The 57,671-nt window shown below is 40.9% G+C and carries 39 protein-coding genes and 1 tRNA gene (1 of these 40 cut by a window edge); 24 read left to right on the top strand and 16 right to left on the bottom strand.

Features of this window, described 5'->3' with window-relative positions:
• Together LVD17_RS27445 and LVD17_RS27440 are read right to left on the bottom strand one after the other, a co-directional pair.
• On the bottom strand, positions 1–283 hold the 5' end (the start) of the coding sequence (locus LVD17_RS27445) for an SOS response-associated peptidase (RefSeq protein WP_233763516.1). 413 nt of this gene lie to the left of the window's left edge; the window shows 283 of its 696 coding nt (coding positions 1–283); it begins with the start codon at positions 281–283; the stop codon falls past the left edge of the window.
• A gap of 118 nt (positions 284–401) precedes the next feature.
• Complete coding sequence (locus LVD17_RS27440; protein WP_233763514.1) at positions 402–1,343, bottom strand: YheT family hydrolase; 942 nt, start codon at positions 1,341–1,343, stop codon at positions 402–404.
• A 185-nt stretch (positions 1,344–1,528) separates the two neighbouring features.
• On the opposite strand from LVD17_RS27440, the gene LVD17_RS27435 reads away from it, so the two are divergent.
• From LVD17_RS27435 to LVD17_RS27420, 4 genes are all read left to right on the top strand, one after another.
• Positions 1,529–3,865 carry a TonB-dependent receptor gene (locus LVD17_RS27435; RefSeq protein WP_233763512.1) on the top strand — a complete coding sequence of 779 codons (2,337 nt, stop codon included), beginning with the start codon at positions 1,529–1,531 and terminating at the stop codon, positions 3,863–3,865.
• Positions 3,866–3,867: 2 nt separating this feature from the next.
• Positions 3,868–4,710, top strand: a complete 843-nt coding sequence (locus LVD17_RS27430; RefSeq protein WP_233763510.1) for a DUF4249 domain-containing protein — start codon at positions 3,868–3,870, stop codon at positions 4,708–4,710.
• A 133-nt stretch (positions 4,711–4,843) separates the two neighbouring features.
• Positions 4,844–7,231 carry a TonB-dependent receptor gene (locus tag LVD17_RS27425; RefSeq protein WP_233763508.1) on the top strand — a complete coding sequence of 796 codons (2,388 nt, stop codon included), beginning with the start codon at positions 4,844–4,846 and terminating at the stop codon, positions 7,229–7,231.
• A 5-nt stretch (positions 7,232–7,236) separates the two neighbouring features.
• Entirely contained in the window at positions 7,237–8,148 is a 912-nt protein-coding gene (locus LVD17_RS27420; protein ID WP_233763506.1) for a DUF4249 domain-containing protein, read from the top strand.
• A gap of 314 nt (positions 8,149–8,462) precedes the next feature.
• Here the strand turns inward: LVD17_RS27420 and LVD17_RS27415 are convergent, their stop codons facing one another.
• From LVD17_RS27415 to LVD17_RS27400, 4 genes are all read right to left on the bottom strand, one after another.
• Positions 8,463–9,311 carry an IS3 family transposase gene (locus LVD17_RS27415; protein WP_233763504.1) on the bottom strand — a complete coding sequence of 283 codons (849 nt, stop codon included), beginning with the start codon at positions 9,309–9,311 and terminating at the stop codon, positions 8,463–8,465.
• 17 nt (positions 9,312–9,328) lie between these two features.
• On the bottom strand, positions 9,329–9,763 hold the full coding sequence (locus LVD17_RS27410) for a transposase (protein WP_233763502.1): 435 nt from the start codon (positions 9,761–9,763) through the stop codon (positions 9,329–9,331).
• A 106-nt stretch (positions 9,764–9,869) separates the two neighbouring features.
• The gene (locus tag LVD17_RS27405) at positions 9,870–11,966 is read right to left on the bottom strand and encodes a TonB-dependent receptor plug domain-containing protein (RefSeq protein WP_233763500.1); all 2,097 of its coding nucleotides are present in this window, start codon (positions 11,964–11,966) and stop codon (positions 9,870–9,872) included.
• Between the two features lie 159 nt (positions 11,967–12,125).
• The gene (locus LVD17_RS27400) at positions 12,126–12,641 is read right to left on the bottom strand and encodes a YfiR family protein (RefSeq protein ID WP_233763498.1); all 516 of its coding nucleotides are present in this window, start codon (positions 12,639–12,641) and stop codon (positions 12,126–12,128) included.
• Between the two features lie 164 nt (positions 12,642–12,805).
• Here LVD17_RS27400 and LVD17_RS27395 point away from each other — a divergent pair, with 164 nt between their 5' ends.
• From LVD17_RS27395 to arsC, 9 genes are all read left to right on the top strand, one after another.
• On the top strand, positions 12,806–15,559 hold the full coding sequence (locus tag LVD17_RS27395; protein ID WP_233763495.1) for a PAS domain-containing protein: 2,754 nt from the start codon (positions 12,806–12,808) through the stop codon (positions 15,557–15,559).
• Positions 15,534–16,187, top strand: a complete 654-nt coding sequence (locus tag LVD17_RS27390; protein ID WP_233763492.1) for a response regulator transcription factor — start codon at positions 15,534–15,536, stop codon at positions 16,185–16,187. The genes LVD17_RS27395 and LVD17_RS27390 overlap by 26 nt, the downstream gene beginning before the upstream one ends.
• 123 nt (positions 16,188–16,310) lie before the next feature.
• Positions 16,311–16,718 (top strand): response regulator transcription factor, encoded by a 408-nt coding sequence (locus LVD17_RS27385; RefSeq protein ID WP_233763490.1) that lies wholly within the window; start codon positions 16,311–16,313, stop codon positions 16,716–16,718.
• A 992-nt stretch (positions 16,719–17,710) separates the two neighbouring features.
• On the top strand, positions 17,711–18,814 hold the full coding sequence (locus LVD17_RS27380) for a sensor histidine kinase (protein WP_233763488.1): 1,104 nt from the start codon (positions 17,711–17,713) through the stop codon (positions 18,812–18,814).
• A gap of 43 nt (positions 18,815–18,857) precedes the next feature.
• Positions 18,858–20,819, top strand: a complete 1,962-nt coding sequence (locus tag LVD17_RS27375) for a tetratricopeptide repeat protein (protein ID WP_233763486.1) — start codon at positions 18,858–18,860, stop codon at positions 20,817–20,819.
• 71 nt (positions 20,820–20,890) lie between these two features.
• Positions 20,891–23,806, top strand: a complete 2,916-nt coding sequence (locus LVD17_RS27370; protein WP_233763484.1) for a TolB-like translocation protein — start codon at positions 20,891–20,893, stop codon at positions 23,804–23,806.
• An 85-nt stretch (positions 23,807–23,891) separates the two neighbouring features.
• Positions 23,892–25,541, top strand: a complete 1,650-nt coding sequence (locus tag LVD17_RS27365) for a pyruvate dehydrogenase complex dihydrolipoamide acetyltransferase (protein WP_233763482.1) — start codon at positions 23,892–23,894, stop codon at positions 25,539–25,541.
• A gap of 126 nt (positions 25,542–25,667) precedes the next feature.
• Positions 25,668–26,210 carry an ATP-dependent protease subunit HslV gene (gene hslV / locus LVD17_RS27360; RefSeq protein ID WP_233763480.1) on the top strand — a complete coding sequence of 181 codons (543 nt, stop codon included), beginning with the start codon at positions 25,668–25,670 and terminating at the stop codon, positions 26,208–26,210.
• A 4-nt stretch (positions 26,211–26,214) separates the two neighbouring features.
• On the top strand, positions 26,215–26,556 hold the full coding sequence (gene arsC / locus LVD17_RS27355) for an arsenate reductase (glutaredoxin) (RefSeq protein WP_233763477.1): 342 nt from the start codon (positions 26,215–26,217) through the stop codon (positions 26,554–26,556).
• Positions 26,557–26,564: 8 nt separating this feature from the next.
• On the opposite strand, the gene LVD17_RS27350 is transcribed toward arsC, so the two are convergent.
• The 9 genes from LVD17_RS27350 to LVD17_RS27305 all read right to left on the bottom strand — a co-directional run bounded on the left by LVD17_RS27350 (position 26,565) and on the right by LVD17_RS27305 (position 38,483).
• The gene (locus LVD17_RS27350; RefSeq protein WP_233763475.1) at positions 26,565–27,761 is read right to left on the bottom strand and encodes an aspartate aminotransferase family protein; all 1,197 of its coding nucleotides are present in this window, start codon (positions 27,759–27,761) and stop codon (positions 26,565–26,567) included.
• 122 nt (positions 27,762–27,883) lie between these two features.
• Complete coding sequence (locus tag LVD17_RS27345) at positions 27,884–28,705, bottom strand: OmpA family protein (RefSeq protein ID WP_233763473.1); 822 nt, start codon at positions 28,703–28,705, stop codon at positions 27,884–27,886.
• A gap of 201 nt (positions 28,706–28,906) precedes the next feature.
• Positions 28,907–29,365: a nuclear transport factor 2 family protein gene (locus tag LVD17_RS27340; RefSeq protein ID WP_233763471.1), complete on the bottom strand. Its 459-nt coding sequence runs from the start codon at positions 29,363–29,365 to the stop codon at positions 28,907–28,909.
• Between the two features lie 33 nt (positions 29,366–29,398).
• The gene (locus tag LVD17_RS27335; RefSeq protein ID WP_233763469.1) at positions 29,399–30,910 is read right to left on the bottom strand and encodes an MFS transporter; all 1,512 of its coding nucleotides are present in this window, start codon (positions 30,908–30,910) and stop codon (positions 29,399–29,401) included.
• Between the two features lie 46 nt (positions 30,911–30,956).
• Positions 30,957–31,367 carry a hypothetical protein gene (locus LVD17_RS27330; protein WP_233763467.1) on the bottom strand — a complete coding sequence of 137 codons (411 nt, stop codon included), beginning with the start codon at positions 31,365–31,367 and terminating at the stop codon, positions 30,957–30,959.
• Positions 31,367–35,731, bottom strand: a complete 4,365-nt coding sequence (locus tag LVD17_RS28565) for a PKD domain-containing protein (RefSeq protein ID WP_305039584.1) — start codon at positions 35,729–35,731, stop codon at positions 31,367–31,369. The genes LVD17_RS27330 and LVD17_RS28565 overlap by 1 nt, the downstream gene beginning before the upstream one ends.
• Positions 35,732–35,831: 100 nt before the next feature.
• On the bottom strand, positions 35,832–36,269 hold the full coding sequence (locus LVD17_RS27315; RefSeq protein ID WP_233763465.1) for a hypothetical protein: 438 nt from the start codon (positions 36,267–36,269) through the stop codon (positions 35,832–35,834).
• Positions 36,270–36,368: 99 nt separating this feature from the next.
• Positions 36,369–37,619, bottom strand: coding sequence for a tetratricopeptide repeat protein (locus LVD17_RS27310; protein WP_233763463.1), 1,251 nt, complete (start codon positions 37,617–37,619; stop codon positions 36,369–36,371).
• A gap of 60 nt (positions 37,620–37,679) precedes the next feature.
• Entirely contained in the window at positions 37,680–38,483 is an 804-nt protein-coding gene (locus tag LVD17_RS27305; protein WP_233763461.1) for a prolipoprotein diacylglyceryl transferase, read from the bottom strand.
• Positions 38,484–38,591: 108 nt separating this feature from the next.
• On the opposite strand from LVD17_RS27305, the gene LVD17_RS27300 reads away from it, so the two are divergent.
• On the top strand, positions 38,592–39,446 hold the full coding sequence (locus tag LVD17_RS27300; protein ID WP_233763459.1) for a DMT family transporter: 855 nt from the start codon (positions 38,592–38,594) through the stop codon (positions 39,444–39,446).
• Between the two features lie 24 nt (positions 39,447–39,470).
• Positions 39,471–40,214, top strand: coding sequence for a YebC/PmpR family DNA-binding transcriptional regulator (locus LVD17_RS27295; RefSeq protein WP_233763458.1), 744 nt, complete (start codon positions 39,471–39,473; stop codon positions 40,212–40,214).
• Positions 40,215–40,294: 80 nt separating this feature from the next.
• Here the strand turns inward: LVD17_RS27295 and gap are convergent, their stop codons facing one another.
• Positions 40,295–41,284 carry a type I glyceraldehyde-3-phosphate dehydrogenase gene (gene gap, locus LVD17_RS27290; protein WP_233763457.1) on the bottom strand — a complete coding sequence of 330 codons (990 nt, stop codon included), beginning with the start codon at positions 41,282–41,284 and terminating at the stop codon, positions 40,295–40,297.
• Positions 41,285–41,456: 172 nt separating this feature from the next.
• Between gap and LVD17_RS27285 the strand changes: the two genes are divergently transcribed.
• From LVD17_RS27285 to LVD17_RS27245, 9 genes are all read left to right on the top strand, one after another.
• A tRNA-Glu gene (locus LVD17_RS27285) sits at positions 41,457–41,528 on the top strand.
• A gap of 418 nt (positions 41,529–41,946) precedes the next feature.
• Positions 41,947–42,363 (top strand): BT_2262 family domain-containing protein, encoded by a 417-nt coding sequence (locus LVD17_RS27280; RefSeq protein ID WP_233763456.1) that lies wholly within the window; start codon positions 41,947–41,949, stop codon positions 42,361–42,363.
• 14 nt (positions 42,364–42,377) lie between these two features.
• Positions 42,378–46,355 (top strand): hypothetical protein, encoded by a 3,978-nt coding sequence (locus tag LVD17_RS27275; protein ID WP_233763455.1) that lies wholly within the window; start codon positions 42,378–42,380, stop codon positions 46,353–46,355.
• Between the two features lie 8 nt (positions 46,356–46,363).
• Positions 46,364–52,198, top strand: a complete 5,835-nt coding sequence (locus LVD17_RS27270; RefSeq protein ID WP_233763454.1) for a DUF6443 domain-containing protein — start codon at positions 46,364–46,366, stop codon at positions 52,196–52,198.
• Entirely contained in the window at positions 52,182–52,571 is a 390-nt protein-coding gene (locus LVD17_RS27265; protein ID WP_233763452.1) for a hypothetical protein, read from the top strand. The genes LVD17_RS27270 and LVD17_RS27265 overlap by 17 nt, the downstream gene beginning before the upstream one ends.
• Positions 52,572–52,902: 331 nt before the next feature.
• Positions 52,903–53,847, top strand: coding sequence for an RHS repeat-associated core domain-containing protein (locus tag LVD17_RS27260; RefSeq protein ID WP_233763450.1), 945 nt, complete (start codon positions 52,903–52,905; stop codon positions 53,845–53,847).
• Positions 53,848–53,850: 3 nt separating this feature from the next.
• Positions 53,851–54,507, top strand: coding sequence for a CPBP family intramembrane glutamic endopeptidase (locus LVD17_RS27255; protein WP_233763448.1), 657 nt, complete (start codon positions 53,851–53,853; stop codon positions 54,505–54,507).
• A gap of 758 nt (positions 54,508–55,265) precedes the next feature.
• Positions 55,266–56,444: an RHS repeat-associated core domain-containing protein gene (locus LVD17_RS27250; protein ID WP_233763446.1), complete on the top strand. Its 1,179-nt coding sequence runs from the start codon at positions 55,266–55,268 to the stop codon at positions 56,442–56,444.
• Positions 56,444–57,298: a hypothetical protein gene (locus LVD17_RS27245; protein WP_233763444.1), complete on the top strand. Its 855-nt coding sequence runs from the start codon at positions 56,444–56,446 to the stop codon at positions 57,296–57,298. The genes LVD17_RS27250 and LVD17_RS27245 overlap by 1 nt, the downstream gene beginning before the upstream one ends.
• Positions 57,299–57,671 lie beyond the last annotated feature (373 nt).

Genomic DNA, 57,671 nt, shown 5'->3' with positions numbered 1-57,671 from the left:
GCACTATGCAGCGGCTTTGCAAAAGTGCTTTATGAGAAGAGACTTTTTCAGTAAGGGTTTCTTTTTCAGCCAATATCAGTTTTGAACTAATAGTCTTGTTTTTAGAACGTTCAGGAATCTGTCCCCAGTAGAAGAAAGATAAACCCTTGCTGTCTTGAGTTACAATGGGTAACACCTGGGTAGGGGCTGCATTATACCGAGGCTCATATCTTTCCGTAACATCAATTTTGAACCTTTTACTGAGTGTATCCGCGTCAGCCGTTATAGTATATCTGTCTCCCATACTACGAATGTAGCAAAATTCTCTTTTAGAGGCAGGCTGTTCCGCTAATTTTGGATAAGTGCGGCCGCATAATATTACTGCCTAAAAACTGTAATTGTAAATTTAAGCCCCGGGCGGATTACCTTTCTATAAAATTCAAAGCCCGTTTTTCTGACCAATAAAGGCCTTCTTTGTTAAATTCGGTAAAGCCAACATGACCTCCGCGCTCCGGGATTTCGAAAACTATGTGCTTATGACCTTTTAACTGAGCTTCAGGGTAGCATTCCTGCGAGAGAAAAGGGTCGTTTTTGGCATTAACTATTAACGTCGGAGTGCTTATATCATCCAAAAAATTTATAGAGCTACAAGCACTATAATAATCAATAGCATCTTTAAATCCATGCAAGGGAGCTGTATAGTTATCGTCAAAATCTTTGAGGGTCCTGATTTTTTTTAACTTCTCTGTCTCAAGTACATCGGGCATCATTGCAGCTTTGGATATGATCTTCTCCTTCAGGTTGTTTAAAAACCTTCTTGAGTACACAAAGTTGGAGGTTTCAGAAATTTTAACACAGCTTGTATACAGGTCAAGAGGGACCGAAAACGTTACTGCTTTTTTAATTTGAGGTAAGATGTTTGCCCCATGTTCGCCAATATACTTTAGCGTAAGGTTTCCTCCGAGACTAAAGCCTATAAGATATATCTTTTTATAACCCTTGGTCAGTGCATGTTCTACCACGAGATGAAGATCGTCAGTGGCGCCGCTATGGTAGAATCTGAGCTGTTTGTTGATTTCGTCGCTGCAGCCTCTGAAATTCCAGGCAAGAATATCGTAGCCTCTATTTGAAAAGGCACGAGCCATACCTTTAATATAGGGTCTTGTAGAGTTTCCTTCCAGGCCATGTGATATAACTACCAGTTTATCCGAACCATTTTGAACCCAGTCCAGGTCGAGAAAGTCATCATCAGGTGTGTGGATCCGTTCTCTCTTATAAGTTACGTTCCTGATTTTTCGAAAAAGAGCAGGGAGTATGGTTTCAAGGTGGGCAGAGAAATATATAAAAGGCGCTTCGTATTGCATTTTTAACTGTATTGTTACTTTTGAGTTACCGGATCATTAATTTCATCAGCCAAAATTTCCCGCTAATCATTTTTTCCTGAATCTTGGAAACCATTTAAATATTATGTCGTCTGTAGACTAAGTATTAAAAAAACTCAATTAAATTCAACAAAACATTGGCACCAACAAATCTAATCAAATTTCTATTGATACTGCCATTAGCATGGCTTAGTCAATACAGTCTGGCTCAACAAAAGCATACCATTAACGGATATGCCAAAGATGCTGAAAATGGAGAAGAGCTTATCGGGGTTACAGTCTATGTCAACGAATTGAAGGTAGGGACGGCTACAAATGTTTACGGGTTTTATGCGTTAAGCCTGCCCCCTGGAGATTACACCCTCATTTTTAGTTCCGTGGGATACCAAACCGTAACAAGGCAAATCAGCCTGTCAAAAAGTGAAACCTTTAATGTAGAGCTTCCTGTGGAGGTAACATCTCTGGACGAAATCGTGATTTCTGACGACCCTATTGATGCCAACGTAACGGACATCAAAATGAGCCGCAATGAATTAGATATAAAACAGGTTAAGAAATTACCAGCTTTATTCGGAGAGCCTGATATTATTAAAACCATCCAGATGATGCCAGGTGTAATTACTGCAGGAGAAGGCACATCCAGCTTTTTTGTGAGAGGGGGTAGTGCAGACCAGAATCTCATTCTTATTGATGAAGCGCCTGTTTATGACCCTTCTCACCTTTTTGGGTTATTCTCAGTTTTTAATGCAGACGTAATCAAGGATTCCGAGCTGTACAAAGGAGGTATTCCTGCAAGGTACGGAGGCAGGCTGTCTTCTATTCTTGAAGTAAGGACAAAGGACGGAAACAATAAAAGAATAGGTGGAGCAGCAGGTATCGGTACACTTGCCAGCAGGATTATGCTGGAGGGTCCTATAAGAAAAGAGAAGAGCTCCTTCATCATTTCGGGCAGACGTTCTTATGCAGACTTGTTTCTTAAGGCTGCAGGAGAGGAAAATCTGGTGCACTTCTACGATGTGAATGCCAAGGTCAACTGGAAGCATAATAACAACAACAGATTCTTTGCCGCCCTGTACCTGGGAAGAGATGTATTTAACTTTGACGATACTTTTGGTTTTGACTGGGGAAACACAACGGGTACTTTCAGGTGGAACCATCTTTTTAATGATCGCTTGTTTTCAAACACATCACTTATAGCCAGTAACTTTGATTATGCATTGGAGTTTGATGATGATGTTCAGGGGTTTTCCTGGACCTCTAACCTGCAGGAGTTTTCTTTTAAGGAAGACCTTAACTACTTTATCAATACGCGAAATCAACTGGAGTTTGGTTATCATCTGACCTACCGAAGATTTTCTCCCGGCAAAATATCACCAACTTCCGAATCATCGATCTTTGACTCGCAGAAGATCCAGAATGACTACGCTCTTGACCACTCGCTCTACCTGGGGAATGAACAACGGTTAAGCGACAGGCTTACGCTTTCGTATGGGGCAAGGCTTTCAATATTCCAGAATGTTGGGAAATCTGATGTTTACATTTATGAAGATCCTCAGGATAACATAGATATCGTACATGTTGATACCTTACACTATGATCACCTGGAGAACATTAAAACCTATGTGAATATAGAACCCCGGTTTGCGGCCAGATATATGATCAATCCGCAAAGTTCTGTTAAATTGTCTTATAACCGAATGGTACAGAATACCCATTTGATATCAAGTGGCACGGTACCTATTCCATTTAATACCTGGAGCCCCAGTAACTATTACCTCAAGCCCCAGTTAGCCGATCAGGTAGCGGTAGGTTACTTCAGAAATTTCAAGGATAATATGCTGGAGTTTTCAGTGGAGGCATATTACAAGGACATTGACAACGTAACCGATTTTGCGGATAATGCCCAGCTTTTCTTTAATAAGGATCTGCCCACAGAGTATCGTCAGGGAGACTCGTGGTCATACGGACTGGAGCTGATGCTACAGAAGAAGGAAGGAAGGTTTACAGGGTTTGCCAGTTATACTTGGTCAAAAACCGAGCGTAAGATTGATGGAGTAAACCTTAGCAAGCCATTTCTGGCCAATTATGACAGAAGACATGTGTTCAACATAGTTGGTACCTATGATCTTAATGAGAAATGGTCATTCGGCGGAAGTTTCACCTATAGCACAGGAAGGCCTATTACAGTACCGGCCGGGAGGTATCAATACGGAGATGTTTACCAGGTGGATTACATCAGTGAAAGAAATGGTTACTTACTCCCCGATTTTCACAGACTGGATCTTTCTGCAACCCTCACGCCAGGAAAAAACAAAGACAGGAAGTGGAAGGGTAGCTGGGTATTCTCACTGTATAATGCTTACAGCAGGAAAAATGCATTTACTATTTATACGCGCTTGCAGCAGGATGATGAAGGAAATATTATCAACGGAAATGTGAAAGAAGCCCGAATGATATCCCTGTTCCCTGTGCTGCCTTCAGTAACCTATAACATTCAATTTTAAAAATGATGAATAAAAATATACTATACTTATTGATCCTGATGATGATAACAGTTCTGGCAGGCTGCGAAGAGACAGTTACGCTGGAGTCTGAGCAGGTGCAGCCTAAAGTAGTGATAGAGGGATTGGTCACCAATGAGAAAAGACAACATTTTGTGAAAGTGTCGCGTTCGGCAGAGTTCTACTCTTCAGGAGATTTTACAGGTGTTACGGATGCTGTAATTACAGTGGAAGATGATCAGGGCAACGTTTATAATTACGAGCACAATCCATCGGGTGCAGAAAACGGGGATGGGTATTATCTCTCCGAAGATGTGTATGAGGGCCAGATAGGTAGTACATATAAACTTACGGTAACCATCGGTTCGGAAGTGTACACAGCTTCTGATATGATCAAACCTGTAACAGCCATTGATTCACTGGAAATTTCATTGAATGAAGATGAGTATGAAGACCCCGAAGATGAAGGCTACTACTATGAAGTGTTGTTTTATGCCAAGGAACCTCAGGAAACGGAAGATTACTATCTCTTTAAGTTCTACCGGAACGACTCCCTGTTTTTAGATACAGAAACAGATATCTACTATGCTGATGATGAACTGCTGGGAGAAAATATTGATGGTATCCCTACCGCAGGATTCTATAAGCAAGGAGATAAAGCCAGAGTGGAGATGTACAGTATTTCCCGTCAGGGGTACATTTATTATAACGACCTGTATACCCTCCTTACCAGTGATGGAGGTATGTTTAGTCCGCCACCGGCAAATCCCAGAACCAACCTTACCAATGATGCTCTGGGGTATTTTCAGGCCAGTGCGGTCGTTAGTGATACTATAGTGGTCGAATAGGGGGTTCGGCCAGACCCAAACGTATAAGTGTTAGAAATGTTAAAGTTTTTTTAATAAAGCTGAACATTTTTAACACTTATATGTCTGTTATTTGCACCCCAAGTTGCGCAAAACCAATTTACCAGATCTGATAATGTCAAAACCAACATTCCGATTATTAACTTTAGTTGCTTTATTGTTTTTTATCCATCCACTGAGTGCCCAGCAGAAGGTCACACTTAGTGGGTATGTCAAGGATGCCGAAAACGGAGAGGCCTTGATAGGAGCGACCGTTTTTGTTAGGGAAACCAAAAGTGGATCCGCATCAAATGTCTATGGATTTTATTCGGTTACCCTGCCACCAGGGCAGTATACCATCGAGTACACTTATATTGGCCACCAGCCGGTAGTGAAGGAGGTAGAACTTAATGAAAACCAACGACTTAATGTAGAAATGACCGGAGAGAGCCAGCAGTTGGAAGAGGTTGTGATTTCCGGTGAGCGCGTAGATGCCAATGTTACAAGTACCGAAATGAGTACCAATAAACTGGATATCCAAACCATAAGAAAACTGCCTGCTTTTTTAGGTGAGGTAGATGTGTTGAAGAGTATCCAGTTATTACCGGGTGTGAGTACCGTAGGAGAAGGTGCTGCCGGTTTTAACGTAAGAGGTGGTGGTGTAGGGCAAAACCTGATACTTCTGGATGAAGCTCCTGTTTATAATTCGTCTCACCTGTTTGGTTTCTTTTCTGTTTTTAACCCTGATGCCGTTAAAGATACTAAACTTTACAAGGGCGCCATTCCGGCCCAGTATGGAGGCCGCATAGCTTCTTTGCTTGATGTCAGAACCAAAGAGGGCAACAGTAAGCACTTTGAAGCTAACGGAGGAATAGGAACAGTTTTTAGCCGTCTCGCGCTTGAAGGCCCAATAGTCAAAGACAAATCCTCGTTTATACTCGCAGGCAGGAGGTCCTACATCGATATTCTGGCCAAACCGTTCTTACAGGATCTCGACGATGTCGGTCTGAGCTTTTATGACCTCACCCTGAAAACAAATTATGATTTCGACAAGAACAACAGGCTTTACCTTTCCGGGTATTTTGGAAGGGATGTTTTTAAATTTGACGAGAACCAGGGTTTCAACTGGGGAAGCAAAACAGCAACCCTGAGATGGAACCATGTATTCAATGCAAGACTGTTTTCAAATTTTACTGCCGTTTACAGCAAGTATGATTACCAGCTGGAATTTGGTGAGGATGCCAGGGACAAGTTCACCTGGGATTCGGATGTGACCAACTATATGTTCAAACCAGAGTTTACCTATTTTGTCAATAACTATAACGAGGTTAGTTTCGGAGGGTCCGTGATCTACTATACCTTCGAACCTGCCAATGCCGTGGGAGTTAGTGATGGTGAACGTATAGATTTCAGTCTGGATAAGAAATACAACCTGGAATCAGCAGTTTACCTGAGTAATAAGCATGAGCTTAACGACAGGCTTTCTGCAGAGTACGGGCTCAGGTATTCCATGTTTCGTTACCTGGGACCTGGCACAGTCTATGAATATGGAGAGGCAGAGGCCGGTGAGAGAAAACCTGTAACTGGTGAAAAAGAGTATGACAGGGGTGAGACCATACAAAGCTATTCAAACCTCGAACCGAGACTGGCTTTTAAATACCAGCTTAATGCCAGCAGCTCTGTCAAAGGTAGTTACAACCGTATGGCTCAGTACATCCATCTCGTTTCAAACACTACGGCGTCGAATCCGCTGGATGTATGGGTACCATCATCAAACAACCTGAAGCCCCAGATAGGTGACCAGTTTGCATTGGGCTATTTCAGGAATTTCGGAAAAGGAAATGATTATGAAGCCTCAGTGGAAATATATACCCGCTTGACTAAAAATCAGGTGGATTATATCGATGGTGCCGAGATTCTGATCAACGAGTACCTTGAGGGAGATTTGCTGAGCGGAGATGGAAGAGCTTATGGTCTGGAACTTTATCTGAAAAAGAATGTGGGAAACCTCAATGGCTGGATCAGCTATACTTTGGGCCGTACCGAGCTGCAGGTAGAAGGGATCAACGATGGTGAATGGTACCCTACCCGCTACGACCAAACCCATAACCTTAAAGTTGCGGCTTTTTATGATTTGAACGAACGTATTTCACTGTCTGGTAATTTTACATTTGTTACCGGTACGCCTACTACATTCCCCACTTCCAGATATGTAATACAAGATATACTTATCCCCTATACGGCTGATGAAGGAAGAAACAATGTGAGACTGGAGAACTACCATCGCCTTGATCTGTCGCTCAGGCTTGAAGGAAAGAAAATGAAGAAAGGAAAGGAGAGGAAAAATGAAGACTACTGGGTTTTCTCACTGTATAATGTATATGGCCGTAAAAATCCGTTCTCAATCTATTTCTCTCAGGGTGAAGATCGTGTGGTGCCTGGAGAGGCCATCAATACTGAAGCAACACGTGTTGCCATTGTTGGTACCATTATCCCTTCTATTTCATATAATTTTAAGTTTTAGTAGCCATGAATATCAGAATACTCTTAAATATACTTGCCATCTCTCTGCTCGCCGCTGCATGTGAAGATACTATTGATGTTGATCTGGATAAAGCTGATCCTGTTTTAGTGGTGGATGCCTGGATCAATGATAAGCCTGAAGAGCAGGTTATCCGACTGATGATGTCTCAGCAATACTTTGATCAGAATGTGCCTCCCGGGGTATCCGGGGCTACGGTTACAGTTACTGATAATACGGGCAAGGCATACTATTTTACAGAGAGTGATGCAGGTGAATACGTATGGACGCCAACTGGTGCCGACCCTTCTTTTGGTGAAATCGGCAATACGTACACTTTGAATGTGCAACTGGAAGACGGCGACAGTTATCAGTCGGTGGTCGCTATGAACAGGACTGCACAGGTAGATAGTATTTCATTTACTTATGAGGAGGAGACTGCCTTTTTTCCGGAGTCGTACCTGGCTGAAGTTTGGGCACGGGACCCGGTAGGAGCAGGCGACAGTTATTGGATCAGGGCCTATAAAAATGGAATATTGCTCAATAAGCCCCAGGAAGTGAACATAGCCTTTGATGCTGCTTTTACGGAGGGCAGCAATTTTGACGGGATCACCTTTATAGAGCCCATTCGTCAGGGAATTAACCCGATAGACCTGGATGAAGATGACGAGTTTATCCCTCCATATGATCTTGGGGATTCGGTTTATGTAGAAATACATTCAATTTCCAATGAAGCATTTTATTTTCTGTCAGAAGTTATTATTCAAACAGACAGGCCCGGTGGGTTTGGTGAACTTTTTGCGCAACCTCTGGCCAATGTACCTACGAATATCTACGCTTCGGAGAATAATAGCAAAGGCGTGGTAGGCTTCTTTAATGTGGCTGCTGTAAGTGGCAAAGGGAAAAAACTGGAAGAATAGGGAATAGGATTCGGCATAAGCCAAAACTTAATAAAATGTCAAAAAGAATCACCAGAAGCTCTCGGCTCATAAATGCTATGAAGGCCAGGTTTGATGAGATACTTGTTCCTGTTTCAAAAGCACTTATAGTACAATGAACAACAGAAATACATCACCTTCGATGCCTTCTTTGCGAACATCATGTTCCATGAAATGGCTTATGACCTGGGAATCAAGAATATCGTTAACTGTAAGGAGACGGCCCGGGAAACGCTAAAAATCAGGGGGTATGACTAGTCCTGAATAAGCGTTACAGTTTATACAAGGATAAATAATTATTTAGCACCGGGGACTACCTCGGTGCTTTTTTTTGATTTATAAGTTTTAATTGGAATAGATTTCTGTTCATGCATGAAGTTAGGTGTATTCATCCAACAACTCCAATGAGGTCTTTCATTGTTATAAATATCAACGGATTCTGTTATGAGCTTACTCATGAGTTCCTGATCTGTTGTAGTGATACCTCGTATGAACTCATGTTTTAATATTCCATTGATCCTTTCTGCTATAGCATTTTGGTAGGGATCATAGCTTTCAGTCATACTGCATGTTACTTTGTGTTTTTTTAGTAGCTGTTGATACCCATCACAACAATATTGCAGCCCCCTGTCAGAATGATGAATAAGGTCTCTATTTGCATATTTTCGGTTTTTAAGCGCACGTTTCATGGCCTCAATGGCTCCTGAAGCATTTAGGCTGTTTGAGACATTAAAGCCTATAATCTTCTTAGAATAAGCATCTGTAACCAACGATAAATACATCGGGCTTTGTCTGTTACCTATGTAGGTGATATCTGATACCCAAACTTGTTCTGGTCGTTCCAGTTTCAACCCATCAACCAGGTTTTTATGTTTTCTAAACCTGTGATGTGAGTCTGTAGTGATATGATATTGCCTTTTCGGGACAATCTGTAGATGATTGGCCTTCATGATAGCAAATAACCTGTCTCGGCCTACTCCAATTTCCTTAAGTTCATCGTATAGCAGATAATATAGCTTTCGGGTGCCGATTCGGGGCATTCTCATTCTTACTTTTTCAATGATTTCTAAAGCCTGGCTAGCTACCTGTTGCTTATCCTTTGTTCTTTTAATGGCTCGGTAATAGACCTGTCTATTTATCCCCAACAGCCTGCAGGCATAGGTTATCCCTTCTTTTTGTTCAATCTTGAATCGATCAACTGTTGAGGTAAGGACTTTTTTCTGATAGGCACTTTAAGCTCTTCTTCAGCGATATCAATCATCATATCAAAGATGATAGCTTTCTTATTTGTAAACTCCAGTTCCTTCTCCAGAGTGTTTTTTTGCTTCTCTAGTAACCGGACTTTTGCTTCCAGCTCTAGTAACTTTTGTTCAGGTGTTTTTTCCAAACTGAGGTGAGATTTATTATCCCAATCTAAGCTACCATATTTTAATAACCAAGTCTTAACTGTCGCATTGCCCTGAATACCGTATTTTCTTTGAGCTGCATTCAGGCCTAATTCACCATTCTCGACCTCGCGGACAACCTGCATTTTAAAGGTATAACTGTAATCTCGCTGTGTTCGCTTAACATACTGAGAATCATTCTTCTTTTTCATAACATTACTTTTTGTGTAACGCTATTTCAGGACGGGACAGTATTAAATAAAAAAAGAGGCTGCCTCGTACAAGAGCAGCCTTCTTTTTACTTCACGCTAACCCCTCTTACAACTGCACTCTTACACCACCTAGTAATAATCTTCCGTTTCTATCAGCACCTATGAATTCCCGGCTATCGTTATCAGCAAGGTTTCGGGCATTTAAGTAAATATTGATGTTTTTCGTTATATCGTATCCTATCTTGGCATTTAAGATAAGCTTGCTGTCAATTTCACCTATATCGGACGCAGGGTTAGATAAGCTGTAGAAGCTATACTGGTTCTGCTCCCCCATATAATAAGGGTTGAGATTAATGTTGAGATTCTTAACGGGCTTATAGTTCAGATATAAGCCCCCAAACAATGAAGGAGTCTGGTCATTGTCAACATCCACTGTATTGTTTATGTTATTGACAGGGTCAACATTGGCAGTTCTGTAACCGGTTGGTAAATCTTCCACCTCTGTTTTCTGATAGGTTATAAAAGGCTTTACCTGAAATTTATTGCTTGCTACATAGTTTGCAGATAAGGTTACACCATTTTGTTTGGCCTTGGCATCAATATTTTCATAGGTATAACTTACCAAACCTGGTGCAGCATCAAAAATAATAACATAGGCATTTTCGGCAACCTGTCTGAATAGCTCAATGTTTAGCTCCAGATTGTTGGATATTTTACTTCTGTATCCAAGTTCTACCATCTGAATCTGGAATAAGTCCAGATCCTCATTTCCTGTATAGTTAACAATGTTTCCATTGCTAGGAAATACTATATTCACGTAGTTGGGGCCAATAAAAGAACCGCTGTTTGATTTTGCATAAACCGCTCGTATAAGATTCTTTTCATTGAGATTATAGGTAGTGGCTAATTGATAAGATATATACGCTTCATCGGGAGTAGAAAATTTATCCATTCTGATTCCTCCTACAATTCTCCAATCCTCAGTAAGATCATAATCGAACCCTAACGACCCGGCAAAACTCCGGATAGTTTGCTCATCATTAAGTACACCTAAGATACCATTTTCAGGATCAACATAAGGTTCGTCACTGTACTGCGCTGATTGATAGCTTAATCCGGGACGTATGGAAAGCTTTTCATTTATACTCAAGTCATATTCAATGGAAGCATCAATGGTTTTATAATCATATTTTAATAACGGAAAAGTAGCTGCCTTATCCAGGTTATCATAGCCATCTACAAATGAAAACCGGCCTCTTAAGTTATTAAAAGTGGTATTAATGCTTACATATTTGGATTCATAGCTACCATTAGAGAAAGGTGTGTAAGTATTATCCTGATAAACCTTTTGAATAGAAGCATCTTGCAGCCCCGACTGTAATTGCAAGCTAAATCTCTCAGTGGGAGTATAGTCCATAAAGAGGTTTACACCCTTTTTATCCAAAGCCTGGTCCTGATCTTTGATATAGTTGGGAGTAATATCAGTAATATTTGCATAATCGGTGAATGAGCCAGTGGCATAATCAAAATACTGGTCATCATGCCTGTCACGGATTTCGAAATTACCGGATAGTGCAGCGCTGAATTTCTCACTGAATTTGTAGCCAACATTGACTCCTCCTATTTGTGTATTGTTGGTGCCGGCACGGAGATCAGCATGTGCAGTGACACCATCTTTTGTTATATTTTTAGTGATGATATTGATAACGCCGGCAACCGCATTCGGTCCGTACAAAGGAGCAGACGGCCCCCTGACCACCTCTATTCTTTCCACATCAATTAAGCCTATAGGAATAGCCTCCCAGTATACACCGCCAAGATTATTGTTAAATACCGGTCTGCCATCAATCATAATCAGGGTGATCAGGTTACCGGCATCAGCTGCGTTTCCATATCTGGTCAGGTTATCCAGGCCTCTTAAATGCACATCATAAACACCATTGGCCTGCTCTCTTACAATAAGGCCAGGAATCAGGCGCAAAGCTTCAGGGATGCTTGTGGCACCGGAATTAACAATTTCATCAGATGTTAAAGTAGAGCTGGAAAGAGGCGCATCAAAAAGTGATTCTGCTTTTTTAGAAACAGAATAAATATCGATTTGCATGAGGTCCTCCAGAGACAATTCATATAAATCACCATCATCCTGCGCCATAGCGCCAAAAGAGAGCGCAGAAATTAAAAAAAATGCTAAAAGTTTTTTCATATGGGGTAAAATTTGTTTCATGTTTTAATTTTCTATGCCTTGGGTTTTGCAGCAAAGATAGTAAGAGCTCAGAATTACGCTTTTGATCTGGTTAAATTTAGTAACGGCTCTTTATGGTAGGTCGAAAATAAAAACTGATACTGTTTGTGATGCTTGGTTTTAAACTTCATTAGCAAGTCCTAACAGCTGGCTTGATACCTTTAGCCCCGCTCTTTCGATCTCGCCTTTATTAATCTCAAATCTCATTTTTCCGTCGACTTCAATAAAGTTGATTCCACTGCCCTGACGGCCCAAGCCTGCTTTTTCTGTAATAATCAGAACGTTTTTAAGATCTTTAGCTTTCACCTGTGAAAATTGAGCGCTGTGATCTTTTGGTATGTAAAGAATGTCGCAGTTACCTGCCTCACTGGCTGAAGTAAAACTCTTGATAATGATCTTTTTAGTTGAGGTTGATTTTTTGGAAGCCATATCCAAAAATGCTTTTTCAAGAGCAGCGTCATTGCCTAAAATTCCGATGGTAAAATCACTTTCATTTGTAGGCCATTGGATGTATCTTGTGAAGTTAAAAACGAATACCGTTTTAACTTGATCATCAGTGGCTTGAGCATTTGATTGAAGGCTTGCTGCAACCAGAAAAGCTACCAGTAAATACCTGAAATTTAAAAATTTGTTCATAATACTATGGGGTATAATTTGAGTGCAAAGGTCTGTATTGTTTTTTGACGTCGTTTAAGAGGTGGAACGTATTTTAAAAAATACGTAATTCACTTAGGTGGCATTATTTTATGAGAGGAATTTGTTAGATTTAATGTTTACAAGGGTTTGAAGCCATGTATTATATGAGAAATTTACTCCTTGTTGGGCTACTCCTCTTTTCGCTTTACACAACTGTAAATGCTCAGAGAGTAATAAGGGTTGGGGTTTATGATAACTATCCGCTTGCATTTACCAGCTCGCGTGGAGAGCCAAAAGGAATATTTATAGATATTCTGAAAGATATAGCCGAGAAGGAAGGCTGGAAGCTTGTCTATAAAACAGGTAAGGCCGATGAATGCTTTGAGTGGCTGGCATCGGGAGAAATAGATGTGACTACAGAGTCAGGTGATTATAAAGGAAGAAGTGCTGACTTCGATATAGCCAGTTCAGGATTGATATCTACCTGGGCAAGGGTATACGCCAAAAGAGAATCTGACTACACCTCATTGCTTGATCTGGGCAGTAAGCGTGTGGCAGTGTTGGAAAACAGCTATTTTATCAATGGCCCTTACAAAGGCTTCTATGCCTCCATCAAGGAGTTGGATTTGCGTTGCACCATTGTAAAAGCAAAAAGCTATAAAGAAATATTTGAGCTGATCGACAAGAAAAAGGTCGATGCTGGCATTGTTAGCCGTATTTATGGTGATATTCATGATTATAAATACGATGTGATGCAGACACCCGTAGTGTTCTCACCATTTCGGCTCTCCTATATTTTTAGAGATGCAGCTCCACTGGCGGCAAAAGTAGTACCTATCATTGAAAGCCACATTGTGACTCTGAAGCAAGACAAATCCTCGGTATACTACAGCTCCATGAACAACTATTTTAAAGAGCACAAACCCTTCGAAGTACCCATATGGGGATATGTGATCTTAGGAGTAGTGATCTTCATTGTAGTTCAGCTTCTACTCTATGTTAACATCTTGCGCAGGATGGTTGCAGCGCGAACGGCCGATCTGAAGAGGGCATACGCTAATATTAAATCACGTCAGCAAACGCTTTCACTGATATATAATAATGCATCAGAGTTTATAGCCCTTTTCCAGGTCCGCAAATTGGGCTCCTATGCCGTAGCTAAGTTACCAGACTGGTATCTTAAAGAGTTATATCTGCTCAATAAAGATTATCCATCGTACAAGGTCATAGGTATGGGGCTCAAAGATCTTTACCGGAAACTGCTGAAACTGGATGATAACGAAATCAATTACAGGTACCAAAAAATGGCTGAAGCCATCCGCTCCCAGCAGCAGGTTAAGTATGAAGAAGGCTTTAAAATGCCTGACGGAAGCAGGGGAGTGGCCGAATCAAACCTTATACCGATCCTGGACAGGAGCAAAAGATGTACACATATATTATACGTGTCTAGAAATGTGACAGAAGAGCGCAAAATGGTGGAGGCACTTTCTGAGAGTGAGAAGCGTTTGCAAATGGCTATTGAAGGAGCACGAGAGGGAATGTGGGACTGGGATATCCGCACAGGATCACTTCATTTTAATGACTATCAGTTTAAAATGCTGGGCTATGAAGTGGACAAGTTTCAGCCAAAGGCCAAAGAGTTTTATGAAATGTTACACCCTGATGACAGGAAGCGCACCCGCGAAAGACTGGCAAGCCATCTTAAGGGTGAAACGGACTATTATGAAAATGAGTATCGCATAAAAACCCGTTCAGGTGAGTGGAAGTGGCTACTGGTGCATGGCAGGGTTGTGGATAGAGATGCTAACGGAAGAGCGATCCGCGCCATCGGTACTCATGTGGATATTCATGAATCCAAAGTTACGGAGCAGGCCCTTGTGGAAAGCCAGCAGACATTAGCCAACCTGATGGCGAACATTCCGGGTATGGTTTACCGAAGCAAAGTGGATGAAGGGTTCACCCCCCTGTTTGTAAGTGAGGGAAGCAAAGCACTGTTTGGTATACCCCCGGAGCAGTTCCTTAATGGAAACATACGCCTGTCCGATATGATCCCTGATGAGTATAATGCTGAGAACGTAAAAGCTGTAGCACAGGCACTGGAGGAGAATAAGCAGTTTCAGATTGTTTATCCCGTTAATATAAAAGGTGAGAAAAAGTGGATGTGGGAACAAGGCCGGGCGATCTCACCTGCAAGAGATATTATTGAAGGATTTGTAATGGACATTACAGACCGCAGGCTGGCCCAGGAAAAGATCATTTCAACCATTATAGAAACTGAAGATAATGAAAGAGCCCGTATTGCAAAAGAACTGCATGATACACTGGGGCAAAAGTTAACTACTGTCTCATTGAATTTTAATTCTTTGAAAAAAGATATTTCATTTAACAATGGTGGCCTCAAAAAGCTTAACACAGGACTTAATTATCTTAAGGAGGCCATCCGCGACAGCAGGGAAATAGCGCACAACCTGATGCCACAGAGTATTGAGGATTTCGGTTATGTGCTGTCTGTCCAAAGTTTACTGGCAGATATTGATGCTGTTTCGGAAACAAAGTTTGACTTTTACGATAACCTGAAAGGAGACAGGTTGCCCAAAAATACCGAACTTCATTTGTATAGAATTACACAGGAAGCGGTAAACAATATTTTAAAATATGCTAAAGCCACTACGGTGTCCATTCAGTTGATGAAATATGAAGGTGAAGTCATACTGACCATTGAAGATGATGGTGTAGGCTTTGATACCAACGAAAAAATGGGGACCGGAAACAGCTTTGGCCTGAAAAGTATGTTGAACAGAGTGAACTCCCTTTCGGGAAGCTTACAAATAGAAAGTGGAAAAGGCAACGGAACAGTAATAATTGTAGAAGTACCCTATAGAAAAGAATCATATGAAAGCAAAGATATTAATAGTTGACGATCACAAAGTAGTACGAGATGGAGTGGCACTCTATTTGGAAAATGACCCTGATTATGAAGTAATAGATCAGGCATCCAATGGCTTGGAGGCTCTTGATTTTCTGGAAAAGGAAAGGGTAGACCTGGTGATCATAGATATTAATATGGATGGGCTGGATGGTATAGAAACCACAAGGAGGATAATGAAGATCAGTAAGGACATACGGGTGCTGGCTTTGACCATGCATAATGATTATCAGCATATTAAGGCCATGATGGATGCCGGGGCCAGTGGGTATATTCTCAAGAGTTGTGATGAAAATGAGATGAAAGAAGCTATAAATGCCATACTTGAAGATGAAATATATTACAGTAAGGAAGTGGCCCAGACAGTAATGAACAACCTTGCCAAAAAGAAGCCTAAGGCTTCCGGCGATGCCCTTCCAACCCCGCTCACCCCCAGGGAAAAAGAAATTTATCGTCTGATTCTTGAAGAAGATTCAAATCAGGAAATTGCGGATAAACTGTTTATAAGTGTAAGGACGGTAGAGGTACACAAACGAAACCTACTGGAGAAAACAGGTGCTAAAAATTCGACCGGTCTGGTACTTTATGCTATTAAAAACAACCTTTTTGAAGGTATTTAATATGTTATATAAGGGTTTCACGTAAAAGCCAAATTACGCATATTTCCTTATAACCTCTCGGACTTCATTTGATATTTTTACCATCGTTAGTCCGAATTTTTTGAACGAACAGGGAGGGGCATAGTGAACATAGCATTCTTCAGTAATTCTAATGAGGTATTTGAAAGTATTCCTGGCGAAGCTTACAAGCTGTGGGATATTTTTTTAGTATCACCCAATACGTCATCTCCTTACCTGGAGAGAATAAAAGATCCTGCGCTTATTATTATTGATACTTATAGCCTGGGAATGGATTTTTTACATTTGATTTTTAACAACAGACAGCAATGGCCTTGCCCCGTGCTTGTTTTAGATCATTACACAGAAAAGCTTTTTATTGAGAATATTATAGCAAAGGGGGCTAACGGATACTTACTTGTACACTCATTCGAAGAAGAACTGCTTGAAGCAATAGAACATCTGCTCCGCGGAGGCGAGTATGTTTCAACTCTTTTGGAAGCATATAAGGGAAACGCGTATTTGTTAAAATAAGTATTAGCGCCTATAGCAGAGTAAGTTAGACTCTGTATGTTTGCATTGTATTGAGAAAACGATCTCAGAAAAATATTAAAGACTAGGTTTAGGTTGATTAATGGTTTACGATTAATCATGAGCAGTCGGGAGGGGTCCTGACTGCTTTTTTTTACCTTAAAATTAACCCCTAAGGGAAACACTTATATTTAAAATTACGGAAAATCCCTGATGTATAAGTGGTTAAAGGCGCCCTATATTTGTAAAACAATCAGGCAGTCAAAAAAGAAGGCTTGGTTCTTTGAAAAGATACAAATGAGAAAACGATCTCATAAAAGATATTAAAGATTAGGTTTAGGTTGATTAATGGTTTACGATTAATCATGAGCAGTCGGGAGGGGTCCTGACTGCTTTTTTTTTACCCATACACTAAAGGAAATTAAAAGCCTGCCAATAATAATAGTTGAGGTTAATTAACGGTTTCGGAAAGCCGGAAAGCAGTCAGGAAGCTCTGAGTGCTTTTATTTTTATTGAACCCATCAGTCTTCACGGAGAGACATCACCATTTCATATCGGATCGGGGTTCCTGGATCAATCGTAAAACCAGTGGAGTGAGTGAATAGGAAAAACAAGAACTCTCAACGTAAAGCTTACCCTTGAAACAAGATAAAACTGCCCCATTGCAATTTCATCCTGATTGCCAACTGCTTTTGCCTATTGCTATTAACAACTGTCTTTTTAAGCAAGGAGGTGAAAATTTAAGGGGCACCCAAGAAATTCCGCTTGATCCTTAATACATAGCACACACCCGTCGAATTTTTTGGTTTTGTTAACTATCATTTAGCCTGTAAGTGATACTCGTATTTATTAAAATAAGAAGTAACACTTATTAAAAATGACTTACTTCCAGCGAGATTTGCATCGGATTATACTTTTATACCTAACTAATAAGAGTGCTGCCGAACAATGAAAAATCGATTTTTGGCGGTGTTCTGTACCTAAAGTTCCCTGACATGATGCAGTTGATTTCCGTTAATCAGAAAAAAACCAGAAACACTCATTTATGTGAAGATTGCTCCATAGTACTAGGGCACTCCAACGAGGCCTTCATGTGGATAGATCAAAATGGAAGAATTGATTTTGCAAATCAGGTGGTAGCAAGACTATCACAATATGCCACTAACGAGCTTAAAGGCATGTCTCTTTTTGAGTTGGCCCAGGATATTTCGCCTTCTTTGTGGAGTAAGTACTGGGAAAACGTAAAACTAACCGGCCAGATGGAGATTGAGTGTAACCTGATTTCCAAAGATGGAGGCCTTGCACCGGTTTCTGTTAAACTGCACAAAAGTGCACAAAACCCTTCAATGGCCAGCGCTATTATAAAAATTTCTCAGAGCTCGCTTGATGAGCACACACGCCTGAAGAGGGTCAGTTATGAATATGACAGGCTGCTATACCGCACCTCTCATGATCTTAGAGCGCCAATATCAACAGTACTTGGGCTCATTAATCTTTTAAAGAAGGACGAAGCCGCGAATCAGAAAGAATATCTTGATCTTATCGAAGAAACTATGACCCGTCAGCAATTATTGATGAAGGATATTAATCACCTTGCATTAATTGGCTCCACTGAAGTAAAAATAGAGAAAATCGATTTCCATGTACTTCTTCAGGATGTGCTGACGACATTTGAAGAGGATTCAGCAAAAAGAGGCATAAAGTGGAATTTTAACTTTAAACTAGGGAGTCCCTTTTATTCCGATTACTATCTGCTTACAAAAATTCTCATACCCATTGTTGATAACGCCATCAGGTATAATAACAGCAAAACCCCTTCGGTAAAGGTGACCGTAGAGTCAGTCAGAGAAAAAACCATCATTACACTGGAAGACAATGGTATAGGGATAGAGCCTGAGGTGTCTAAAAGCATATTTGAAATGTTTTTCAGGGGAGCTGAAACCTCAAAGGGTTCAGGATTAGGGCTTTACCTGGCATTGATCACAGCTACTAAATTGAAAGGTAATGTAGTTCTCTCCTCTTCGGGTGAGTCGGGCTCAACCTTTAAGGTAGAAATCCCCAATATTTCTTATTCAGAATTCGCTCAAACACCTTTTTAATAAAGGTTATTATTTGAAGATTTGTATTTAGACAAGACTTTTCATGACTTATCTGAATAGCACCTTTTGTAGTTTCTTTTTTCTTCTGAGTACAAGCTTGCTTGGAGGGCATCTTTCTGCGGAAGCTGATACAATAGATTCGTTGAATAATCTGGCTATACAATACTCAGATTCTTACCAGCTTAGTGATGCATTAGCTTTGGCAATGACGGCCGACTCTCTATCAGATAAACTCAACTACAGAGAAGGAGGTGCATTATCTCAATTGATTATGGGTGCTGTACTTGGCAGGCAAAATCAATACAGGGAAGCCCTTGAGCATCTTGAAAAAAGCATGGCAGAGTATGAGTCGCTTAAGGATTTTAAAGGTATGATCAGGGCAATTAATGAGCGAGGTATAATTTTTTGGGGTATAGGGGAATATGATAAATATCTGGAGGAACACCTGGAAAGTTTGGAATTAAGCCAAAGGATCAATTATGAGCCGGGTATGATAGATTCATATATATCACTGGGAAGCACGTATGGCATCCTAAGGAATTTCGAAGAAGCTGTTTTTTATTATGAAAGAGCTCAAAAGCTGGCCTCTGGATCCGATAATTTTTCAAAACTTGCGGTGGTATACAATCAAATGGGAAAACTCTACAGAGATTTTGACCGTTACGATTCAGCCGAAGTATACTTCCACTTATCCCGGGGTCTTGCTGTTGAAGAGCACGATGTCAACTCACAGGCCAGAGCAATCCATTCTCTGGGTGAGCTTTATTACAGACAAGGACATTACGAACGGGCACTGAAAAATTACTTTATAGCTCAAAAATTACTTGAAGAGATTGACAATAAACGTGCGGAGGCTATTATTAGTAATAGCATAGGTATTACCTACTTTAAAATGAATGATAGTAATTCAGCCATTGCCCACCTTAAGAAGGGGGTGGAGCAAGGTCGTACAGTTGGAAGTATCTCTAATGAGTCTGAAGCTGCGGAGCTGTTGAGCCGTATTTATCAGTCAAAGGGCAACTACGAGCAGGCTCTGGTTTATTATCAGTATTTTAAAGAACTAAGCGATGATATAAATAAGAGCCTGAGAGTTAGTGAATTGGCCCGGCTGGAAATGCAATATCAATACGATAAGGAGAAACAGGAAGTACTTTTTGAAAAAGAACAGGAAAACCTGATTAATCTGGCAAGGATCGAAGAGCAGAAAGCCTGGCTGTACCTGTTGGTAGGTGGTGTGATTATTTTATTGTTGATCTCCGTCTTTATTTTTGTATACCACCAGCTAAAGCAACGTACCGCAAAGGGATTGCTTCTGGAGCGACAACTAAAGATAGAAAAGCTCAATAATGAAATGGAGGAGCTAATCTACCGGACCAGCCATGATCTTAAGGCGCCAATTGCCACAATTTTAGGTATAACCAACCTGGTGTCCAGAACAGCTACTCCTGAGCAGGTGCCTTATTTTAAAATGATAGAAGGCACTATACGTAAACAGGAAAAAGTGATCAGAGATATTGCCGATATTTCTAAAAATGAGAACCTGAGAGTTGTCAGAGAGCGAATCGATTTTGAAGGGTTGATCAATGATGCTGTAACTACCTACAAAAACGGGTATGATGAAATCGATATACAAATTAATCTTGACCAAAAAGCAATATTCTATTCGGATAAAGAAAGGGTTAAAATAGTTATCAATAACCTCATTTCCAATGCTATTACATTTCGAGACCTTCATAAAGCCGAGGGATCCTGGATTAAAATTGCGGTTGAGAGCAATGAATACGAATGCAAACTAAAAGTTAGTGACAACGGTGTAGGCATCGACAAAGCATTTCAAAAGCGTGTTTATGATATGTTCTTTCGTGGAGAGGAGCTTTCCACCGGATCAGGATTGGGCCTGTATGTTACCAAAAACATAGTCCAGAAACTGAGAGGAAAAATAGAGCTTGACAGCGAAAAAAAGATAGGTACGTCATTTATGGTATTATTGCCCAACTTACACTAGTCACCTTTATCATCATAAATACTTCTTTTCTTAAAATATGTCTATTTTAGGGGCGGAGAATAGGCTAGTTTATGCAAAAGTATTTATGTTTCTTTATTTTGGCCATTACCACTTTTGTTTCATATGGTCAGGAGAGGATTTTGAATAACAATCCGCCGGCCCTGAAGTGGAGGCAGATCAATACACCCGGATTTCGTATCATTTTTCCTGAGGGATTCAGTAGGGAGGCGCATCGAATAGCAAATACACTGGAGCATTTGAGAGCTGCCGAATCAGAGACGATGGGGGAAACAGTTCCTCCGAAAATTTCAATGATCCTGCAAAATCAAAACTCCATTTCCAATGGTTTTGTTACCCTTGGTCCAAGGCGGTCGGAGTTCTATAGTATGCCACCACAAGATTATAACTTTACAGGCACAAACCGCTGGTTGGATCTGCTTGCCGTTCACGAATACCGCCACATTGTACAGTTTGAGCAAAGCAAGACCGGGTGGAATAAATTTTTCTATTACCTTTTCGGGGAAAATACACAGGCAGGCATGGCATTTTCAGCTGCACCTCCCTGGTTTTGGGAGGGTGATGCCACAGCCATAGAAACAAGTTTCACCCACAGTGGGAGAGGCAGGATACCATCATTTAACAGAGTATTCAGGGCCAATTTGCTTGAAGGTAAGCGGTTTAACTACCATAAACAACACCTGAGATCATACAAAGACTATGTGCCCAATCACTATGTGTTAGGTTATCACTTTATTGCCCATTTAAGAAGAAGAACCAATGATCCCGAAATATGGGAGAAAGTTTCAAATAGTGCATTCTCATGGCCATTCATACCTTTTACGTTTTCAAATGCCTTGAAAAAACATACAGATACATATTTGGTAGAAAACTATGAAATGATGATGGATGAACTGGACAGTGTGTGGACAGGGCAACTGAATGGGCTTAATGTTACTCCATATGAAGCTATAACCGAAAGAAAATCAAGTGCTTTTACCGATTACAGCTATCCCCAGCAACTGGAGAACGGAAAGTTGATTGCCTTGAAATCAGGCATTGGCGACATTCAACAATTTGTTTACCTGAAACCTGGCAAGGAGGATGAGAAAACATTCGTTCCCGGTATTATGAATGAAAGTGGTATGCTCTCTGCTTCCCAAAATAAAGTAGTCTGGAATGAGATACACTTTGACCCGCGCTGGAGAGTCCGGACGTATTCCGTTATCAAATCATATGACTTTGAAACAAATAGGGTAAAAATAATTACAGATAAAAGTAGATATGGAGGTGCAGCTATTTCCCCTGATGCCAGCCGTATAGCCACAGTTTTAACTACAGAAGACCAGAATACTTATCTGGTGATCCTGGACTATGACACTGGCAAAGAGATTAAACGTTTTGATAATTCGGAAAACCAATTCTATTCTATGGCCAGGTGGTCGGCAGATGGAAAGCAAATTGTGACATTGAAAACAACAGAGGAGGGTCGGTCGGTTGTGACGTTTGATGTTGATTCGGGGCTTGAACATACGCTTATACAAGAGAGCCATGAAAATATAGGACATCCGGTATTATATAAAAATATGCTTTTTTTTAACTCTCCGGTAAGTGGTATTGATAATATCTATATGCTTGATATGGAAACCGGAAAACGCTACCAGGTAACTGTCAGTAAGTATGGTGCTTACAATCCGGAGATTTCGAATGATGGTGATTTTATATACTACAATGAACATACAGTCAATGGACTTGACGTAGTTAAGATTCCATTGAATAAGTCAGACTGGAAAGCATTTTCTGAAATAAAAGATCAGCCTGTAAAATACTACCAGCCTTTGGTGGAGCAGGAGGGGCATGAAGATATCCTGAGTAATGTACCTGATACGGAGTATCCTGAAAGGAAATACAGTCGGATCGGTCACCTTATTAATATCCATAGCTGGGGGCCGTATGCCAGCACTGATCTCAACAGTGCCAGGTTTGGAGTGTTTTCACAAGATGTATTAAGTACTACAGCCATCTCACTTGGCTACCAATACGATGAGGTTGAAGAGACAGGCTTTGGATATGTCAATGTTAGCTATCAGGGACTGTACCCGATTATTGATATACAGGTTTCGAAGGGCTCACGTTCGACAGTAGAGGCTGTCACAAATGAAAATAATGAGGATGAAGATGTAACATTTAACTGGGACGAAACTTCTGTGGACGTTGGTTTGAGGTTACCGTTATTATTGACGAAATCTAAATATCACAGGGAGTTATCTATTGAAAACGAGGTAGGAATTACCAAAGTGGAAAACTTCAATCAAAATTTTAGATTTCTTGATCAGCAGGGCAATGGCAATTTGTATACCAATGAAGCGACTGTAAGTTTCTATAACCTGTTAAAGCAAAGCAGCAGAGATATCAACAGCAGGTGGGGGCAGTCTTTTTCTGCAAGCCACACCAGCTCTCCGTTTGGAGGTGCCTATGATGCCGGCCAGCTGGCGTTGCGCGGAACTTTGTACTTTCCCGGAATATTTAAGCATCATTCCTTTTACGTTCGCGGAGCATATCAGCACAAGTCGTGGAAGCTGGATACACTGAGTAATGATACATATCTTTTATCAAACCAGATTCCGTTACCAAGAGGGTATTCGCATAGCACATGGGAAGACTTTTTTTCAGCATCCGTTAATTACACCCTCCCGCTATGGTGCCCTGACATCGCCCTGGGACCTGTTTTAAACCTGAAAAGGATAAGGGCAAACCTGTTTTATGATTATGGGTACTCAGAAATTGACCTTGTCAATCAGGCTCAGCGCGTACGGTTGCAACGCGACGATACCTACCAGTCAATAGGAGTGGATATGCTTTTCGATACGAATTTTTTGCGTTTTCCGGCAGATGTGGCAATAGGATTTAGATTTTCTTATGCCGAACCTAATAATTTTAAATCAGGAGGTAGTAAATTTGAATTCCTGATTTCAAATATCAGCTTTTAGGAAGAACATAATTTTTAGAAACACATTATTTGAATAAAGGGATATTAAGACCTATTTTTGACAACTAAATTTTTAATACACACTTATGGCTGAAGTAATACGTATGCCTAAAATGAGCGATACCATGGAAGAAGGTGTTATCGCGTCATGGCTGGTTAAAGAAGGAGACAAGATCAAATCCGGTGATATATTAGCAGAAGTAGAAACAGATAAGGCTACTATGGAGCTGGAGTCTTATGAAGACGGTACGCTATTGCATATAGGTGTGAAGGAAAAGGAGTCAGTGCCTGTTGATGGTGTTATTGCCATAATAGGCGAGGAGGGAGAAGATATCAGCGAGCTGCTTAAGGAGGCTCAGAGCGGAACAAAGGACAATGGAGCTGACAAAAAAGAAGAAAAGAAGGAAGCTGCTGCTACTGATGATGATGAAACAGAGGAGGTAGATGCTTCTGACGTAAATGCTACCCTGATCACCATGCCTAAAATGAGCGATACCATGACTGAAGGTACAATTGCCTCATGGTTGAAGAAAGAGGGAGACCAGGTACAGGCAGGAGATATACTTGCTGAGGTGGAGACAGACAAAGCCACTATGGAACTGGAAGCCTATGAAGAGGGCACACTTCTGTATATAGGAGTAAAAGAGGGTGATTCAGTTGAGGTAGATGGAGTAATGGCTATAATCGGTGAGAAAGGAGCTGATTTTGAAAAGCTGTTAAAATCCCATAAGGCAAAGCAAAAATCAGGTGGAGGAGCCGAAGATAAAAAAGAGAAAAAAGAAACAAAATCTGCTCCTTCGGCCTCGGAAAAGGAGGATGATACCAGAGATACAAAAACTCCTTCTACCACCGGGGAAGGCAGAGTGAAGGCCTCTCCGCTAGCCAAAAAAATGGCAGAAGAAAAAGGCTATGATATTTCAAAAATTAAAGGTTCCGGTGACAACGGGCGTATTGTAAAACGAGACGTTGAGGAATACACGCCCGCTACTGAGGTGGTGCAGAAGGCTGCTGAGGAAAAAGGAACATCTTTCAATATACCTCAGGTTGTAGGAGAGGAAAGCTACGAAGAGGTGAATGTTTCTCAGATGAGAAAGACCATCGGAAAGAGACTTTCAGAGAGCAAGTTTACCGCACCTCACTTTTATATCACCATGGAGATCAACATGGATAAGGCTATAGAGGCCAGAAAATCCATGAATGAATTCTCTCCGGTTAAGATTAGCTTTAATGATATTGTTATTAAAGCCGTTGCGGCTGCATTGAGACAGCACCCCAAAGTGAACTCATCGTGGCTTGGAGATAAGATCAGGTATAACAAACACATCCATATTGGTGTTGCAGTTGCAGTTGACGAGGGACTTTTGGTTCCGGTAGTGAGATTTGCTGACAATAAATCTTTGTCGCATATTTCTGCTGAAGTTAAACAACTGGCAGAAAAAGCGCACAGCAAAAAGCTGCAACCATCAGATTGGGAGGGCAATACGTTTACTATTTCTAATCTTGGAATGTTTGGGGTTGAAGAATTTACTGCTATTATCAATCCGCCAGATTCATGCATTTTAGCAGTTGGAGGTATAAAAGAAACTGCTATTGTTAAAAATGGTCAGCTTGTACCTGGTAATGTCATGAAAGTAACACTGTCCTCAGACCACCGAGTAGTGGACGGAGCCTTGGGAGCTGCTTTCCTTCAAACTCTTAAAGGGTTGTTAGAAAACCCGGTGAGAATACTGGTTTAATAAAGAAGATAAAACAATATACCCTGACAATTTTGTTTAATTGTCAGGGTATATTGTTTAATATAAACAGTATCTCATACTCTTGTGTATCTGGGAGCTGATATTAAATAACACACTAAAATGGGAATGACTAAAGTAAGATCAACAACCGTATTAGCGGTTATACATAATGGAGAAGTAGCAATAGGTGCTGACGGGCAAGCCACAATGGGTAACTACGTTGCTAAAAGTAACGTAAAAAAGATCAGAAAACTTCAGGACGGCAAGATAGTCACTGGTTTTGCCGGATCTACTGCAGATGCCTTTACTCTTCTTGAAAGATTTGACGAGAAGCTGAATAGTTATGGAGGCAATATGAAACGAGCGGCTATTGAGCTGGCTAAGGACTGGCGTACGGATCGCTACCTCAGGAAACTTGAAGCCATGCTAATCACTGCCGACAAGAGCGAAGTACTGGTAGTTTCCGGAACAGGCGATGTACTTGAACCCGATAATAACATTGCTGCTATAGGATCAGGAGCTATGTATGCTCAATCTGCCGCTCTGGCCCTGAAAAAGCATGCACAAGGTCTGTCCGCTGAGGATATTGTAAGAGAGAGCTTAAATATAGCCGCTGATATCTGTATCTATACCAATCATAATCTGGTAATTGAAACCATAAAAGATTAAAATTATGCTGACCATATATCATAATCCCAGATGCCGTAAAAGCCGCGAGACTTTAAATATTATTGAGGACTCAGGGGCCATGGTGGAGGTAGTCGAATACCTGAAGACACCTCCGGCGAAGGGAGATTTAAAGCGTATTGTAGAAAAGCTTGGTATTAAACCTGAGGATTTAATAAGAAAGGGTGAGACTGTATACAAAGAGAAATATAAAGGTAAGAGCCTTACTGATGATGAATGGATAGATGCCATGGAAGAAAACCCCATTCTGATTGAAAGGCCCATAGTGGTCAAAGGTGATACCGCTGTTATAGGCCGTCCTCCCGAAAATGTAAAAGATTTGCTCTGACCATCTCTTTAGTGGTGGTTATCCAGTTGATTTATAGCATCAATTATAATTTTACATGCTTCCTGTATCTCGTCATTTGAGATGTTTATAGGAGGTGCAATTCTGAAGCTGTTGGGGCAGGATAGGAACCAAAAACAGATGACCCCATTTTTTAAGCACTCCTGTACTATGAATGCTACCTCCTCACTGGTTTCAAACTCAAACGCAAAGAGAAGTCCCTTACGCCTGATCTCTTTGATCCTTTCATGTTGAAGTAGCTGCTCGAAAAGCAGTCCTTTGCCGTCAACGTTATCGAGCAGCCCCTCATCTTCAATAACATTGAGGGTAGCGAGTGCAGCGGCACAGCACACCGGATTCCCTCCAAAAGTGGTGATATGGCCTAGCATTGGGTTATGTGTCAGGCACTGCATAATTTCGTAAGATGAAACGAACGTGCCAATTGGCAAACCTCCCCCGAGAGCTTTGGCAGAAGTTAGTATATCGGGAACAACATCAAAATGCTCAAATGCAAATAACTTCCCGGTTCTGCCGATCCCGGTTTGTATTTCATCGAAAATAAGGAGAGTACCTGTTTCGTTGCATTTTGCTCTTAAAGCCTGCATGTACTTGGCAGACGGAATCCTTACCCCCGCGTCTCCTTGAATAGTTTCTATAATAACACAAGCTGTTTTAGTAGTGATGTTATCCAGATCAGTGATACTATTGAAGTCTATAAACCTTACTTCCGGCAATAACGGCCTGAAAGCATATTTTTTCACCTCATTTCCAGACACACTTAAAGAGCCATGAGTGCTTCCGTGGTAAGATCTTCGACAAGTGATGATCTCGGTCCTTCCTGTATACCGCTTGGCTAGTTTTAAGGCGCCTTCGTTGGCCTCGGTGCCACTGTTAGTAAAATAGCAGCAATTCAAATTGTCAGGTAACAACTTCGTCAGTTTTTCTGCCAATTCGTTAGGTGAAGATTGGACAAACTCACCATACACCATTACATGCAGGTGTTTATCCAGCTGCTCTTTGATGGCGTTTACAACGTAAGGATGCCTGTGCCCAATATTGCTTACACCTACTCCGGAAATTAGATCCATATAACGTTTGCCATCAGGGCTGTAGAGATAAAGCCCTTCGGCTCGTTCAACGTCTATTAAGAATGGGTGTCCTGTAGTTTGAGCAATATGTTTAAGGAAGACCGAATGACTGAAATTCATAATGTAAAGCTAAATCATCTTAACAATATAAGTCAGCCATAGACATGAAATTACTTATTCTTTATTAAGCGTTGAAAGATGATAATTATTGCATGAAAAGCACTGCATATTCGACAAAGTACCTAGAATACTTTGAAGTCAACCCTTCTGTTTTTCTGACGCCCTTCTACCGTGGTGTTATCGTGTTCAGATTTTTCTTCACCATAGCCAACCACCGAGATCCTGTCATCAGGAACCCCCATGTCATGCATGAGCTCCCTGATTTTTTCAACCCTTTGTATAGAAAGCTTCACGTTGTATTCATCCCGGCCATGGCTATCGGTATGTCCTTCTATGAGGATCATTCTACCTTGAAGTGCATATTCTACTGCCACTAAAAACGGCTCCATATCAACCACAGAAAACTCTGCATCATCGAAAATGAAGTATAGCGGATCGAGTTCTATTGGTTCGCCATCTTTGTGATTCTGAAGGCTTCTTTCTACCTTTTTTCTAATCTCTTCATGCTTTGCTGACGTAGGTTTTGGGATGTTGTTTCTTTCCAATACCTGATCCTCCTTAGCATGTTTCTCAGCAATGGTTTGTTCTTCGAAAGGCTTCTCTTCAGGTTCTTTTTTTACTACAGGTTGTGGTTTTGGCTTTATGGGTGGTGGCGTATCATCGGGATCAACTTCTGCCATTGGTTTTGATTTGGATTTAGGAGTGCCAAATAATGAGGCCAGAAAAGACTGATTATCCTTATGCTTAGGTTTATTGTACTTCTTTTTGAATAACTGAAAACATTGCTTATCTGCTTTCTTTGCAGGGGTATAACGATTCTTATAAAATGCTTTGGTGTGTTTACTTTTCTTTCTCTGTCCATCTACATCTGGCGAAAAAGCCAGAAGCAATAAGAATAAACCAAAGCAAATAACCCTTAACCTGACCAACTCTACAACACACATTTTGATCTACTTTTTTGCTATAAAGGCAATTTGTAATATTTTCATTAAGATGTCAATTCAAAAAAATGAATATTACACGCTGTTCAGTATAATATACAAATAAAACTTAAATTGTAACCAGTAAAATGGTGTTTTTTTAAGATTGTAAGGATAGAAGAAGTTTGATGTCGAATGTAAGTTTTTACCTGAATCTCCCTGTAATTATTTTTCTTGGTTAATTAACTGAATAAAGTCCTGAATATCTTCATTAGGCACAGTTACTGACAAGTGATATTGCATGATTTTCCAGCCATCTTTTGACTTCCGCAAAACTCCTGATCCCCGGCATACTCCCATCCACGTTTCCAGTAGCTCAGAGAACCAGGCTATTTTTCCATCTTTGGAAAAGTGTAGCTGCCGGTCGTAGGGTTTGAAATCCCAGGCTTTTCCTCTTTCAAAATATGGCTTTGAGAAAGCCCAAAAGGATTCCTTATCCCATCGTTCGGTTGCATCAGTTCCAATATAAATACCATCTTCTGCTATGCTGCCAAAGAAGATGTCGGCATTGGCTTCTGCAGCAGCTTTGTGCCAATGATCCAGAAAGTTATTAACAGGTTCTTTCTCTTGTGCCTGTACCGTGAGCGAAAAACCTAGAAGAATAATAATGATGATTTTTTTCATATGGGGGATAAGTTTATTTCTGTTGATCTTAATTTAGTACTTTTTAGTGATAAAGGCATAAGCTGTAAAAACGCTTAACCCTGCTAAGATACTTGCTATAAGCGCTGATTGCCTGAAAGTTTCTACGAATGACAGCTTAATTGCCATATTAATATCTTGCTTTTGCTCGTTGGTTGTACCTTCGGGAGGTTGCGCTTCAGCAAGCTTATTGATTTCTTTATTTAAGTCTTTTTGAAGACTCTCAGAGAGTTCTAAATGCCTGGTGTTCTCCTGAAAGCTGGCTTTAAAGGTAATAACTCCAAAAGCACCCATAATGGCAATGGCGAGTACACCTGCTGTTCTGGCAATAGTATTATTTATACCCGAAGCTGATCCGGTTTTATTTTGAGGCACTGCATTCATCACTGCTGTAGTCAGAGGAGCAACCGTTAACCCCATGCCCACGCCTATAGTAAGTATGGCAGGAAAAAAAGTAACCCAGAAATCCGAAGGGCCTGCTGTAAGCCCTGGTAAAGAAAACAAAAAGAAACCTATGGCATTAAGCATTGATCCAACAACTACCAGCGGTCTGGCTCCAAATTTATCAGCTAGCTGTCCGGACCATCTTGATAGAAAAGCTATTAGCAGACCGAATGGTAGCATAACCAATCCGGCTATCTCAGCAGGGTAGCCCTGAACCTGGATCAGGTTTAAAGGAAAAAAGAACAAAAAGCCTCCCAATGCAGCATAGATAAATAGAGTGACTGCATTGGTGCTGCCGAAAGTTTTGGATTTGAACAGAGACAAGGGCATCATTGGACTGTTTGTCTTCTTTTCACGAAGTATAAATGCAAAAAGTAAAACGATTCCTGCTGTCAGCGTGATGTAAATCTGGGGGTTACTGAAACCATGGTTTGGTGCTTCGATGAATCCATAGGTCAGACCAGCTAATGACAGTGTGGCTAAAAGAGCTCCTGGCCTATCAGTTTTTTTAGCATCAGGATCTTTATTTTCGGGGACATTTCTTAAAAAGAACAATGTAATAATGGCTAATGGAATATTGATAAAGAATACCAGTCTCCAAAGCCCCATGCCTGCTAGCCAGCCGCCGAGTGCCGGACCGAACACGGTCGTCATAGCACTAAACATAGACCATGTTCCGATTGCTTTACCCCGCGTATCCTTGGGGAATAGAGCAGAGATTATCGATAGGCTTCCGGGCACCATTAAGGCACCGCCAATCCCTTGCAGACTTCGTGACAGGATCAGCATCATGGCTGACGATGATAGCCCGCAGAGTATCGAGGCTACCGAGAATATAGAAATACCTGTTATGAAAATCTTTTTTCGTCCGTATCGGTCACCCATAGAGCCTCCCGTGAGAAGCAATGCAGATAATAACAGCGCATAGCTGTTAATTACCCATAGGAGGGAGGATCCTTTCATATTGAGATCGCTTTGTAAGGCAGGGAGAGCTACATTAAGTGCAGTAGAATCTATAAAAGCCATGCTTGAGGCCAGAATAGTTGCAATGAGGGTTGCTTTTTGCTGAGTTTTAGATAGCATTAAGCGATATTACTAAAAAAGAGCGCCTTTCGACGCTCTTTTTATTTTAATTTTTTAGTTCAGTCAGAGTTTTCTTTTCCCTGGTTTTTAAATCGTACACATAAGTAAAATCGTCCTGGCTCTGACTCTCCCGCATAATTCCGGGAATCAAAACAATCTTAATTGCATGGTCGTTATAAAAGCTTACAGAACCATTATCCAGAGCATCTTCATATACTACCTGGTCAGTTTTGAGCTCATGTACAATATACTTAATGTTATTCTGAGGCTGTTTGGCCGTTCCTTTAGTCTCCACATAACTAAGTACGTATGAAGAATCAGGACTGAAAATGTGTTCAATTTTGCCACTAAGCTTCTCCTCAGATACTGATTTGTAATTTGAAGATTGTGTTTTCCCATTGACACAAGCCAGGGAAAACACAAGTCCAAATATGATTAAGCTGTTTATGATCTTCATTATCTATGTTTCTGAATATTCACTTTAACACTTTCTGATTTTCCTGTCAGCTCTAATATATACTGACCTGGTTGTAAGAAAGAAAGTGTAACTACTTCATTGTGGAAAATGATATCCTTAGTCAGAACCACCTGTCCCATGAGGTTATAAATGGTCATCCTGTTAAATCTGCCATCTTGCTTAATGTTCAATACACCCGAAGTAGGATTAGGGAATACATTCAGGTCGCCAGATTTGAGCAGGTCTTCCAGGCCAAGTACAGTAGCGCTGTAAGGCTCAGAAACGACTGAACATCCATTTGAGGTTATTTTAACAGTGTAGTCACCCAACTCACGAGGAGAGTAAGTTTTCTTGTTTGCTCCCAGGATTATTTTGCCATTCAGGTACCATTGGTAGCTTTCTCCTTCTGATGCAGCCAGAACACCTCCGCTTTCAGTTATAGTAGATTCGGGTATAGCTCTTGGTTCAATTTTAATTGACGTGAAAGAAACATTACAGCTACCCAGTTCTCCTGTTACCTCAATATCAATAGTGTCGGTCACAGGATAAGACGTAAGAACTAAGTTTTCTCCGTTTCCTGTAAAGTCATCACTGAAAACTTCAGAAGTGGTTACATTAAAGATCCTGTAAACTACTCCGGCTTCCGAATTCTCAACTGTAATATTGATAGAATTTTCAGCACATATATTGGCATCTTCCAATGTTACTTCTCTGAAGGTCGGTGGTAATACGTTTACTTCCGGCTGATCAGAAAGAATTGCAGAACAAGAAGAGTTCAGATCTTTTACCTCAACATAGAATGTCGTTGGTTCAAGCAAAATGCCAGTTTCTAACTCCAGATTAGCCCCGTTTCCTTCAGTTTTAGGGCCAGCAGGAGAGTTGTCTGTAGCATTAAAAAGTTGATATGTATAGCCTGCGTCGCTGTCATTGACGATTACCAAACCTATTTCATTCATACATAAATCTGCGCTGCCTGCGGTAACTGTTTTTTCCTGAACAGTGTTCGTTGCAATAGAGATATATGCATTTTTAGTTTCAACCTGCGCGCCATTTAGCTCTCCCTGAACAGTCAGGCTTACATCCTTAGTTCCTGATGTAGCGTAGGTTACTTCATGAGGGCCTCTACCTGTGGCAGTTGCCGGAGAAGCTCCGGAGCCAAAATCCCAGGAGTATGACGAAATTGATCCCTGAGAGTTATCATAGAAGGTAATTGTTGAATTTTCACAAAGACCTGAACCTGCAGGATTGCGGGTAAAATCAGGAATTGCATTAGTTTGAGGGCCGCTCAAAACAAAATCATCAATGGCCATACCTACATCGACAGTAGCAGCGTCAGTTTTAAATGCAAACCTGAAACCTACATAACCACTTCCACTTAATGATGACACATCAGTATTCATGGTTACAAAGCTGCCTCCGGTATTTCCACTAAAAATAGGAACTTCACTTCCAAACACTGATTGTGGGTCTGAAATTGTTGTATACCAGCCTGCTTCCTGGGTATCATTTAGTTTAGTCCAGGAGTCTCCGCCATTAGTAGTATATTCAACTATGAAACCATCCCACTCATCTTCAAATTGATATTTTGTTTTGAAAGATAAGTCGTAAGTACCCGCAGTTGAAAGGTCAAAATGAGGTGTATACAGGTATGCTGTGGAATTGTCTGAGTATTCGGCTTCTGTTAAGCCGGTAACCCATGCAAACGCTCCACTTGCCGTACCATTTTTGCCAGTCACTGAGGAATTACCGCGCTCAAAAGAAGTGCCCTGTAGATTACGAGCTACAAAATCTGCGGAAAAGGCATCAAAATTTCCGCCTTCTGCCAGTGAGTAGTCACCTTCTCTATTGGGAAGTATGGTAATATAGTTTGTTTTGACATTCTGATTTGCACCTGAGTTAGCCAGTAGCCTAACGGTGTATGTTCCCGGGGCGCTATAGCTATGTGTCGGGCTACCTTCCGTGCTGGTGTTACCATCTCCAAAGTCCCACAAATAATCGGCAGCATTGCCAGTGGTGTAGTTGTTAAAGGTGATGTCTTTTCCAATATATGTAAATGTATTACTGGCCTGAAAGTCAACATATGTGTTTTTGCTGAATACATTGGTAGTAAACAGTCCTCGTCCAAACGTTGCAACGATTACCTGTTGGTCAGCCTCTCTGTATTGAAGCATATTACACTTCACGTTGGCGAGGCCTTCTACGGTAGGTTCCCACTCCGGGCTGGACGCTGTTATATCATCAGTAGACCAAATTCCAAACTCTGTTGCTACCAATACTTGCTTTCTGTTATCCGGATTAAACAGGGCCCACCTGATTGGCATGTTTGGTAAATTTCCTTCTTTGCTTACCCATGTCTGACCACCGTTCTTGGTTTCCCACACAGAATTTACATCATAATTAGAAAGTATAACCAATAAATGATTATCAGACTCACCGATTTCGATACATGAAACATACCCTTCAGGCAAAGCATTCCCATCTATTTCAGTTACTACAGGCGAACTGTTGGCCGAAGCAATACTGTATACCCCTCCTCTGTCATTGCCAACAAAAATTTTATTACTGGTATATGGCGATACGCTGATATGAGATATTTCTCGTCCGCCTATTTCAACAGTTTTGGTAACTTTACTGACTGAAGTGCCAGCCATATTTTCATATGCTATGAGGGAATTGCTATTACCAGCTGCATATAGAATGTTTGCTTCATCATCATAATCCGCAGGGTTGATGAATCTACCCGTTGAGTTGTTGTCAGAAGCCACCTGAGGGAATGTTATACCTCCATCAAGAGACCTGTAATAATTATTATACACATAGCTTGATATCAATACTGACGGATTATCCTGATCTATAAACACAAAAGCACCATCTCCGCCGGTCACCTCCAGGGTTGAGTTTATGCCTAGGTTCTTAAACATACTCGTTCCATTATCCTGTGCTCCTGCCAGGTATGTATTGGATAATTCAACGTTAGTGGCAGCACATGAATAAAAGAGGGCAGTATTGTAGCCATTGATTCTCTGATGAAATTCAGGAGTTTCAGCATCCAGATTATCTGAATAGTAGACACCGCCATCATTACCAAATAATGCGGTAGTCTCGTCTTTAAAGAGCATAGCGTGCTGATCAGCGTGCACATAATCAGCGCAAGAGCCGGTCCAGTAGGAAAGAAGCTTCCAGGTAGACCCTCCATCTTCAGATCTGTGCAGGTCAATGCCACCTACAATAACTTTATTTGGATCATCAGGAAAAACTCCAAGAATTAGGTCAAAAAAAGCCTGACCCCTGGTGAAGTCTGAAGAAGAAGCCGAGCAATTTTGTTCGGAATATTTAGGTATCGTCAAATCAGTCCAATCGGTACCTCCGTTTGTGGTTTTCTTGAAGTATCCAACACTCACACTGGAAGGGCTCTCAGAAACGGCATACACGGTATTTGGGTCAGAGGGGGCTACAGCCAACTCTACTCTGTAACCGGTTTCTGTAAGAATATTGGTCCAGTTTGAAGCACCGTCTGTCGACTTATATATATCGCCGGCATAGTTACTGGCATATAATGTTCCATCACTTGCTATCTCCAGGTCAGTGATCACCTGGTTTAGTGTTTCAGTCCAGGAACTTCCGCCATCTGTTGATACCTGAATACCTGATGATGTGCCTACAACCAGTTTTGAGGTTGATGTCACAATTATTTTTTGTGTGTATTCAAAGTCACTTGATGTTTCCAGACTCGTGCTGGTAAGGTGCGTCCAGGTCATTCCGCTGTCCGTGCTTTTCCAGATACCACCACCCTTTACATCATTGGTAAATATCAACCCGGTTCCTGCATAGAATGTTGTTGTGTTTTGAGGGTCGTATGCTAAAGTGCTTATAGCAATGTTACTCATGAAATCATCAACATTTTGCCATTCGGCATTTGCATCAGTTATATCATCAATAAACCAAATACCCCCGGCAACTGCGCCTGCCCAAACTTTCTTTCCGGAAACATCATTGGGGTCATACATAAGTGCACGGGTACGACCTCCCACGTTGTTAGGTCCTCTTTCATTCCATGTTACGTTTGAAATGGCTTTTGCATTGCTCTTCTTACGCAACAGGTTTTGAGTGATTCTGAAAGACTTGATTTTCTCCGAAATAGGAGGGTATCCAAGAATGGGGGACTTAGTCATTTCAAAGTCATGGGCTGTAGCCAAATCGGGCCGGTCCTTTTCTTTGGCCTTTTCTTCCCCTTCTCCTTCGGAGCTTTTGTACTTAGCCGTTTTAGAGGCTTTGTCCGAGGTTTCTAAGGGTCTGTTATTCAGGTAAATAACTGCCCCAAATGCAATAATTGCGAGTAACGCTAGGTAAAGATTTCTTCTCATAATGTACGATTTAAAAAACGCAAATTTAACAAGAAATTTGGTCAAAACCTTACATTATGAAATATTATTGAATTGAAAAATTGGTTGGCGAAATATTGAACTACTCCATATTGTAAAGCTCAAGAAATTCTTTTACCTCTTTTCGTACCTCTCCTGTAGTTTTGCCATCATAGGGTGCTGTGGCGATGGATTTAAATAGCTCACCTACGACTGAAGCATCGAAACCGAGCTTCTCAGCATATATAGCTGCTACTTCCAGTTCAATGTCTTCAACTATATTGTCAATATATATCATATGTACCAGGTGATATATAGCCTCCATTTTTGAAAGTCTGTCCCCGGGCTCAATGTATTTTAGTTTATCGAAGTTACCCTCAATATGATGCAGGTCATCATGGGTTAAGTTTAACTGGGCGCTCCATTTGAGCAGGCAGCCGACATACTTGCTTTCTACTTGTTTGTTTCCCAGAAACAGAGCCAGAAGGTTGAAAAAACTTCGTTTTACAGACTTGAGCTCTTCTTTATTCAATTGATCCATACCTCAGGAATTTAATGTTAAAAATACGGAGTTATGCAATGTAAAAAAAGATTTGTTGGCAATAGTTGTTGTTTAACGGCTTATTTTAATTAAAACACGCTACAAGCAAGATTTGTTGCGCCGGATATGCGCATCAGCATTACCCAGCTCAGATGCTCTCGCCCAATCTCTGCATGCTTTGCCATTATTGCCTTGCCTGATACGGCAGTCTCCTCTTAGCAGGTACGCTTCACTTCTTTCCGGCCGCAGGAAGATGGCCCAGTTATAATCTGTTACAGCTTCTTCATAGTCACCCAGCGCTTTGTTGGCTTCGGCACGCTTCATAAATAATTCGTAATAAATCTCAGGTGTTTTTTCTGCTGGCATTATCAGTTCAAAGGCCTCTCCGTATGAAGCACTCTGAAATTCCTTAAACAGATATTTGGCCCTGGTATAGTATTCCAGTGCTTTTTCACTTTTTTGCAGATTGTCAAAATAGATATCTCCTACCTTAACTACCAGATCTATATTACTTTTATCCCTTATAAGGATATATTCGAGTGCATGGATGGCCTTACCATATTCCTTTAACTGCAGATTGCAGTCGGCGATCATTTTCCATGTGGCCAGGCGCATTGGAGACTGATAATCGCGGAGAACTTCCAGGTTTCTGATTGCAGTTGAGTACTCTGCCTTTCTATATAATTGAGTGGTTAAGGCAGTTAGGCTGGCCACCATGCTTTCCTTTTCCCGGTAAAACTGAGGCTCTATTGGATTCTGATGAATCAGGTTCTCAATCGTAGTCAGTGCCAGGCGGTATTGACCTTTATTATACAATGACTTGGCGTCAGAGAGTACCTTTTCATTCTTTTTCTTAAGTTCAGTGGCTTCTACATCCTTAAGGTGTTGGTTGTATTTTGATATTCCGATTATAAAGAATGCTATAAATGTAACTGAAGCCAGTGTTACAAATTGTATTTTAAAATAATTGCGATCCACACGGTAAGTAGGAGCTGTTTTGTAGTTTGGTATATTCCTCCAGCTGGTTTTTCCATATCGATCATATACGCTTCTGTAATTACTTTTATTCGCCGCATGTTTATAATATTCTTTTTGGGCGGGTTCCTTTTGTTGGTATTGCTGATAATAATATTGCAGCAGCAGGTCATACTGTGATTTTTTTTCAGGCTTTGATAATAGCTGATGAGCCTCATTGATAACTTTGAAAAATTCTTCTGCTGCTTTATTGCCCGGATTTCTGTCCGGATGGTATTTTAGTGCCAGTTTCTTGTAGGCTGCTTTAACTATACTATAATCAGCAGCTTGCGGAATGCCTAATATTTTGTAATAATCAAGCATGTGATGACTCAACTAAGTTAATTTTTAAAGAGGCGGATAGTAAAGTTAACGAATATGCATGGAAGGAAATTCTCAGGATTCCATTTTTTTCTTGCTTTTAATGTTGAAATAGAAATACAAAGTGACTAAAAATACCAATATAGAAATAAATTGAGAATGTGATATATAATTTTCAATAACATAACCTCTGCTTATATCGCCTCTGAATATTTCAATTACAGACCTGCCGCAAGCATAAAGCATCAGATATAACAGAAACAATTGACCGTTAAAATTTTTGTACTTTTTGATGATAAGCAATATGAGTAGTATTACAAATATCATTGCAGCACTATATAATTGTGTAGGATGCATCGGAGTATGTAAAGGGGCAAGGCAGGCCGGATTTGAATACGTTACAGCCAGGGGCCCGTGCCATTCTATCCCATGACAGCAGCCAGCCATGAAACACCCGATCCGCCCAAAGAAATGGACTATGCAGGTGGTAATAGCCATGATATCCAGCATACGCAGTGCCGGCAGATTATTCTTTTTAAAGAAAACTAGCATAGCAGGGATGGTGAAAAGGAGAGAGCCGTAAAAAACGAAGCCTTTCCCTGTTAGGAGAGCTGAGGGGTGATCCAGGTAATAAAGTGGTTTTTCGAAAAACAGAAATACCTTCCCACCAACTATAGCCGCTACAAGCAGGATCAGAAATAGTGAATTGATTTTGTCAAATGACAGATTGAATAACCTTTTGCTTTCATATGCCACATACGTAACCCCTAAAACTGCTCCAATGACAATAAAGAACCCATACGAATAAATGGTAAAGTATTCACCGAAAAGTCCTTCAAGGAAGCTTGGCAGTGGTATTTTAAAGAGTTCAGGGTGCATCTGATTATCGTTTGCTAAGATTGATGTTGGATATGGACATTATACTGTTCGGGCGACAACTTACAAATATAATTTCCTTTCTCACTCTTTTACTTCTTATTTGCAATCATGTTTACAAAAGGGGTCAGGTATATGGTGATAGCAGGGTTTTTCTTTGCCCTGATGAATGTGTTTGTTAAAATGGTGCCCGACATACCCGCTGTTGAAATCGTTTTTTTCAGATCTTTGGTATCGCTTATTTTAAGTTATGCCTTCTTAAAGACAAGTGGTGTTAATATTTGGGGCAAAAACAAGAGGATCCTGCTGTTTAGAGGGGCAAGTGGTGCGGTGGCTCTTATCTTATATTTTGCTACTATTCAGGCCATACCTCTGGCATCTGCTGTTACCATCCAGTTTCTGTCTCCGATTTTTACCTCTATTTTGGGGGTTTTTATTGTAAAGGAAAGGGTAAAGCCGCTTCAATGGTTATTTTTTGTCATGGCCTTTGCCGGGATAATCATAATTCAGGGGTTTGATCCGCGCCTTACACCCTTTTACTTAGGTATTGGAGTAATTGCAGCCCTGTTTTCGGGTTTGGCATATAATTTTATTAGAAAACTCAATACCAGCGAACACCCTTTGGTAATTGTTTTTTACTTTCCCCTGGTTACTCTGCCTGTTACAGGTGCCATTTCAGCCTTTGACTGGGTCAATCCCGAGGGCTGGGAGTGGCTGTTGCTTCTACTCATCGGTGTACTTACGCAGGTTGCCCAATACTTTATGACCAAGGCATATCAGGTGGAGGAATTATCAAAAGTAGCCAGCCTGAAGTACATCAACATCATTTATGCACTGGCGTTTGGTTGGGTGATATTTGAAGAAACCTTTAACTTTATGACTTATGTTGGTATGCTGGTGGTTTTAACCGGAGTGATACTGAACATCTGGTATAAACACCATCTGGCATCCAAAAAAATAGATTAATTTATTGAGATAAGGAGAAGAATTATGTCAGGACATAGTAAATGGTCAACCATTAAAAGGAAAAAAGGGGCACTGGATGCCAGGAGGGGGAAGGTGTTTACCAAACTCATTAAGGAAATTTCTGTAGCAGTGAAGGAGGGAGGGGCCGATCCTGAGGCTAATCCAAGATTACGTCTGGCAATCCAGAATGCCAAAGGACAAAATATGCCAAAGGAGAATATTGAGAGAGCGATAAAGAAATCTGATGGTGACGGAGCTGATTATGAAGAACTGACCTATGAGGGATATGCCCCATTTGGTGTTGCCGTATTTGTAGAATGCACAACTGATAATTTGAATCGTACCGTAGCCAGCGTCAGATCTCTTTTCAGTAAATATGGAGGGAGCTTAGGGGTGAATGGCTCTGTGGATTATATGTTTGAGCGAAAAGGTATATTCCTCATCAAACAGCGGGAGGATATGGATAAAGATGAGTTCACACTGGAGCTAATTGATGGCGGCGCTGAAGATGTCTCTTTTAACGAGGACTATATTGAGGTTACCAGTGCTATGGAGGATTTTGGAAATATGCAGGAAAAACTGGATGAGTTAGAACTGGAGGTCGAAACCGCTGAACTTCAACGTATACCTACTACTACAGTTTCATTGGACAATGAGCAGTTCGAAGGAGTAATCAAGTTGATTGATGCCCTGGATGATGATGATGATGTACAGAAGGTGTATCATAACCTGGAGGCTTCAGAATCGCAGATGGAATCATTAACTTAACCGTTGTTAAAAGGGAGCGGTCTAAAAAAAGCCCGGGATCAATTTTTGATCCCGGGCTTTTTATAAAAGCGTAGCTTTATTTATTTACCAAGTCTTGAAATCAGGTCAGCAACCCTGTTAGAGTATCCAGCCTCATTATCGTACCAGCTTACAACTTTTACCAATTTACCATTGGTAGAAGTCATTTGCGAATCAAAGATCGAAGAGTGAGGATTTCCGATGATGTCTGTAGAAACAATAGGATCTTCAGTATACTCCAGGATACCTTTCATTGGTCCTTCTGCAGCAGCTTTCATAGCAGCATTAATCTCTTCGGCAGATACTTCTTTGCTCAAAGTACAAACAAGGTCAGTTAAAGAACCGGTTGGAGTTGGTACACGAACGGCGTTACCATCCAATTTTCCCTTAAGTTCTGGCAACACTAAACCCACTGCTTTGGCAGCACCTGTTGTAGTAGGTACAATATTGATTGCAGCAGCCCTTGCTCTTCTCAGGTCTTTGTGAGGTCCGTCCTGCAAGCTTTGGTCTGAGGTGTAGGCGTGGATAGTTGTAATAAATCCGCTTTCCAGGCCAAAGTTGTCGTTCAATACCTTTGCTACGGGAGCCAGGCAGTTGGTAGTACAAGAAGCATTTGAAAGCACTTCTTCGCTACCGGTGATAATGTCGTCATTTACCCCAAGTACAACGGTTGGGATGTTTCCTTTTGCAGGAGCTGATATTACTACTTTCTTTGCTCCTGCTGTTATATGTTTTTTAGAACCTTCTTCGTCAACAAATCTTCCTGTAGATTCAAGTACGATATCTACCTTCATATCTCCCCATGGCAATTGAGCGGGGTCCCTTTCTGCTAAAACTTTAATGTCCTTGCCATTTACCTTAAGTCCGTCTTTTGTAGTTTCAACTGTGCCGTCAAATCTACCGTGGATAGAATCATACTTAAGCAGGTGGGCAAGTGTAGCGATATCAGTAAGATCATTGATGGCTACTACTTCAACATTGTCCTTTTGCAGTAATGATTTGAAAGCCAATCGGCCTATTCTTCCAAAACCGTTTATTGCAACTTTAGTCATTATTAGGTGGGTTATAGTTACTGTTATATTTCGCGGGCAAAAATACAATACGGTTGATGTAAAACCAATTAAATAGCTGTTTTAAAAATCGTTGAAATTTTTTTTAAAAATTTTCAATCAAGGGTTTGCATTTAAAAAACGGGAATATATCTTTGCATCACCATTTCAAAATGGCCCGTTCGTCTAGGGGTTAGGACGCCAGGTTTTCATCCTGGTAACAGGGGTTCGATTCCCCTACGGGCTACGAAAAGCCGATTGCTGAAAAGTGATCGGCTTTTTTGTTGTTCAATTTTGATGATAATTCCCAGCTCTTCGACATTTGTAATGTTGAAGCCTCATCGTAGCGTTTGCAACGCGACACACCTACAGAAAAAGCTCAATTACGCTCAATCAGCCGGTAAAGGGTTCGATATTCGTCCCCATCCCGTTACTTTGTTTTTTACCCGTTCTCATTTTTACAGTCATTCCGCTATCTCTATAAAAAAATCAATAATATTGCTCGACAACCCTGATATCACCTTCACGGAAATACATACCCTCAAAAAAACTGATGTAATAAACATTTGCAATGCACGCAGAATGCACACCATGTTAAAATGTTAATATTTACTTGTTATATATTCTGAAAAGGCTAGCTTTGCAGCTTAAATTCGAATTACTGTATGCGTAATCTTTATTTGACCCTTTTCCTTCTTTTTGTTCTCTCTCAATTATCCGCCCAGGATTGTGTAATAAATCTACCGGAAAATGCCGGATGGGTGGGCACAACGAAACATCCTGTTGGAGAATATCATGGAAAAAATGAATCCGTGACCATTACAAAAACCGCGGAAAACGAGTTTGAGGTTTCTGATATTGCCGGAGGCACTTTCAGGCTTTTTGATACCGGAAAGGATATTACTGCAACTATTACAATGGATTGTGGAGGTATAGGAGAAACAACATTTGAAACTGAGTTTGGTCCTTTTACCATCCATGGCGGTTCCTGGGATAAGAATACTCAAACCTTAACGATCAGATGGTCTAACCCTTTCAATAAATTAACAGACCGTGTGAGTATCATTACTATTAAAAAATAATTCTTATGATATCAATGAAGCGAATTTTACCGGTGGCGCTCCTGCTGGTATCGAAACTTATATGTGCGCAGGAGTTTGTGGATGTTGATCCGTTTACCGGCAGTGCAGTGATAAATATACCCTTGCTAACAGCTCAGGATGGGAGACTTTCTCACCTGGTATCTATTTCATATGTAGGCAATGGCATTCCTGTTGAGGCACCATCAGGCAGATTAGGTGTCGGATGGTCTCTTAATGCTGGTGGTGAGATAAGGAGAACCCTTCGAGGACTACCTGATGATATGGTGCCGAAAGATGCTGAGGATTCTCGTGCAGGGTGGCTTTATGACGGCAACTATTCCATTATCGGCAACTTTGATCCATCTGCGGACACAAATTATGCAACATGCAGCGACGAAGTAGATGATTATAACTATTTGAGTCAATTAGGGACTTATGGTAATGGAGACCTTAGGGACACGGAACCTGATATTTTTCATATTTCCTGCCCGGGTATTCAGGCCAGTTTTTTATTTGATAACAATGGTGATATCCGGTTTATTGGTCATAATAATTTCAAAGTTTCCTATGTGCGTGATGAAAACAAGAACATTGTTAGTTTTACTATAGTCGATGAAAGCGGGAGCCGTTATTACTTTGAGAACCCTACCTCTGCCTATAAGGGCTGGGGACATATAGAGGTACCGGTACCACTACTCTTTAAAGATGAATACTACCGTTTTAAAGGGTATGTTCATTTTAATGAAACGTGGTATCTCTCGAAAATAATCTCTGCTTATGGTGAGCAGATCAGTTTTGAATACAGCAATCCACCCTTATTGCAATCATGGTATGGGGAAGATTTTATACCCTGGCCAATGGAGGAGCAGCAAAGAAACTACTATACATACAATTATGTAAATAGTACATACGACAGCATCGGCCAATATACCCTAAAAACAACCCACTCACTTCCACGTGTACTTGAGGCTATCAACACACCAAACAAGCGAATAGAATTTGCCAATAGCAAGTATGCCATACCTACGGGGAATTACGAGTATAAGAAAATGCTGTTGGACTGGATAACAGTTTATGATAAAGTGATTAGTGCAGATGAGCCATTAAATAAATATATTTTCAGGTACAGCTTTATTAAAAGCAATGAAGAACCGGAAAATGGAAGTCATATCTTTCTGAACTCCATATCACAGGCTACAGAATTACGTGAACTACCTTATCACTTTTCATATTATGGTGTTGATCTAAAGGCTGAGACTGCGATGCTTACCGACCGTAATACCAATGATAAAGACATTTACGGTTATTATTCCACAATGGAGACGCAAAGCAAACACCCGCGACTATATTTATACCCTGAGCTGAGTGGGATCAATAGATTGCGCTATAACCCTTTACCAGGTTATACAGGCCGGGTAATCGAAATTGCGGGTAAGCATGGGCAACCGAATATCGTGCAATTGCAATGGGGAAGCCTAAAAGCTGTAACCAAGCCGGCAGGAGGTAGTACCACCATACATTACGAGCCAAACGTTTTTTACGATTCCCTGGCCAATATGGAATTTTATGGGGGAGGCATAAGAGTGAAGCGACTTGAGTTTTTCAATGGTTTGGGGCATTCACGGGATCAATATAAAGAGTATGATTACCAACTGGAAAATGGAAACTCAAGCGGAAATAGATTATACCGGCCGGAGTATGCTTTCTTTCTTAATTTCCATGTCAGTCCTTTTAATAATAACATTACGTATTACGATGTGAATAACCTTACATCTGATTTCGCCTGGAAAAATCTTGTTGTCCGCACGGAGGAAGACATAAACGATGAGATATTCAAAGGTAGCAGTGTGGCATATAGCCGGGTCAAAGTGTCCACAAAAGGTGCGGGATACAGTATATACGAATACGCGCTTCCAGTAGAGTACGGCATGGAAACTACAGAGACGACAACGACAAGGTTTGCCAGGCCCTCAGGGACCAATTGTATGGATTTGAGTGGGGCTGCCGGCTTTTTCAGGTATCCTTTTGCCCCGCAGGTAAATGCCCCTGCGGTACAAGGCGCACTCTTGAGGAGGGCAGACTATTCAGGCAGTGATGAAATCAAGACTGAAGTTGTGAATGAATACAACTTTGATATTCCTTCCCATAATGTGAAAGCGGTAAAATGGGACAGCTATTCGTCTTATGTGACTTATTCATTGTATCACTTGAAGGTAAATACAGGTAGCAGGATTACCAAAAGCATTGCAAGAACATATGAAGGCGGACAGTCCATAGAAAGCATAACCCACTATAACTATGATGCACAAAGCCATTACCTGCTAACCTCGAAGTCTGTACAGTCACAGGGAAGGTTGGTGACCACAAACATTAAGTACAATGAGGATTATATTATAGATCAGAGCTTTCCCTATGAATGGAGTAATGTGGATGCGCAGACAAAAGCCCTGCTCAACTTCAGGGAGAAAAACATTTTGGGTGTACCGGTGGAGACATTTACCACCGTTAATAATAATGGCGCGGAGAGCATAGTAGGAGCAACGCTTAATGTTTATGAGCATGATAAACTAAATGACAACGTTAACCTTAAAACCACTTATGGGCTTATCGCCCCATCAACCGCCCTTCAGCAATCATCGGTAAATAACGTAAGTGGTACGAGTAATTTTGTTTTTGATGATCAGCATTATGAGAAGCTTCTTACCAATGAAATATTTAGTCCTAAAGGCCGGGTGCTTTCATATACCAATAAGAATAAAGAGAAAGGAACTGTAATGTATGCATATAATGAAAATGTTGTCAGTGCGGCATTTTCAAATGCAACTTTAGAGGAAGTGAGGTTTAGTGATTTTGAGAAGAAAACACTCAGAAACTTTGGCGTTTCAGGAAGTAGTATAGAAGGAGTGAACGGCGGTCTGGCCTACCGGTTAAATGGAGGCACTTCTATATCTGAAAACCTAAAAAAACGGGAAGGTAAATACATTTTCTCCTGCTGGGTGAAAAGTGCTGATGATGGGAATTTTACTATAACTATAAGCAATGGTACAATTGATGAAGCGGTCAATGTTCCTTTTTCCGGTTCTCTTAACTGGGTGTACTTAGAAAAAGTCGTTGAGTCAGATCTTTCAGGTGATGTAAGCCTTCACATCGCAACCGATAATACTGTGAATATCGATAATATTGCCTATTACCCTTATAGTGCAGCTTTCAGCCATACATTGTACGGAAAAGGTTTAAGACCAATAGCAGAGACCAACACCAAAGGAAAAAGCACCTTCTATGAATACGACGACCTTGGTGACCTCAAAAGAGTAAGAGATGAAAACGGTTATATCAGAAAGCAATTTACTTCGTCTACACCCGGTACCTTGTGGAACCTGCAGGCGAGTATTACCTATACCAACGAGAAAATTTATGAAGGTAACAGCGTTATCTTTACAGCTCACCCGGCAGGTTATCAATATCGCTGGAAGGTTGGTGTTCCTCTGAGCTACCCCTCCGGATATGAGATTTCGGCAAATGATTTTACCGGGATTTCCCAAAACCAGGTCAACTCATTTGAGCACACCTTTAGTACACCCGGTAATTATGTAGTGCTGCTCGAGATAGAATACGAAGGACAGTTTAGCTACCTGCTGACAAGAGTAAATGTTGCAGAAAAACCTTTAGGAGCCAGTATAACTTCAAACTACCCGCAATCATTTGATCTATGCTATATGCCCGGGCACCAGCACACCTTAACGGCAAGTGTTACCGGAGGGACAGGAGACTACAGGTATGATTGGGAAGTTGTGCGCATGATCAACGGAATACCCACAAGTACGGAGACTTATAGCACTACGGTCAATACCCTTTCGATAGGAGCAACTTACAACCACCGGTACAGGTTTAAGGTGACCGATAATGTAACCGGAAGGAAAGGCCAGAGCGATTGGGTGGTCATATCCGCTTATCAGAGTGATCCAAATTGTGGTGTAGAATCTCAAAATTAATGCTGAAGATGAAAATTTTACAAAATATACTATTTTTATTAACCCTGAGCTTTGGGATTTCATGCGCATCAGTTCAGGCGCAGGAACTTGTTGGAGAGAGTAATCCTGTCGGGGGCAATGATGCTCCAACCTATACGTATTACTACGAGACCCCTTACACGCTTTTAGGCACACCGAGTTGGAGGGTGGATAATGATGGTCTCAAAGGAATATATATGAAAGGTAAGGATAGTCGTGGATATTGGGTGCAAATAAAGTGGAAAGAGGTTACTACAGGTAGCGTAACTTTTCTGGTTAAAGAAAGGGGAGATATCGCATCTATGAATGTTGCCATTCAAACTTATCCTGCTGCCCCGGCGACGCCTTCGGTATCATCTAATGTATGTGGAATCAAAACGCTTACCCGCAGTAACCCATCAGACCCCTATACCGAATGGTATTGGCAAACGACATCGACGGGAACTTCCACCTCATCCGCGTCAGCGAATGAACATTATTATGTCATGCCGGATGCTACTCCGGGCAGCAAATCAGTTTTCCTGAGAGGCTTAAAAGGCACACTTTGGGGGCCTGCTACACAAATAGATCTCAGTTTGATCCCAGACACATCTCCGGGGGCAATATCTGGTCCCTCAAAAGTTTGTAAAGGAACTTCTGTTATATTGACAGACCAGGCTTCTCCTGCAGGTGGAGATGGGAGCTTTACTTATCAGTGGTATTATTCCACAACAGGAACAGACAATTGGACGGTAGCACCGGGAACCAGCAATGGCACGAGTTATGAGGTGCCCTCTGCGCTCATAGAAACAGAAGCTTATTTTAAGAGAAAGGAGATTTCAGTATGTGGTGAAAAGTGGGCTCGTTTTTTTGAGGATACTTCAAAAGACTATGTAAAAGTAATAGCCGAGTCTTTACCAGCTTCAGGTAGCTTGGCAGGCACACATTCAGTGTGTGGATCAGGGCAGATAGATCTACAGTTTACACCAGATCAGCCACAATTACGGCAATGGTTCAAATCAGACCCGGGAAATTCAGACTGGTATGCTATTACACCTGCCAATGATCATTTGACCGAGCCGGCAGTAGACGGTGCTGCGTACAAGGTAGTGTCGCACAACTCTTGTGGTAGTATAAGTACCAAATCAATATTTGTTACAATTTCTGAACCCTCCGATGCCGGGTTCATCACAGGCCAGCAGGCTACGGTGGTCAACAGCGGAAACGTGAACCTTAAACTTAATAGTTTTAATGGCGATGTTGTGCAATGGCACATGAAAGGTTATGGAGGTGCGTGGCAACCTGTTGCCGGTACAGCAGGCCAGTCAGAAATAACAGTCAATATTGATCGTGAAACCCGTTTTAAGGCCGAGGTGTCTAATGGGGTTTGTGTGGCAGATTACGCAGAAGAGACTGTATTTGTGGATCAGATAGGTTTTGCCGGAACGATCCTGGGGGAAGAGCGTATGGCAGGGTTGGCCCATAACCCGAATCTGATACTTTCGGGCTATTCCGGGACTATTGTAGACTGGGAGTATTCTACCGATGGTATATCGTGGATCTCGATGGGAACATCTCAGGAAAATATTCAGCATACCATTGGTGTGGGCACATACTACTACCGGGTGAAGGTGAATAAACTTGGTGTAATGGGGTATTCAGCCATCAAATCAATAGTCAAATATACCGCCGGAAGCCACCTGATGGACCCTTCGGAAAATTACACACGCGAGGAAACACCTATGATTCCGGTTATTAACCATTTGAACATCGAAAACCTGGATCCGGCCAAAGGAGAAAAACTTGTAGGCACGGTATATAATGATGGTTTTGGCCGACCTCAGACTTCGGTAAGTAAAAATATTACCCCAACATTTCAGGATGTCATAGTGCACCAAACTTATGACAGCGAAGGCAATGTAAGGAGCTACCTGCCCTACGCTGATCAGGGGCAGGATTACTATAGCAATGTTGGTGATGTAACTGCTTACTATGAAAGTAACGGATTTAGTGAGAGTGCATATTACTATAGCACTTCGTCACATGAAGATGCTCCGGGAAGAAGAATTTTGGCCCAAAGTGCACCGGGTAAAGATTGGGCGCTTAATGCACATGCCGTGAAGTACAATTATGCTTTTAACCTGGCAGGCGAAGTGAGGCGTTGGGGTTTTAACGGGATCAGTGATAGTTATTACGATGCGGATCAACTCTATGTGAATATCCTGACAGATGAAAACGGCAACACAGTACGGACATTTACAGATCCTTCAGGAAAAACCATATTAAAGCAGGTAGAAGTAGACGAGATTGTTGAAGGAAGCTATTCCAAATATCTTGAAACTTACTACCTGTATGATGAACTGGACAGGCTGATCTATACTATTCCCCCAAAAGCCGTGAAACTACTGGGTGCCGGGGCAATACTTGATGTAAATAACAGTGCTATAGCCGAGTTAATATACACGTATGCCTATGATAATGAAGGAAAATTAACAGAGAAGAAAGTACCGGGAGCAGCACCGGAATACATTATTTATGATCAGTTTGACAGGGTGATCCTGACCCAGGATGGTAACCAGAGAGCAGCCGGACAGTGGATGTTTGTAAAATATGATGAACTGGACAGACCCGTATACTCAGGAGTGTATACCAACACAGTGGCAACCTCACGTGTTGATATGCAGGCACTGGCAGATAGTGAGGCCCAACAAGAGATTTACTTTGAAAAAGAAGAAATTTCCCAGGCTTTTCATGGATATAGCAACAGAGTTTTTCCGACCTCAGACCTTACATTGCTGGGAGTCAACTATTATGATCATTACGACTTTGGCCGTGACGGTACTGCAGATTATTCAAATGCTGATGTAAATGAAAAGCTTGTAGACCTGAAATTAACCAGAGGCTATGCAACCGGTGGTAAAGTAAGGATATTGGGTACTGAAGAATGGATGAACTCAGTTGTGTTCTATGATAAAAAAGGAAAGGCATCGGAAATAAGGAAGGAAAACCATACAGGAGGGATAGATGTCACCTCCATGATGTACAGCCTATTTACAGAGCGTCTGATGTCAGTTAGTACCGCCCATTACGAAACCAGGGATTTGGCTACAGAAACACCTCTTACTATCAAACAGCGCTATACCTATGACCATGTAGGACGATTGGATTCCCTGTTTCAGAAAAATGGCAATGACCCTGAGCAAATGATCGCACATTACCGGTATAATGAATTAGGGCAACAAGTAGGAAAAGATCTGCATTATCGGAAAGGAGAAGGAAAATACTTACAAACCGTAGATTATGCCTATAACATCAGAGGGTGGCTCAAGTCAATGAATGAGCCGGGTATCATGACCTCGGAAAAGCTCTTTGGTATGGAGTGGATCTACAATGAACAGACAAGTGATCCGGACCAGACACCTTACTACAACGGTAACATTTCTTCCGTGACATGGAAGGATAAGACTGGTAAGTCTTTTGTAAAAGGGTACAATTATACCTATGACAAAACTGATCGCTTAACAAATGCCACTTTTAAAGATGGGCTCGATAAAGGGAACTACGATTTGAATAATATAACCTACGATGCCAATGGTAATATTCAGACATTGACTCGTTTTGCAGAACAAGGTAGTGTAAAAACCAAGGTCGATGAGCTTAATTATAGCTACAGTGCAGGTAGCAGCAACCAGTTGCTAAGCGTATCCGATGCAGCAGCCAACGATACAGGGTTTAAGGATGTGCCTGGTAATGACTACGGTTACGATGCAGTAGGTAACATGACGGCAGATGCCAACAAAGGTATCACCTCCATTACCTATAATGTTTTGAATAAACCCGAGACCATTACCTTTGATAATGGTACGGTTATCAATTATATTTATGCCGCTTCCGGCGAAAAACTCGCCCAGGAAGTCTACAAAAACAGCACCTTGAAGACCCGTACGGACTATATTGGCAACATGCTCTACGAAAACGATACCCTGCGCTTCTTCGGTCATGCCGAAGGCCGTGTGGTGGTCGATGAGTTTGGTTATGACTACCAATACGCCTATACCGATCATTTAGGAAATGTGCGGATGATCTACACCTCCAACCCTGACGTAACCACGTTTACGGCCAACATGGAGGCCGCTCCGAACCAGGCTGATGATGACCTTTTTGAAGGCACCAACAGCACGGCCGATGTACTGGCCACTTCGGGCAGCAGTGTAACACGACTGACCGCAGGACAAATCTCCGGTCCGGCACTGACTTTACCGGTCTACCCCGGTGACACGATTGCCATGCAGGTGCAGGGCTTTTACCGTGGCGGATCGGGTACGTCAACAGTTGACCTGCCTACCCTGATCACGGCAATAGCCGGAAGCTTTGGGGGTGTGAATGGCGGATCAACCTCCGAGCAGGCGGTTTTCGATGCTTTTGACCAGGCGATCAATCCTGCTTTGGGAGGCTTCGGATTACAGCAGGCCGCCTCAGGAGAAATAGCCGCTTACCTGAACTACATCATGTTCGACAAAAACATGCAGGTGGTACAGCACGGCCACTGGCCGATGAGTGATGATGCCCTGGCCAACCCGGAACTGATGACGCTGGAGCCTGCACCTATAGCGCAAAAAGAAGGTTTCATTTATGTGTACCTGACCAACGAGAGTGACAGCGAAGTGTACTTCGATGACTTCGAGGTGACGGTGAAAGAGAGCCTCGTGGTACAGAGCAATGAATACTACCCGTTTGGTCTACAGTTTAACACGAGCTGGACACGGCCAACTGACCTTAAAAACAACTTCTTATACAATGCCGGAAGTGAGCTGAACGAAGAAACTCAACTTTATAGCACGTTTTTCAGGCAGTATGATGCTGCCATTGGAAGGTTTACGGGGATAGATCCCCGGGCTGGCAAATATGCCTCATATACTCCCTACAACTTTGCATTTAGCAACCCGATATCTTTTAACGACCCACGAGGAGATGATGTGTTCAGTGATTGGGACCAGATTTTTGAAATGGTAGAAAAGATACTTGAAAGTGATGGTGTAGGTGGATCATGGGATTCACAAAATGGATGGAGCGTTTTTGCAAATCAGGGTGAAGCTTATGCTGCTGGCTTCGGATATAATGACCAACATCAATCGTGGACTAATACTACTTATGGTAGGGAAGGTAGCGCGCTTATTTTTGCTGGCTCGAATGGCGGGGAAGTGATGTCCAATGGAAATGGCGGTTATAACATTCTTTATAAAACTGGTACTTCCTATACAATCAATAATAGTAAAACCGGAGAAATGGTTGATTTTGGTGGTACGCAAAACATGGATTTGGTAAGCGTTGGTGACACAGGTCAAGGCCAGAATAGTGAACTTGGAGATTGGGTTAGCCGTGGCATGTGGTCTATCAATACAGGCGTAGGGGCTGTGTCAACTTATACTGTAGGTTCTGGTGGATATTATAAATGGAATGAAGTATGGCATAAGTATCAAACTACAACAGCTTGGAGATGGCAAACGAGCCGTTGGAATAATTTTGGAGCAAAAGCAATAAGGGCTAAGCAGGTTCAAACGGTAGCAGGAGCCCGAAATTTGTCTAGCAAATTGACAAAAATAGGGGGCGGTTTAATAGTAGCAGATATTGCTCTTTCAGGAGAGCTAAAACCTTCACACGCTATTAATACAGCTATGTTAGGGGCATCAACTACTGGGGTTGGAGCAATCGTAGCTGGTGTTTGGTTTTTGGCAGATTTTGGAACTATGGGCGTTAATTATCTTATTAATGGTGAAGCCAAAGGAATTGGGGATATGATTGATGAATCGATTGGAACTTATGAAATGTATGAAGGAATCTATTGAATATCCGATATTTAATTTAAGTTATCCTGACTGGGAATTAGATACCCTGGGGGATTTCTTCATATACAATGAAGACTACAGGTCTAGTGATGATTTCTTTAACAAGTATTATTTAAATCAGACATTTGTAGATTGTAGAGGGAATCTGTTTAAGGTGATTGGAAAGTCTTTAATTAAATCTAAGTTCAGGATTTTTAGATCAAGAGTTAATAAAATTCAGTTTGAAGCATTGAACAATAACATTGATTTGGAACAGCTGAAGAAAGAGTTGAAAGAGAAATCTCAACAGATAAAGAATGATGCAGCCCAAACAGAAATTCTTAAACAAATAGAAAATAGCAAAACAATTAAAGAGTTACTTAGAGGGTTTTAGCGGCATCCTATACGACCAATAATAGGAAAGGGCGTCCGTCTAAGCTGGCGCCAGCTTGTAGCTGGTGACTGTAAAAAGCAAGAAATGAAAAGAAGAGCCTGGGTTATTCCAGGGCTTTTTTATTGTGCAAGTTGCTGTTGCCTACCTTTTTGAAGAGGAAAGGATTTCTTTTCATCTGAGAAAAATAAAACTATATTCGCAGGTGCTTAAAAGCACAAAACGTTCTTTGTGATGTACGCTGCAAGTCTTTTGCATTAAAAAGGTTCGTAGACTTATAAGGTGTATTTCTATAATTTGTTAATACATCTTTCTCTACAATGCCGGAATCGAGTTGAATCAAGAGACGGGGAACTATGAGACCTTCCATCGTCAGTATGATGCCGCTATTGGCAGGTTTACGGCCGTGGATATTATGGCTAGCAGCTTTAGCAATCAGACGCCTTACCAATATGCCAACAATGATCCTGTTTACTTCAATGATCCTTTAGGTGATTATGGAAGGGGTGGTTCCATATACGATGAAATGAAGGACAGGATGGGGCATAAAAGCACCAGTCCCGCCAATGATGGGTTTAGCGGATTCTCTCATGGAGAGTCTTTTGCTCAGCAGTTCAATGCGAGAATGGCCTACAGAAACGATGTGCTGGGCTGGGCGCAGGCTGGTTATGCAGATGCACATCAGGAGTATGCGCAGATGTATGGTGCTACAATTGATCCTAGAATTATTGATTATTACACAAATGGTATTGCCACCGAGGAGAATTATATTGATACTGAATACATCTATGATTTAGGTGAGGGTGATCAGAATGGAGGGACGGATCCAAACCGAATTTATGTTTACAGCCCATATCAAATAAATAAAATTAGAAATGCGTCTGATGATGGGATGGCTTTGCATATCGCTATGTATTCAACTCAGAATCGATTTGTTGATGATAAAGGCAATCCTAGCGATTATGCAGAAAGGACATTTAAGAATAAATTTCCCGGATCGGATATAAGATTTCCTTCAAATGGAAGAGCGGGTCTGTGGGTCTCAGGGCAAAAGGATATATTAATCATGGGACTAAATTATGAGACAGGGGAATTTGAGCCTGTATTATTTGTTGATACAGTGGATTCGTGGTGGGATACTGTTTCAGATGCTGATAAGGAACGTATGGCTAATATCGGTATTAATATTGTTAACTTAATTAGGGCAATTAGAGGATACCCTCCATATGATCCTTTTGTTCCTGGCGTTCCTATTGTGACTCCTGAAGGATATCATTAAGTGATGAGCAGGAGAATATCAATTTTCGAATCCTTTTTGGCGGTGTTAGTAATAATACTCCTTAAAGTTGGTGTGGCTTTAGGCTTTGGCCGTTATTATAGTAGTCCACTATCTTTTCTATTTGATATACTTATATACTTATCAGTTTTCCTGTTTCTTAAAAAAAGAAGCAATTTAAAAGTTAATACCAATGAGGTTTCTTGGTTGCCTTATTTAGGTGGTTTAATGCTTGGGATTTCTTTTTATCTTTTCGGAGAGATAATTGAATTTGTTGAAATGGTATTTAATACAGATGAGTATAATTTAATCTCTTATATAAGAGGACAATCCATGATAACTCCAGGTCTAAAAACTTATATAATATCGATTTTAATTGTTAGTCCAATTTTTGAAGAGTTAATATTCAGAGGCTTGATATTTCAGTCTTTTACTGACAGGTTTTCTGTGGTCAAATCTGTTTTGCTGTCCTCATTATTTTTCTGGATAGGGCACCTAGGGAGTGATGATGTTTCAGAGGTTGTTACCATTTTCCTTTTAAGTGTAGGGGCATGTTTGTTATACTTCAAAACGAAAAATATTTACGTGTGTATTTTAATGCATTTTGGGTTTAATTTTTCAAATTATTTATTCAAATATTTTTACTATACGATAGTTAATTAGAACTCGCAGTGAGATCAAATTTTCAAAAATATCATAATGTTATGTCTTGGAGGTTCCCTAAACTACCACTTAAGGAAAGAGTTGTTGTACTAGTGATCGCAATTTTGCTGGCTTTATTCCTCTTATATTTAAAATTTGAATATGGATTGTTGAAAAATTTCCCACCAGGTAGATAATCTACCTGGTCTAAGGTTTAGCATAGCGATCCTTAGACCAATAATGAAGAAGGGCGTCCGCCCGGTGTGGATTTATTGTAGAGAATTGAAACTAGAGAAATATCAAAGCCTGGGAGTTGTTCCCGGGCTTTTTGTTTTAGGAGGAGTAAGCACGTTGAGTTTTGTAGTCTCTTAACAAGGCGTCTAAAACTTTAAAAACATGCCCCCATCTGGTCCAAGGCTATAAAACGATGAAACTGGCGCAAGTGTCTCACTTATGTCTTTCATTGTTTTACGGGAAAGCTTTCGAACTTTAGCTGGTAGTAAGTTTAGTACAGCAATCCTGCAGCCAATAATGAAAAAGGGCGTCCGCCCGGTTTGGTTTTATAGCAGAGGATTCGGAACTAGAGAAATATCAAAGTCTGGGTTATTCCCGGGCTTTTTTATTGTGCAAGTTGCTGTTGCCTACCTTTTTGAAGAGGAAAGGATTTCTTTTCATCTGAGAAAAATAAAACTATATTCGCAGGTGCTTAAAAGCACAAAACGTTCTTTGTGATGTACGCTGCAAGTCTTTTGCATTAAAAAGGTTCGTAGACTTATAAGGTGTATTTCTATAATTTGTCAATACATCTTTCTCTACAATGCCGGAATCGAGTTGAACCAAGAGACGGGAACTATGAGACCTTCTATCGACAGTATGATGCTGCCATTGGCAGGTTTACCGCCGTGGATATTATGGTTAATAAATATCCTTCTGTAACGCCATATAATTATTGTTTTAATGACCCTGTATCGTATAATGATCCAATGGGGGATGATGCTTGGGCTGACATGCAAGCGTGGGCGAATGGTGTAATGGCAGAAAACCGTAGCTTTATAGAGAATGATGGCATAGGGGCTAATAATTACTATGGTTATGGTAATAATTTTGGTGCGGGGTATGGTATGTCATCCGCTAATAGGACATCTGGGTATGCTAGAGGGGCTGATTATTCGATGTCGAGTTTGAATAGTTTTGCCTCAGAGGTTAGCATGAAGAGGTTTTTAAAAGAGCATGTTAAATCGGTTGTTCTAGGTTATGATATGTATTCCGGCACATCATCTGGTGGCGGATCAGTAACTCTAGGAACGGAATTGGTGGTAGGTAAATGGACAAATCATTGGGGAGATTCAGATGTTCAGGAAGAAAAACTGACAGGTAATTTAATTTTGTTTGTGCATGAAAATGCGCCATATGGAAACAATTTAGTTGGTTCTGGCTGGAATGCTAGATCTATATCCAATATGCATCAGGCCAAAAAATATGTTTCAGATTATGCGAAGAAAAAAAGCATAAATAATCTTGTGATTATTGCACATGCAGGGACGCATGGTATTAGGATGGGTTTAACAGAGGGTAGTGATGTCACTGTAAGTGACATGGCAACGGATTCATTCAATGCTCGATTGTTAAAGGATATTACGGATAATGTTTCTTCAGGTGGTAACCTAGTCTTTAATGCGTGTGAAGCAGGGCAAAATACAATTTATATGGCGAATAAATATTTAAATACTGACCGGGGTGGACTTATCAATATTTATATGAATCAGGATAAGTCTTTGTTATATGAGGTTAAGAGTAAAAGTGGGAAAAAATATCCTAAAGTTCCGATTGGAAAGAATCTAACCCTAGAAGAAAAACATAGTCGAGGATGGCTTCATATATCCGGCTCTACGCAAAATAGTTATATGAATATGAGAATAAATAAAAACGGTAGCATTACCCCAATACCATGGTTTTAATGATGAATATAAAAAACAGTTTGCTTATAGTGTTTTTCCTTAGCTTAACAACATGTACTAATGGACAAAAAATGAATACTTGTAACACAAATCTTAGGAATGTATATCAGTTTTTGAAAGGGATTGATTATTCATATAACGTGTCTGATTACAGAGACTTTAAAGGTTTTGACTTTAACAAATTTGAGCCAATTAGCGGGGAAATAAATTACGATGATTACTATAGAGTCGGCTATGATTCCAATGATGAAATAGTGGAGATAAATCATTATGAAAAAGAGTTGATACTCACTAATTTTCGTATGCCGGTATATCAATCTGATAGCTTTATTGTATTTGGCTACGAGGGATTTTGGAGGGATTACGACAGAAAGGACGAAGGACACTTTAATGCTGGTTTCTTTCTTCATATTAAGCAAAATGAAAAAAACTACTTTATTAATACCTTATCCCAATTCTCATATAATCCTGATGGGAAAGCAAATTTTTCTGGAAATTTCCCGATAGGAGAAATGGATGAAATATCGGCTATTCTCTATCTTGATGATAAACTCTACCCTGAAAAGATGATAAGAATATCAAAAGGGCAAATTGTTATGGGGTCTGAATTTCATTATGCTAAAGACTTTGTAGTTCAATACGAAATTTTACATGTTTTTAATATACCAGAATTGAATTTGGATTTACAAGTAAGTTATGAAACTTGTATAGATGACTATCAGAAGCTACTGAATAAAAGAACTTTTGCAGTACGTGTTTATCCTGATGTAAAGAAACAAAATTATGCTTTACCATTTTGGATATGGGCTGGTGCTCATGATTATGTTTCGAAAAGAGATCTTCCTGACTATTGAGTTGTGATCTCTATCTGGTCTAAGGTTGCGATCCTTAGATCTATAATGGGTAGGCGTCCGCATGGTGTGGCCTTTATAGCAGAGTATTTGAAAACTAGAGAAATATCTAAGCCTGGGATTTGATCCCGGGCTTTTTGCTTTTAAGAAGTGTAAGCCTGTTTCGCATTAAAATCTCTGAGTAAAGCATCCTCGAAAAAAAGGGTTGATTTTTTCTTTCGTAAGGAGTGCTTCTTCTTAAATCATAAGTGGTAATAAAAAGAATAAGTCTTGTCTTTGTTCTGATATATTTACTAGATATGTGATAAATAAGTTAGGAAGAAAAATTTACAAGAAAATAATGAGCGAACTTTAATCTGCGGTTAAGTAGTGGTCA

This window comes from Fulvivirga ulvae (assembly GCF_021389975.1).
GTDB lineage: Bacteria > Bacteroidota > Bacteroidia > Cytophagales > Cyclobacteriaceae > Fulvivirga > Fulvivirga ulvae.
Note: the sequence above shows the minus strand (reverse complement) of the source record. Positions and strands in the feature narration are given on the sequence as shown.

Bases quoted from the DNA above. Each gene is read 5' to 3' on its own strand.
- LVD17_RS28565 (WP_305039584.1), bottom strand. From the start codon at position 35,731: ATGAGAAGAAATCTTTACCTAGCGTTACTCGCAATTATTGCATTTGGG.
- LVD17_RS27330 (WP_233763467.1), bottom strand. From the start codon at position 31,367: ATGAAGATCATAAACAGCTTAATCATATTTGGACTTGTGTTTTCCCTG.
- LVD17_RS27340 (WP_233763471.1), bottom strand. From the start codon at position 29,365: ATGAAAAAAATCATCATTATTATTCTTCTAGGTTTTTCGCTCACGGTA.
- LVD17_RS27390 (WP_233763492.1), top strand. From the start codon at position 15,534: ATGAAAGCAAAGATATTAATAGTTGACGATCACAAAGTAGTACGAGAT.
- LVD17_RS27405 (WP_233763500.1), bottom strand. From the start codon at position 11,966: ATGAAAAAACTTTTAGCATTTTTTTTAATTTCTGCGCTCTCTTTTGGC.
- LVD17_RS27300 (WP_233763459.1), top strand. From the start codon at position 38,592: ATGTTTACAAAAGGGGTCAGGTATATGGTGATAGCAGGGTTTTTCTTT.
- LVD17_RS27305 (WP_233763461.1), bottom strand. From the start codon at position 38,483: ATGCACCCTGAACTCTTTAAAATACCACTGCCAAGCTTCCTTGAAGGA.
- LVD17_RS27335 (WP_233763469.1), bottom strand. From the start codon at position 30,910: ATGCTATCTAAAACTCAGCAAAAAGCAACCCTCATTGCAACTATTCTG.
- LVD17_RS27430 (WP_233763510.1), top strand. From the start codon at position 3,868: ATGATGAATAAAAATATACTATACTTATTGATCCTGATGATGATAACA.
- LVD17_RS27280 (WP_233763456.1), top strand. From the start codon at position 41,947: ATGCGTAATCTTTATTTGACCCTTTTCCTTCTTTTTGTTCTCTCTCAA.
- LVD17_RS27265 (WP_233763452.1), top strand. From the start codon at position 52,182: ATGAAGGAATCTATTGAATATCCGATATTTAATTTAAGTTATCCTGAC.
- LVD17_RS27270 (WP_233763454.1), top strand. From the start codon at position 46,364: ATGAAAATTTTACAAAATATACTATTTTTATTAACCCTGAGCTTTGGG.
- LVD17_RS27395 (WP_233763495.1), top strand. From the start codon at position 12,806: ATGAGAAATTTACTCCTTGTTGGGCTACTCCTCTTTTCGCTTTACACA.
- LVD17_RS27370 (WP_233763484.1), top strand. From the start codon at position 20,891: ATGCAAAAGTATTTATGTTTCTTTATTTTGGCCATTACCACTTTTGTT.
- LVD17_RS27245 (WP_233763444.1), top strand. From the start codon at position 56,444: ATGATGAATATAAAAAACAGTTTGCTTATAGTGTTTTTCCTTAGCTTA.
- hslV (WP_233763480.1), top strand. From the start codon at position 25,668: ATGACTAAAGTAAGATCAACAACCGTATTAGCGGTTATACATAATGGA.
- LVD17_RS27350 (WP_233763475.1), bottom strand. From the start codon at position 27,761: ATGAATTTCAGTCATTCGGTCTTCCTTAAACATATTGCTCAAACTACA.
- LVD17_RS27440 (WP_233763514.1), bottom strand. From the start codon at position 1,343: ATGCAATACGAAGCGCCTTTTATATATTTCTCTGCCCACCTTGAAACC.
- LVD17_RS27420 (WP_233763506.1), top strand. From the start codon at position 7,237: ATGAATATCAGAATACTCTTAAATATACTTGCCATCTCTCTGCTCGCC.
- LVD17_RS27295 (WP_233763458.1), top strand. From the start codon at position 39,471: ATGTCAGGACATAGTAAATGGTCAACCATTAAAAGGAAAAAAGGGGCA.
- LVD17_RS27275 (WP_233763455.1), top strand. From the start codon at position 42,378: ATGAAGCGAATTTTACCGGTGGCGCTCCTGCTGGTATCGAAACTTATA.
- arsC (WP_233763477.1), top strand. From the start codon at position 26,215: ATGCTGACCATATATCATAATCCCAGATGCCGTAAAAGCCGCGAGACT.
- LVD17_RS27410 (WP_233763502.1), bottom strand. From the start codon at position 9,763: ATGAAAAAGAAGAATGATTCTCAGTATGTTAAGCGAACACAGCGAGAT.
- LVD17_RS27315 (WP_233763465.1), bottom strand. From the start codon at position 36,269: ATGGATCAATTGAATAAAGAAGAGCTCAAGTCTGTAAAACGAAGTTTT.
- LVD17_RS27255 (WP_233763448.1), top strand. From the start codon at position 53,851: ATGAGCAGGAGAATATCAATTTTCGAATCCTTTTTGGCGGTGTTAGTA.
- LVD17_RS27345 (WP_233763473.1), bottom strand. From the start codon at position 28,705: ATGTGTGTTGTAGAGTTGGTCAGGTTAAGGGTTATTTGCTTTGGTTTA.
- LVD17_RS27375 (WP_233763486.1), top strand. From the start codon at position 18,858: ATGACTTATCTGAATAGCACCTTTTGTAGTTTCTTTTTTCTTCTGAGT.
- gap (WP_233763457.1), bottom strand. From the start codon at position 41,284: ATGACTAAAGTTGCAATAAACGGTTTTGGAAGAATAGGCCGATTGGCT.
- LVD17_RS27380 (WP_233763488.1), top strand. From the start codon at position 17,711: ATGATGCAGTTGATTTCCGTTAATCAGAAAAAAACCAGAAACACTCAT.
- LVD17_RS27425 (WP_233763508.1), top strand. From the start codon at position 4,844: ATGTCAAAACCAACATTCCGATTATTAACTTTAGTTGCTTTATTGTTT.
- LVD17_RS27365 (WP_233763482.1), top strand. From the start codon at position 23,892: ATGGCTGAAGTAATACGTATGCCTAAAATGAGCGATACCATGGAAGAA.
- LVD17_RS27400 (WP_233763498.1), bottom strand. From the start codon at position 12,641: ATGAACAAATTTTTAAATTTCAGGTATTTACTGGTAGCTTTTCTGGTT.